This window comes from Agrobacterium sp. 10T429 (assembly GCF_056393925.1).
Window position 1 is genome coordinate 1 of record NZ_JBFTGV010000014.1, and the last position, 53,309, is coordinate 53,309.

Below are 53,309 nucleotides of genomic sequence, written 5' to 3' on the forward strand. Positions count from 1 at the left end.
GCGGAACACCTGAACGGCAACCGCCATCTGGCCGACTTCGTCCTTGCGGTCCATGCCATCGATCTCGGCTGCCGTATCGCCGCCTGCCAGCGACACCATACGCTCCCGCAGGCGGGCAATCGGCGTTGTGATGCCACGCGAGGCCACGAGAAGTGCGAGAATGATGCCGGCTGCAAAGCTGATGCCAACCACAACAAGCGAGGTCAGGATCGTGGAATTCGTCTGATCCGTCAGATCGTCGCTGCCTTTTGCAACACCCTTGGTAAGCTTGTCCAGCAACGAGCCTATTTCGTTTCCGGCCGCGCGAATTTGCCCATCAGCCTTCAGGAGTTCCGCCGCGGACTCCTGATTACGATTAGCGGAGCCAAGCTCGACGGCCTTATCCGTGCTTGTGATGATGCTCTGAGATTGTTTGAGCAGTTTGTCGATTGTGGCCGTCTCTTCCGGGAATATGGCCTTGACGTTGTTCAATCGCGAGATCAGTTCGCCTTTGTCGGTATTATACTCGCCTTTGGCGATGGCGAAATCCGGAATGGAGGTGTCGTATGCCATTACCTGATAAGCACCGTAAGCCACCGCCTGAAGATTGCGGTTGGCACGAGAAAGCTCGACAAGCGCGGCATTGTCGCCGGCAATGAACTCTGAATAGAGCGTGTCCGCGTTTTTGTAACGGGCGGACATATATACTGTTGCACCCAGACCGATGATGCAGAGCGGTAAAATGAGCGACAGAATTTTGGTGCGGATACTGGCATTCTGGAGAAATGACACGGATAACCTCAGGGCATGAATACCGCTCCTTCCCCGTGCCGGAGGTGTTCGGCAAGACTGACATTGCACGTCGCGTAACCTCGATCATCAAGGCTTCGGTAGCCGCATCATCGGCTCTGATCGCAACTGCATCATGCATGCGCCGAAAAACGCCGGCCTGCCCCTTCAAATACGGGCAGGTCACCATTCCGCGGGCGAAACGACAGCCCCGCCAACAGGCGGAAACGCCGGGCCGCATTTCGCAAAACACGGACTAGAACCGATTGTTCCACGACCGTGCTTCGCTGGTTTTCTTGCGATTAGTTATAGTTAAATACTTTACAATTTCTTCATGCCCAAACGGGCGCAGGAGATACCAATATCTAAAGATCAGCGTGCGATTAGCCATCCCACCGCGGATAAGCCCGACTTGTGAGATGGTGATGCAGGCCACATTCACATATGGGCAGCGCAAGGCTTAAAGAAACCTGCGAACAAGGGCTGCACGGCGGTTACGAGTGTACGCTTCGATGAAGCTGCAGGCCCGCTCGTTTCAAACTGTTCAGCAAATGCTGCGCCATCGCGTGTCGTCAAGGACGTCGCCGCCGAGTGCATCAACTCTTTGAAATCGTCCAGACCAACGTCGTCGGCGCGCATGACTGAACGGATCAGTGGATCTGCGAAAATCTCGGCGAGCGTCATCTCGTCTATCGTCTGTCTCATCTCAGTCTCCTTTCGATAATTCCTAAGCTGTGAAAGCGGGCGATTGCTTGACGGGCTCGCGCCAAGGTGTTACCGGTAAGTAACTTTTGTGATAGTTACCGATCGGTAACACGCATGTCAACACCGCTTGAGGGTAAAAATTAAACTCATGAAATCCGAGACATCTGATCGTGCTTCTGAGCAGAAAATCGCACCTCGTGACCGGATTGTGTCAACGGCCTGCCAACTGTTTCGTGAACATGGGATACGCGGCATCGGTGTTGATGCCATTGCCGAAGCCGCCTCGACCAACAAGATGACCTTATACCGACATTTTGGTTCCAAGGACGATCTTGTGTGTGAAGCGCTCAAGCACAGTTCTCGAACGCTCGATAAAGCCTGGGAAGATCTCGAAAAAGAGAACCCGGGCGACCCGAGGGCTCAACTCACGGCATGGGTTAAAGCGCGCGCACAATGTCTTTCCAGCGAGCCCTATGGATGCGATTTGGCCAATGCTGCGGTAGAGTTGAAAGAGCAAGGGCACCCTGCACATGCGATAATAGAAACGTTGAAGATGGAACAGCATTCCCGGCTTGCCGATCTTTGTCGTTCGACAGGTGTAAGCGATCCTGAACTTTTGGCTGATACGCTATCCATGCTGTTAGAGGGAGCACGCGTCAGCAAACTTGCCGCCGGCAAAGAAGGTCCGTCGATGCGGTTTACGCGTGCGTGTGAAGCTGCGATGGTCTCGTTTGGTCTAGGTGCACAGGCTTCTGCCTGATCCTGCTGGTGCAAGAAGGAAGTGCTACTGAAGGCAGTGAACGTTAACCGGGCGTCGAATAAAGCTATATGACCAGACTTGCCCGTGATCCTCTTTATCGTCGCCACCGATTTCCACCTGACGTGATTGCCCATACCGTTTAGCTCTATGTCCGGTTTCCGCTCAGTCTGCGAATGGCCGAGGATGTGCTGGCAGCTCGTGGGGTCATCGTCTCTCGTCAGACCGTGAGACTTAGGGCTGAGAAATTCGACAGGCACTTTGCCAATGAAATCCGGAAGCGATCGATCGGCAAGCTCGGCGACAAATGGCTGTTGGTTATCGCACGAATATGATCCATTCTTCCATTTCGAAAAGATCCACTCTCACTTCGGAAAGATGTTTTCGGTCAATACCATAGAAGCAATGTGTTGGTACAATGCCAAATGAAAAACTGGCTTAAACCCAGCTGAAAACCGACAACCGCAGCACAAAAAGTTGGTGCGGCACTTTACACGCACGCGCAAGCCTCTCATTAGCCCAGTAACGCAGGACGCCCAGCAATATTGTGGCTCTTGAACGGATTCGAACCGTCGTCCACGCGTCGTGGATTGGCTAAGCATTTGCGACGCAATTCACTCACACTCGCTGGCGCCGCCCTAACTTGGTTTTGCTGGCTAATCGAAATGATGCGCACCGAAAGAATGATCGACCGAACGGCGGTATAGCTAAGGTCGCCAAGTTGCGTAGAAATCAGCGCGGAGATGTAGAGGAAGGCGCTGCGGATACCGATGGCTTGTGATCGCACACCGCTTTCAAAAGCGAGATTGTCGTCGCTTGAGCAGTTTTCGAAATACCCGCATATCCTTCTCTATACTGAAGCTTCCCCATAACTGTGCTAGCGAGGCCTGCATCCATTCTCTCGGCGACGGCCAATGCAGCGGCGGCCCAGTTTTTGAATGGCAAGAGAGCTTCGAGAACGTATCCATCGCCGCATGCCTTGGCGATGCACGCGATATCGAACATGTCACGTGGCTGAAGAGAGGATCCTCGATAGTGAACCTTCTTCGCGATGATTTCGCCCGGGGTCTCAAGGTCAACTTGGATTCCACGTACTGCGACACGGGATGTTGGATCGTTGGTCAGACTTGGAGCACAAATGAAGTCAATTTCACCGATGCCCGCGAACACGATTTTCAACGCATGCGTCCCGTCCGAAACATATTCATCTGGGTTCACCTGCAGGGTATAGCCCTGTGTTGTCGGGTTMAGATATGGGAGGACCTGCGGATCATCGACGAAAATGTCGATATCGAAGCTTTCACGATGGTTTATCTGGAGCATAAGGGCGGTGCCACCCCCGAAAGTCCAGCTATCGAGGAGTTTAAAAGAAGAGTTCGCCTGATTGATAATTGACGCAGCCTGGTCGAAAAGGCTTTCCCATTGGCTCATCAGGACAACCCTCAGGCGGCTAGGGCGAGGGGATATCCAGCTAGCTGCGAGAATTTCTGGGCAATCTCGGATGCTGTACCGTGGTCGATTTCCATCTCATCCAGAAACTGGTGCTGGAGCTCGGCTTTCACTTCGGAATAGAATGAGAATGCCGAAGCATCGAAATTCTCAACGCTCGCAAAATCCGAAATCTTCGAAGCGAGTTGCTCAGCCGAAAGGTTCGTCCCGTAAGGGGCGTTCACCGTCGACAGTACCTTAATCGCAACGCTAGACATCGTTATCACCACCAATTTTCAATAAGTTATGTAATACATACCCGCCAAAAACGCAAGAAACACAGCAGACGCAGGCATGCAACGGCATTAATCCGGCTTATTCCAGTTCTTGTCACAAGAGCAGACGAAGCTGCGGCGTTTTTCTTCCCGGTGCATGTCTACTACACCGGGAAGAGGCATTTTGCGGCTCAGAGGCCGGCGCGCGCAAAACCGTGTTCAACGAGCCGGTCGATTACCTCAGGATAGCTGACGCCGCTTGCCGCCATCGCCTTCGCATACATGCTGATATCGGTGAACCCCGGAATGGTGTTCACCTCGTTGACCAAAAAAGCCATGTCCTCGGTCAGGAAGAAATCGACGCGCGCCATACCGTCGCAACCGAGCGCCCGGAAGGCGAGTGCTGCCGTCTCGCGGATCTTCGTCTCAACCTCTGGCGGAAGCTCTGCCGGAACCGTCAGCGCCGCGCCATCGTCGTCGATATATTTCGCATCGTAGCTATAGAAGCCATGGCTTTCGGCCGGGATGATCTCACCCGGGCGAGAGACGAACAGGCCACCCTTGGCGTCCTCGAGCACGCTGCACTCGATCTCGCGGCCGCGGATGAATTCCTCGGCAAGCAGCTTGCGGTCATGCTTGAAGCCCTCCGCGAGCGCCGGCGCAAATTCCTGGTTGCCGGAAACCTTGCGCACGCCGACCGAAGACCCCTGACGCGCCGGCTTAACGAACAGCGGCAAACCCAACGCGATCTCAAGCGTGTCGAAGGACGGCACCCGATCCGCATGCACGGTAACAGCACGCGCCACCGGTAACCCCGCCGCCCGCAGCAGCTGCTTGGCGATATCCTTGTCAAGCGCTGTCGCTGAACCCAGGATGCCGCAGCCAACCAGTGGCACGCGGGCCACCTCCGCCAGTCCCTGCACGGAACCATCCTCGCCGAAAATACCATGCAGAACCGGGAACAGAATATCGATCTTCCCGGCATCGCTCATCCTGCCGCCGTCGATGGCGATCATCCGCCCACGCCCGCCGGGCACCAATGCGATTTCGGTGCCGTTTGCCGGCCTGGCGAGCACGCCATTTTCGAAATGGCTGAGCAGCCACTCGCCTTCCCGCGTCACGAAGATCGGCACCGCCTCGTATTTCGAGGGCTCCAGTGCCCCCACGACATTCGTCGCCGACATGACGGAGACGTCGTGTTCGGCCGAGCGGCCGCCGAAGAGAACGGCGATGCGCAGCTTGCCGCGGGAAGATGTCATGAAAACCCCCAAAATAATCTCGTGTCTAAATAGTCTAAATAGATGTCAGAAGCCGATCGCGATGCCGCGATTGGCAAAGAAGCGGTCGAATATGGCAAGCGGTAGCAGCACATCCGCCTGGTTCGCAGCATCATGACCGGATGGATTGTGGAAACGGACCGTATCAGCCGAGGCTGCCGTCACCAGAATGAGATGCCCGCCTTTTGAGGGCGGCATACGTTCCGGCCAGCGTATGCCGCTATTGACCGAGGCGATGAAGAACGGGCGTTCAGCGAGCAGACCGGGGATGCTCTCTGTTGCGACACCCGTCATCGTTTCTGCCGAGAGCCCGAAGCGCTCGCCCACATAGGTCACGAAGGGCGCATAGATCAGTCCCTTGATCGAAGCATCCAGCTCGTTGACGACATAGCCGCCATAGGCGGTGCAGGCACGGGCGAGAGCAAGCGTCGGAAGCAGGTCGCCGCGCGCTGCCAGGATCATCTTCAGGCAGGCCATGCCGCAGACATTGACCGCCCAGCGCGCGTATTCCTCGATCGTCTCGGCACCCGATTGCCGCCAGAGCGGATCGCGCAGCAGCGCCGCAGATCCTTCGGCAAGCACGGGCAATGTCATCTCCGGTGTTTCCCACTGACTGAAATAAGGAACGACGCCTGTTGATAAAGGCATGGCAAAAATCTCCTGAGCGGTATACTCGTATACGAGGTTGCTTGGCATGATCAAGATGATTGCTGTCTCGGAGAAGGTTGGCCATGAACGATTTCGTCGCAATAAATGTTGAAACCATCCGGCCGGAGACCGTGGCGGATCGTATCGCAAGGGTTCTCAGGGAAGCGATTTCCGGTGGAGAGCTTCGCAGTGGCGTCGCGCTCCGACAAGACGAGCTGGCCGCACGATTTGGGTTCAGCCGCATGCCTGTGCGTGATGCCTTGAGGCTTCTGGAAAGCGAGGGCCTCGTAACCATTCACCCGACAAAGGGGGCCTTCGTGGCAAGAATAGATGCCAAGGAGATTGCGGAGATCTATTCCATTCGCTCGCTACTGGAGACGGAAGCCTTGCGCCTATCATATGTAGGGCTGACGACAGCCGATTTGGACAGGGCGGCAACATTTCTCGCCCAGATCGACGCTGAGAAGGATGTGGGACGTTGGGGGACGCTGAATAAGCAGTTCCACATGACACTTTACGGCGCCTGCCAAAATGAGCGGCTCATCGGCCTTATCGCTACCCACCATGATGCAGCCGACCGCTACGTACGTGTATTGCTATCCAGCTTGGACTATGAGCAGCAATCGCAGGAGGAGCACCGTGCTCTGCTAAAGGCTTGCAGAGATCGGAATATCGACGCTGCAAGTGCAATTTTGCAGCGTCATTTGCTTGAAGGAAGTCGCAAGCTCAGCACGGCCGCCCAGTCGAGCTAAGGCGGCTCGCCGGTTCAGCGTTCGAGACGGGCGAAAGTACGCTTGACTTAGGAGATTCGCTGCCGTTGAGACGGGTAACAGGTTCATTTTTTGCTCTTGATGAGAGGTGAACCGCTGACCCCCACACCGCGGAAGTAGGAATCTACCCTGACAGACCGTTGCGTTATCACGACCTCTTCGGAAGTTTCGACTTAAAACTATCTTTCGCTTCGGCTGAAAGTGGACAAAGAGTGATTTTAGCTTAACGTCGCGAACGCATCGGGCGGGCTCAAGGTGGATTAGGCGTGGGCTTCTTCGGGACATTTGATAGGCTGCATCACGGTTTTCAACCTCAGCCGGATTGTCACCAATAGGTTGGGGGCCATCGCCCGCGCGGATTATCTCATGCCAGCTGGAACGATGTAACAATGCATGTGCTTCTTTAGAGTGATACGGTACCAGCCGTCCTGGACCTCGTACCCCCGGTGATCGATGACAATATTTACCGTCCGACACGTCACGTCCTATCGTTATAAACGGCCGGTTGAGTTCGGAGAGCACAGACTTTTGTTCAGACCGAGAGACAGTTTCGATCAGACGCTGCTGAGCTCCCGACTCCTCATCGACCCGGAACCGGACTATCTTCGTTGGATCCATGATGTGTTCGGAAACTGCGTCGCAGTCATAGGCTTTGCTCAACCCTCACGTGAGCTCCGCTTCGAAACCGTCATTCGCCTTGACCATACACCCTATGTCGCAATTGATCTGCAAATCGATCAGGACGCTTTGACTTACCCGTTTTCATATGATCCAGACGAAGCGCTGGATCTGGAACGAACCATCCAGCGCCATTACGCTGATCCACATGATCAGGTCGGTAAATGGGCGCGCCAATTCGTGCGAATCGGGCAACCCACTGAAACCGGGCACCTGCTGATGACGTTGTGCTACGCCATCCATGAAAGTTTCATCTATGCCCGACGACAAGAGCATGGAACGCAAGCGCCGACCGAGACGCTGCAGCTTCGCAAGGGAACCTGCCGCGACTTCGCGCTACTTATGATGGAGGCCGCTCGATCACTTGGGTTCGCGGCCAGGTTCGTCACGGGCTATATCTACGTTCCAGACCGAGACGGATCAATCACCCTTGGCGGCGGTTCCACCCATGCGTGGTGCCAGATCTATTTGCCGGGCGCCGGTTGGGCTGAGTTCGACCCAACCAACGGTATCGTGGGCAACCGTGATCTTATCCGTGTTGGGGTGGCGCGGGATCCGAAGCAGGCAGTTCCTTTGTGGGGAAGTTACGACGGAACAGCCGCTGACTACGAGGGCATGTCAGTCCAGGTCAACGTCACAACGGATGATCGCATCGAAACTGTGCTCAACTGATGGGAACGCATTGCCTATCCCGGCGTTTGCCGCCCAAGCTAGTCTCACGGCAATTCGCCGGCGCAACGGAATTTTATGATGAAGATACCGCGACCGGGTGAACCGACAGTTTTTCGCGCCTGCGCCAAACATGCACGATGTTGATTAGTGAGAATGTGTGCTCCTATCCGAGCGGCGAGACACGAGCTAACAAACTTGGCAATAGCAGCTTTCCCTCACGGTAGGTGTACGGCGAGACTCAGGGACCGATTCCCCTATCTGTAGGTTGCGTTGAGTTTCACATGCTGCTGGAAAACGCGTCTGAATTCGCGGTAACTCTCAAACCCAAGAGAGGTCGCCAACCGAACCACCGTCGACTGGGTGACGGAACAACAAACAGCAAGGGAAGTTGCTGTCCCGAAGGCGACGACTTCCGGGCAAGCGACAGCAGTTCGCGCTACTCTCTCTTGATGGCTCGATAGCCTCAAGCTTTTGACCTCAAGCATGTTTCTCAAATCATATACTGTTTTGGGCTTCTGAACTGTTGATTTCGTTGCCATGACGATTGTCTTTCGCCCCGCCGATGCGTTTCTGAGTGGCTGATTTTTCCAATACATATGTGATGGCAGGAGCAATATCGGCCCCTGCCATCTATGCCTTCAACTCACAGGAACCGGCTGTTTTTTCGACACGGATTCAATCGCAGCAAGTGCAATCGCCAGAGCGTTGCGAGCATCAGCTCCTGTTGGTGCATTCTGAACAACACCGTTACGAACAGCATCGACAAAGGAAGCAAGCTGCGCCGTATAGGCCTGAACGAAGTGGTCCGTATCGCGCCGCCATGTGTCGTTGGATACGCCAGTAGCGTCGAACAGCGTCATGCTAGAACGTCGTACGTCGCCCATCGCAACCATTCCGCCGGAGCCGAATACTTCGCCGCGAATATCGTAGCCGTACATTGCAGAGAAGTTTGCTTCCGCAACCGCGATGGAGCCGTTGTCAAAACGAATATTGACGACGGCGGTATCGAGGAAGCCTGTATTGCGTGCGTCCGAGCGAACCAGCGCATCTGCCATTGCAAACACTTCGACAGGCTTTGCGCCGGGGTTCAACCAAAGCAGGGTGTCGAAGTCGTGGATCAACGTTTCATAAAAGATGGTCCACAAAGGAATCCTGTCTGGGTCGCCGCCGAACGGACCAGGATCACGCGTTAGCGACCGGATGAGTTGAACTGCGCCGACCTTTCCGGCATCGATCGCTTCGCGGCCTTCGGCAAATGCCTGGTCCCAGCGACGATTAAAACCGACCTGCAGCGGAACGCCTGCGGCCTTGGCGGCTGCAATGCCGCGGTCCGCATCTTCAAGCGTGAGCGCCATTGGCTTCTCGCAGAAAATCGCTTTGCCGGCCTCCGCAGCCTGCACGAGGATATTGGTGTGAAAGCGTGCGGGTGTCGCAATGATGACCGCATCCAGACCGGGGTTAGAAAGCATTTCTGCAACGTCGGTGTAAGAAGCGTCGGCGCCCAGGCTCTCCGCAAGCTTTGTAGCGGCGACGGGGGCGGGGTCGGCGACGGCTATCAGCTCCGCGTCCACAAGCCTTTTTGCGACGCTCTCACCATGAAACGAACCGATGCGCCCTGCCCCGATAAGTCCGACGTTGACTGTTTTGACCTTGGTCATGATTTTTAGTCCTGTTTCTGAAATCAGAGAGTGAAGGCTTCGCGGAAGGCAGCAAGCGCGGTGTCGGCATCTCCGGATGCCCATGCTTCCATCCCGATCGGGCCGGAGTAGCCCATGTGGCTCAGGGCTCTTGCGATCCCCTTCCAGTTCACTTCGCCGGTGCCCGGCTCAAATCGCCCGGGTACATCGGCCACCTGAATCTCACCGATCCACGGCAGGCTGCTTCGGCAAAGTTCGATCAGGTTCCCCTCACCGATCTGCGCGTGGTAGAGGTCCAGGTTCAAACGCAGGCGCGGGTGGTCGATGCTCGATACGAGTGCCAACGTGTCTTCGGCGCGCCCGAACGGAACGCCGGGGTGATCGACGGGAAGATTGAGGTTTTCCAGCGTGAAAACCACGTTTTCTTCTTCCGCGAGGTCGACGATTCGGCGTAGCGTATCCTGAGCCTTCAGCCACATGGCTCCCGTGACGACCTCGACAGGCTGAATCGGTAGTCCACGATCCCCGAGGCCAGTGCCGTGAAGGTTGAGGCGCTGCACGCCAAGACGTTTACCGATCTGAGCTGTTTCGCGCGCGGTTCTCAAAAGTTCGGCTGCACCTTCTTCATCCGTAAGGCGCCCGGTCAGGTAACCGTTCATAATTGTGAAGGTCGCACCTGTGGCTTCGAGCTTGGCGATGTCGTGCTCTGGCCAATTCCAGAGGCCCACGCCAAATCCCTGCTCCTTCAATCGGGAAGCGCGCCATTCGATAGGCTTGTCCCGCCACAGCATCTCCGCGCAGGCGGCTAACGGAAACGGGGTGTTATTCGTACTGCTCATTTGGGGTGGTTCCCTGGATTTTGGATATGACTGTCCCAAGGCCCGGCGAACGCGCCGGGCCAAAATTCATGTTTCCAAGTGTCTTCAGATGGTGCCGCCCAGCTCCGCGGAGATCGACTGGAGTTCTTTGCCGCCGGCCATCAGGTTCTGCAGGCCATCGAGGCTGATTTCATGTTTGGCAAATGTGCCAAGCGTCTTTCCCCTGTTCAGAGCTGTAAAACGGTTGCCGACGGCAAAAGCGTGTCTGACGTTGTGGGTAATGAAAATCACGCCCAGACCTTTGCGACGAACCTGATCGATGTACTTTAGGACCATCGAGGTTTGTGCAACACCGAGTGCAGATGTCGGTTCATCGAGAATGAGGACTTTCGCCCCGAAATACACGGCGCGTGCGATCGCCACGCATTGACGTTCGCCACCGGAGAGCGTGCCGACGGCCTGCCCGGGTTCACGAACATCGATGCCAATTCTCTTCATTTCTTCGCTGGTCACGCGATCCGCGAATTCCATGTCCATGTATTTGAACGGACCGAAACCCTTCAACGGCTCGCGACCCATGAAGAAGTTTCTAGTGACAGACATCAGCGGGATCATCGCCAGATCCTGGTAGACGGTAGCAATCCCCGCATCGAGCGCATCTCTTGGCCCGGTAAAGAGATGTTGTTTCCCCTCGACGAGGAAGTCGCCGGATGTCGGTCTGTGAACGCCGGCAAGAGTATTGATCAGAGTTGATTTTCCGGCTCCGTTATCTCCGAGGAGGCACAGAACCTCTCCTGCGTGAACACTCAGCGAAACGCCGTTGAGTGCGATAATCGAGCCGAAGTGCTTTACGAGGTTCTTGACCTCGACGAGTGGTGTCTGGCTCGTGCTCATCAGCGTTCTCCCGTCACACGCTTGCGAATGATGTTGTTGAAAATAACCGCAATCAGCAGCATCCCGCCGAGGAAGACGAGGTACCAATCCTGGTCGATTGACGTGTAGGTGAGACCGATCAAGACCATGCCGAAGACGATCGATCCGAAGAACGCACCGATTGCCGAACCATATCCTCCAGTCAGGAGACATCCGCCGATGACGGCCGCAATGATGGCTTCGAACTCCTTCTGGAATCCCCGTCGTGCGTCGGTTGAACCCGCATCAAGCACGGTGAGGATCGCGACAAGAGTGGCGCACATGGCGGTAACAATGAAAAGGGTCGTCTTTACGCGCGCGACGGGAACACCCGACTTGCGAGCTGCCTTCGGGTCGCCTCCGGATGCAAAGATCCAGTTTCCAAACCTCGTGCGCAGCAGAACCCAGGTCGCGACGAGTGCAATCAGCACAAACCACAGGATTTCTACGGGGATACCGGGGACTTTCGGCGTTCCATTGGGGAAGGTCTCGATGACGCCTGCACTGCCAAGCCACGTGAAGAGGCCCGGGAAGGCATCGCCTGAGAACAGCGGCGCAAGGGGACTGTCCGCCACAGCTTCCCTCATGCCGCGAAGCTGTGTTGAACCGCCGCTCGCCCACTTCAGTCCGACGAGCGTGAGGCCACGAAGAATGAAGAGAAACGCAAGCGTTACTATGAACGATGGAAGTCCGGTGCGCATGGTGAGCTGGGCGTTGGTGACACCGATGACCACGGCGAAAGCAAGCGCGATCAGGATCGCGACGCTGAGCGGCAGATTAAGGACCACAAGGGCCGTGCCAAAAACTAGCCCTGCGAACGCGACCATCGAGCCGATCGACAGATCGAATTCGCCGCCGATCATCAAGAGTGCCGCGCCAACCGCAAGAATCCCTAGTTGAGCAGCTGGCGCCATGAAGTTTACGACGCCTGCAAGTGTGAACATGGCAGGGTTTGCGGTCAGCATGAAGAATGTTGTGACGAGCACCAGTCCTGCGACTGCGCCGAGTTCCGGACGTCGCGCGAGCGCGGTCAAAGTCGAAACCTTTTTCAGGCGCTCGTCGGATCGAGTCGGGGACCCGTTCTGTTCGTTGGCCAGCGTCATGGTCGTACCTCAGATGTCAGTTGTTTACGTGCGCCGTCGGCTGCCGTTCACGCTTCACGCGGATCGGATGTCGGGCGATGAGGGCAGCCCCCGCTGGAGGTGCGGGAGCTGCCGGATGGGTCCCGCTCAGCGGATACCCTGGGAGGACTTCTCAATCACCGAAGCGGCGGTATCCTTCTCGACAAAGCTCGGACCCGAGGCAACGTTTCCAGCAGGAATCGTGCCATATCTTGCATTCAGCGCGAGGAATGTGACTGGCAGATATCCCTGGAGATAGGGTTGCTGATCCACGGCAAAAAGCGCCTTGCCTTCCGAAACAGCCTTCAGGAAATTGGCCGAGAGATCGAAAGAAGCGACCTTGACCTTGTCGCCATTGCCCATCTTCTCGACAACAGCAACCGCTCGCTCACCGACGAGCGGTGCCGACAGGCCAAGCACGACATCGACAGAAGAATCCGAGGTTAAAGCAGCCTGGATCTTTGATTCAATTTCCGCCGGGTCGGCGGACGTCGGCAGGACCGTTACCTTTCCACCTTCGAAGCCCTTGGCGGTACCTGCGCAGCGCTGGTCAAGGGCGGCATTTCCCACCTCCTGGTTTACGCACAGCACGTGCTTCATGCCCAGAGACTTGAGTTTTTCGCCGACCTTGGCCCCTGCGGTAAGTTCGTCCTGGCCAACATGAAGCTTGATGCCAAGCTTTTCCGTTGCGGCAATGCCGGAATTCATGGAAATGACGGGGATACCGGCCGCGATGGCCTTGGCAATCGCCGGGCCTAGCGCATCCGGATCGGGATTGGAAATTACAATGCCCGCCGGGCTTTGATTGACTGCGGCCTCAATGAGCTGAGCCATTGCGACCATATCGAAGGTCTCGGGTGCCCGGTAGTCAACCTTGGCATTGATGTCCTTGCCGGCCTGCATCATTCCGTTTTTCACGATCGACCAGAAGGGGTCAGAAGCTTGTCCATGAGTGACGGCGATGATGCTGGGCTGCTCCTCGGCTTTGACGCCAACCGACCAAGCGCCAATCAGTGACACGGCAATAGCCGCAGAAGCGAAATTCTTCCAAATGGATTTCATTTTTTCCTCCTCAATGTCACCCACTCCTCTGAGTGACGAATTCGAATGCTACCGGGTGCAAATATGTTTGCTACCGGGTGCAAGCAGGTGCATGTTATGTCAGAATGCGTTAAAAGCAAGCATTCATTTCACTGAATCAAAAAAATGGAATTTATGTTCCATTACCGGAGAGTTTATGCGGAAGAGAGCAACGGCTAAACAGGTGGCAGATGCCGCGGGAGTCTCCAAGTGGACCGTGATACGCGCTTTCACACCGGGAGCATCGATTACCGACGAAAGCAAGCGGAAGGTCCTGGAGACCGCTGCAGCTTTGAACTACACGCCGAACCTTCTTGCACGAAGCCTTGCCACCAACTCGACGGGGCAGATCGCTGTCTTCGTGGATGACTTTTCCAACCCGCAAAAGCTCCCTTTCCTTGAGGCGCTTACCGAGAAGCTCCAGGCCGCAGGCCTGGTCGTGATGCTGATCAATATCAATAGCCACTTCAACCATGTGAACGCACTTCTCCACGCGGACCAGCGTCAGGTCGATGCCATCATTCTGTTTGGTACAGCGTTTCGCGACGAAACCCTGACAGACCTGCAGCACGGACGCGGCATGCCGCCTATGTTCGTGCTTGCACGTGACAGTCAGATCGACGGCGTGCCAGCGGTTGTCTGCGACGCGGAACTTGCTCTCAGGGAGATCGTCGACCACCTTCATGCGCAGGGATACAAACGCCCGGGCTTCATGAGCGGTGCTGCCGCTTTGTCCACGGCTTTAAAAAGAAGCCATTACTTCACGGAGTTCTGGGCAGAAAAAGGCATCCAAAACATCGTCCAAATGAGCGCGGAAAAATACAGTCTGGACGCTGGTGCGGCCTCGGTGAGGAAGTACTTAAGCGAGACTTCACCGCAAGATCGCGTCGATGTGCTAATGTGCGAAAACGACATTCTGGCAATGGGCGCAATGGATGAGATCCGGGCAAACTTTCGCCTTCAAGTTCCCGAAGATATTGCGATAGTGGGTTTCGACAACTACGAGATATCCGGTTCGTTCGGATACGGCATTACCACCTATGAGCAACCGCGCGACGAAATGATTGATGCAATTCTGAGTATGATCAAGGGGAGTTCGGCTTTGAAGACGGTAACTCTTCGGGGAGAGCTTGTCGTTCGACGCTCAACTTAAACGCTGTCGACTGATCACAGTTGACTATTCTTTAGGACCATCCGATCGGAACGTCACAAAGTCGCGGCGAAGCTTGGGTGTCATCCAAACTGGATTTCATCAACGAGGCAGGCATGCAGTGTGCGTACGAACCGCCTTGGACGGAATCGAGCCGTTGACCTGCCACTACTTCAAATGCAAACTCGCAGATAACCGCGCCAGATCAAGTACCTTGGCCCACTTGGAATGTCGGGAAGGGTGTCGTGCGGGGCTGTCTGATGTTGGGGTATCAAAGGCTAGAGCGAACATCGAAGGATCTGCTGCCTTGTCGAGTTCGGCCATTGCGGCATCGGCGTCGATGGTCACTGAAATGGCCCTGCCCAAACTGAGGGCGCACTTGCAAAAAACGTCGAGCGAACCATTCATGGCCTCCGGGCTGCCATCGCCCCATCCTCGACCTCTATCGTCCAGAAACGGTTGAACTACTTCGCAGCTGCTCGTTACGATCTAGAGCCATCAGGAACTGCTCTCACGACGATCCCGTCACTCTGTCCGTAATGGAGTGAGCGACGGGACAGCAGATGAAGCCTAGCCTGACATGCTTCAGCCGAGGGGTGGATAGTCGGTATAGCCTCGCTCGTCGCCCACGTAGTAGCTGGACGGGTCGGACGGCGCCAATGGGGCATTTTGACGGAAGCGTTCGGGCAGGTCCGGGTTGCTAATGAAGAGAGTTCCAAACGTCACCGCGTCCGCCAGATTGCTTGCTATCGCCCGCTCGCCACTTTCTCGGTCATATCCAACGTTTACGACAAACAAGCCGGAGAACCGCTTTCTCGCCTCGGGCGCCAGCAGCTTGAGACCCTCGGGAAGCTGCGCCGACTCCATGAAGTGAAGAATGCCTACCTTCCTCGTTTCGAGAGCTTCGACGGCGAACATATAGGTGCCCTCTAGGTCGCTATCGCCCATGTCGTTGTAGGGTATCCGGGGCGAGAGCCTGACCGAAACACGGGAAGCCCCAAATACCCGGATTGCGGCGTCGGTTGCTTCGAGCAGGAAGCGGGCGCGGTTTTCGACAGGGCCGCCATAGGCGTCCGTTCTCTTGTTGGAACCGTCCTCGAGGAATTGGGCCGGCAGATAGCCGTTGGCGCCATGCACCTCAACCCCATCGAAACCAGCGGCCTTGGCCGCACGCGCGGCGGCCTCGTAGTCCTGAATCGTACTGTGGATCTCGTCGAGGGTGAGAGCCCGGGGCGTGACGGTCGGCTTTGGCCCCTCGGGCGTGAAAGCCTGGCTATTGAAGGGCACAGCCGAAGGCGCGACAGGCAAGGCTCCGCCATGGAAGTCTGGATGAGAAGCGCGGCCGGTATGCCAGAGTTGGGCGAAGATGAGGCCCCCGGCGTTGTGCACTGCCCGGGTGACCTTTCGCCATCCCTCGATCTGCTCGGCCGTGTGGATTCCCGGCGTATTCGTCCAGCCGATCGCCTGCTCGCTGATCTGAGTCCCCTCAGAGATGATCAGGCCAGCGGTGGCGCGTTGGACGTAGTAGGTTGCAGTGAGCTCGTTCGCCACATGGTCTGGTGACCGCGCTCTTGTCATCGGGGCCATGAAGACGCGGTTCTTGAATTCGAACATCTCGGTCTTCAGCGGGGTCAGCAATTTTAACTCAGTCATTTTGACGCTCCAGTTGATCTGGGACGCCTAGGTATACGTTGTAGACTTGCTGTCAATCAGGCACCTTAAATCGCCTTGGTAGGCATGAGGATACCTGGTCGCCGTCTTGGTTGGGCTCAATCAGCGCGTTTTCCCAGCTGAATACCGCTGAAACCGTCATCTGATCGTCGGGCGTCGAAGGCTTCTCGCGCTGCATTGACCTCCGGCAGCTTGTCCAGTGTCCACCGGTGAAGCTCGCCGAACGGCTTTTGCAGTGTTTGGCCCAGCTTGGTGATCTCATACTCCACAGCCACCGGCGATACGGACACGATGCGACGAGTGATGAGGCCGTTGCGTTCCAGTTTGCGGAGACACTGTGTCAGAGCCTTCTGGCTCACGCCCTCCAGACGCTTACGGATGAGGTTGAACCGATGAGGTCCGTCCGACAGAACCGCCAGAACCATCATGGACCACTTGTCGGCGATCTGATCGAAGAGTGTCCTGCTGGCGCAGTCCGAGGAGAAGCAAATCGGATCTAATTCCATGACGATACGCACCTTCACAATCCATCCATGTCGATATCTTTATGCGCACAGGTAGCCCATGTATACTTGTATTTCCCGAGGCGCTTCCTCAACACAAACTTCAGCCGGGTGCAGCAGACTCAAAATGGCCGGATGTGGGGTGCGAAGCGATCATTGCGTGCGGACCGCGAGTGGCCATCATAACCGCGCTGCCAGCATCGTGCTCTTGATGAGATTCGCACTTACGACCAATATGTTATAAATTCGGCGAAGTGGTTGGTTAGAAAGGATCTCCCGCCCAATCTTCATGGCTGTGCCGTATGCGGATGATGAATACGCTCCCGTCTTCAATGATGCGGTACACGACAAGGTGAGCTTTGAAAGGATGGATCCTGACAGGAGGAGAAATCTCATGGCGTTCGCGTGCCATTCTTGGGTTGGTGGCGATGAGCTCGAGCAAGGCAAAAAGCTCATCGTGATATTGTCTGGCGACTAGTGCTCCGAAGATGCGGATGCCTTCTTCTGCAATGGAAATAATATCCTCTTCCGCTTGGACAGATAGGCTGAATGGCATTAAGCGCGTCCGCGGCTGCTGTCAGCTCGAGAAGTGGCTAAAGCAAACAACTCTTCCGTTGAACGGCTCCCAACTCCGCTTCTGATCCCGTCGTCGACAAATCGCTGCATCTCGGCAATCTTATCCGTACGCGCTTGGTCTCTGCGGATCAGGTCCCGGACATAATCGCTCGCATTCGAGTATCGACCAGTCTTGGCCTGTGCTTCAACCCATTCTTTCATGGGGTCTGGCAGGGATACATTCATCGTCGCCATTCGAGTCTCCTTAATGCCTCAACATACTCGCTGATGGCAAAGTTTGTCAAACTAATGATGAGGTCGCAATTACAGCTCTTGAACAGATTCGAACCAGCGACCCTATCGGTTTTGGTGGGCTATGAGACTGCTAACGAGTTACGCAAAAACACCAATTGCTAATTCGCGCACGTGCCGAGGATCGGCGACATCAGCTTGATGTGGGCATCAATCCGTTCCAACACTCTATCGGGTAGAACAACTCGTTCAGGCAGAGACCACCAAGACTGGTTGACGCGCTCGACGGTCTCCGTAATAGCCTTCAGCACAGCAGCTTCAGGCAGTCGCGCACGATGCGCGAAGACTTTCCATCGCTGGGCGTTCATTGCCTTGAACGGCCTTTCACCGGCCAGCGACAGTGCCATGGCGTCCGACGGAATGTAAGGGACTGTCGAGAGTACATCATAGACTGGGGCGAGTGCCGGCTTGTTGCCCTTCCCATAATAAATCAGCGACCAATTCTTGAGGTGCATGTCGCCATTGCCTGTCAGGACTGCCAAAGCCAGTCGTCGGACGAACTCGAGGGCTGAAGCTGAAGAAACGGCGACCCCAATAGCCACAGCGATATCATGATATGAGGCCCCCTCATATTTTCGAGACGGATAGACGCCGAATACCTGTGCGAAATCTTCGATATGGATGCGTTCACCACCGGCAACGCGATCGAAACGTTTGACGAGGAGGACTTTGCCGTCGGACAATGTCTCAAACTCCTCCGGGATACCCTCGAACTGCGATTGTTCCACGAGCTCGCGTTCCGGCACGTCCATACCAATCGCTTCGGCCAATGCGAGATTTGCAAATTCGTTTTCCGAGACACTGGGAAATGATGTCGATGGAAACTTGGCGATATATGAACCCTGCTCGTCGCCTAAGGGGATCGTCAGACCGCCGCCCTTGCCTGTGTTTTTGATGACGGAGAGTTTCATTTGCACGCCGGCGAGCGAAAACCGGGCCTTCGGTCTCGAGAGTGTCAAACACTCATTACAAACAACGCTGCCTTCGCTCGGCACAATTCGGACAGCCCCCGGCAGATCCGATCCGAGTGTTGCAAGCAGGTCGAAATCATTTCCTGCTCGCACGCTGCCTGAATGGTGCTTCTCCATCGCCTCGCGCAGTTTATCCTCTGGAAGAAGGTTCGCAAAGAACGATGGCAAAGCCCTTGCGACAGGCTTCGGGTCCTTCCGCAAACCCCCATGTGCCGCGCGAAATGACAAACTGAGCACTGGGAAACCACCCGTCTGTCGATAGCTCTCCTCAAAGCTGAACGCGTTGAAGTCTCCCGGCGTCCTCACGATCATGCCGACCTTCAGGTCATTCAGCAGCACGTCCAGTGAGGTTATAGATCTTGGATCAAGAGGCGCATCAGACATTGCCATCACCATCAGGACTGGCGACGAAAGCAGGAAGGTCATCTTCGGCGCCACCTGGCTGCAGTAAAGCTTCAACCGCCGGGACCATCGCTTGAGGGATGAGCATCAGTTCCAGACCAAGCGCACGACCAATGTTGATCAGAGTGGTCGTACGGGCAGCGCTGGCTCCAGCCTCAATCTCGCGGAACCGCGGTCGCGATATACCCGCCATATCCGCAACCTGCTCCTGGGTGAGGCCCAAAGTCTTGCGCGACGTCTTAAGCAGCCGCCCTATGTCCTGAAGAGCCTCCGAATCCGACTTCATATGATACCTTAACGATTCATCTTTCCTATTATGATATGTTTACGTATCTCACAGCATCTGGTCATGTCAAACTAAATGCCGCTAATAGGGATCATATGAGACTAAAAGATCTTCTTACAGATCAATTTTGTTTCCTCTACTGAGACAATCTGGGCAACGAAACTGGAAGCACCCCCACAATACACCCTTCTTTAAAAGTCCGCTCCTATCCGCCTGGCAACCTGCCTGCCGAGCAGGAAGACAAGGCATGAGGATTGGCTTCACCGGGGCCGAGCACATCGGTAAGGCATTGGCCCGGCTTGCAGTCGCGAACGGACATACCGCGACGCTCAGCAATTCGCGCGGACCAGAACCCCTGCGCGAGGCAGCGGCCGAAATTGGTTGTCAGGCCGCTGTTGTAACCGACGTGCCCTCGTCCAGCGATGTGATGGTTCTCACAGTGCCGTTCGCAGCTTGCACCGCAGTTCCTAGATGGCATGATCGTCATCGATACGAACAACTACTACCCGGATAGGGACGGCAGTATCGATGCCCTCGACCGGCGCGAGACGAAAACGTCGCAACTGATCGCAAACCATTTCCAAGCGGCGACGATCATCAAGGCGTTCAACGCCATTCTGGAGAACGACCTCCTCGATCCTGTTGCACTTCCAAACAGAGCTAAGTGTGCCTTGCCGATTGGGGGTGACGATGCCGCCAACAAGGTGATTGTGACCACCCTACAAGCGGAGTTCGGGTTCGATACTGTAGACGTCGGGCCCCTCGCTGATAGCTGGCGTTTTGAGCGGGCCAAGCCCGCTTACTGCATCCCGCTCGATAAGGACGGTGTCATTGCGGCACTCGCTGCGGCGGAACGGGATAAGGAACTCCCAGAGGGGTCGTGGAGGCGATAGCCCAACAAGCGGCGGCTCAACGAAGAGGCCGCCACTTGAATTCGCGACCTTCGGAGTGAAAATGTTAGGTGCACTCTTTGTCCGCTATGGGCGAAATTGGACTTTGCTCGAACTCGTTTCGCTTTGAGTAAGCGCGAAAGCGCGCTTGACCTCAACCCGCCGATTAGAGAATCGCGGAAGGCGGGACCGACTACCCCCGGCGAAAACGCTCCATCAACTTCTGCTTATGCGGCTTCGCGCATAGCAACCCGGCCCAGTTCCGCCGATAGCCATGGATCAACCGACAGATCTCACTGCCCACAACGCCCTCGGATATCCACTATCGTCGCTGAGTTGAAGACGTTTCCATCGTCAGGAGGCGTCTTACCGAGTGCCACCGTCGTCAGGCAGGCAGCTTCATCTGCTCGCGCAGGCTCTTGTCGAACGCGCTTGCGGGTACGAAGCGTCGCAGGAAATGCAGTTGCCGCGCCGCCTTGGTGGCGGGGTAGCGCAACTTCGGAGACTTTACTGTCGCCGCCTTCACGACGGCTTCCGCGACAAGCTCCGGCGCATCGCCTGCCTTGATGGCACTGTTCCACACGGCTTCCGTTGTCTTGCGGCCCGCATCGTAGACGCTCGTCATGCGGTCGGGCTGTTTCGCGTTGTGGTCAAGCGCCGTGTTCGTAAAGGCAGGCTCCACCAGGAGGACCCTGATACCGAGCGATCTGACTTCGTGATCGAGAGACTCCGAGTAACCCTCGACGGCATGTTTCGTGGCGGTGTAAAGCGCGCTGAACGGACTGGGAATGAAGCCAACCACCGAACTGATGTTTATGATGCGCCCGCTACGCTGCCTGCGCATGATCGGTAGGACCTCGTTAGTCGTCCGGACGATCCCGAAGACGTTGAGATCGAAGATAGCCTGCGCCTGTTCAACGGATGATTCCTCGGCGCCACCGATGAGGGCCCCGCCCGCGTTGTTAACGAAGATGTCGATACGGCCCGTGCGGCTGACGACTTCGGCGACCATTGCAGCCACCGAAGCGCTGTCGGTCACGTCGCATTCAAGCATCGTGATCCCCGCGACCGTCCCCGTCCTCGCCTTCCGACTGGTTCCAAAGACCTGGTAGCCGGCCGACACCAGAGCCTTGGCCGTGGCAAGACCGATCCCGGATGCCGCGCCAGTGACGACGGCGACGCTACGATTGTTCGTGTTCATTTCAATTCCTTTCGTTCGCCCGATACAGGGCGGTGTTGATGGCGCGGGAGTTGCAAGTGGTCCCCGCGAGGTCGAAGTGTCATGAGTTGGAGCGGTATCGCGCGGCGGGTTCGGAGTTGCTAAAGCCTGCGGCCAAGACGCCACGCGCCTGCTCGAAGGCATCCCATGCGGCGACGTCGGGCACGGGCGGGATCGTCACCAGCTCCTTCCGGTCAAACCCGATAAGCGCCGCGTCGACGAGGTCTTCCACTTCCATCAGGTTCTGGACACGGTTGATGTCACCTCCCGCCCGCTCGAAGATTTCCGTACGTGTCGCGGCGGGCAGGACAGCCTGGACGTATACGCCCTTGGAAGAGACTTCTGCGGCTAGGCTCTGCGACATGGTCAGCACATAGGACTTGGTGGCGGCATAGATGCCGTGGGAATATTCGGGTAAAAGCGCCAGCACCGAGGCGATGTTGACGATCGACCCGCTGCCCCGCTCCACCATGCCCGCGATTACCGCGGAAGCCAGTAGCGTCGGAGCGACGACGTTGAGACGAAGCAGTGTTTCCATCGCCGCAGGATCGGCCGACGTGAATCCGCCGAGCAATCCTGCCCCGGCGTTGTTGACGAGAATGTCGATAGACGGCTCTGCCTTCAGGCGTTCGGCGACCGTGCCGAGTTGCGTCGGGTCTGTAAGGTCGGCCGTGATGTTCTCGACGGCGATGCCATATGCCTGGCGAAGTTCGGCGGCCAGCGTTTCGAGGCGATCGGTCGCCCGGGCGACGAGAACGAGGTCGTGTCCCCGGGCGGCTAGCCGTCGTGCGTAGACGGCGCCGATACCGCTGGACGCTCCGGTAATGAGTGCGATGGCCATAGAGGTTCCTTCCGTCGGTCGCGTGACGGCCGATAATTGGTGGCATGAGGAGACATGGGGTTTGCGGACTCAGCCGCGATGCTTGATGTGAAGCATGGGATAATGCTCGTAGTGGCCAGCGCCGTTTTGCACGATCGGGTCAAGCGATGTCAGCGCCTCGATATTTTCGTCGTCTTCAATCTGATAAAGCGAGACGCCGTAACCGCCAGCGGGGTCCACGACAGGCCCGTGCGCCACGATTTTACCTTCCCCGAGAAGCCTGTCGAGATAAGTGCCGTGCCGGCCCATCCAAGTCTTTTCGTCGGTCGTCATCGTGGCGAGGAAATCCGGGCGCGGGGGTATGTATTTGCAGAGATAGAACTTCATCGTCGTCTTCCTGATGGGGATTGGGCACCGGCTGTTTTCGACGGCCAACAGAAATTTACGCTGGAATGTCGATGGATAAATGGTTACTATCATTTTAAGAGTAAGTCACTACCAAAATGAGATCCACATGAAAAATCTTTCGGACCAGCCATGCCTCATTGCCCGGAGCCTTGCTCTCGTAGGCGATGCATGGAGCATGCTGATCATGCGCGACGCCCACGCCGGGTCCACGCGGTTCGACGAGTTTCGCAAAAACCTCGGAATTGCGCCGACACCGCTGGCGACACGTCTGGCGGCCATGACGGAAGAAGGACTTCTCGAAAAGCGCCGCTACTCGGAACGCCCACCTCGCGACGAGTATGTCCTCACCGATGCAGGGCGGGACTTTCTCCCGGTTCTTTTCGCGCTCGCGGCCTGGGGCGGAAAGCATCGCGGCGGTGGCGAGTTCACCCGCTTCTTCGATGAAGGCTTGGGCACCGAAATCGAGCCGGTTATGATCGATAGAACCACGGGCGAACCCGTCGGGACGCGTCCCATCAAGATCGTGATGCCTGGCTGACATCGATCTATGGCGATCTTTTCACTTGGTGCTTCCGCATGTCACCGCTTGCGTGAGCGCGCGGCGGCCCTCACAAGCACGTCGGTCGAGAGCAGTATCGTGGACACGAGGACTGCGAGCGACAGAAGCCCTGCCATTCTCTCCGAATAGCGCACCGTCTCGGTGTCGACCGATTTCGCTGTTGAGTAATAAAGATGGTCGTCCGGTAAACTGTCGTGCGACAGGATGTGAACCCGTGCACCCGCCGGAAGCGGAAATTATTTCCGCGTAATGGCCATTTCCGGTTCCGATGCCTTGAACGGAATCGAACCGTAAGCACTGTTCGTTGGGAACAGCATTGCGGCACGATCCCAACTGGTGCGCGGATTTGACCCGTCATCGGGGACTGATCTACTCCCCTCCGGCTCTTACGGCCGGTATGCAACACCAATCGTGCGAAGCGGCAAGAATGCACCCCGCGCTATGTCACCGCGATTCGTTGAACAAAATCCAGAAAAGCCCGCACCTTGGCCGGCGGCATGTGGCGTGACGGATGATAGGCGTAAAGTGGAAACCGCTCGCCCGACCATTCCGTCAGGATCGTCGTGAGCGCCCCGCTCTCAAGCCACTCGTCGAGGCCGATGGCAAAACTCTGGAATATGCCTTGCCCCGCGAGACAGGCCGCGACCGCAGCGGAGGGATCGTCCATGACCAACCGCCCGGCCACCTTGATCTCGATGGCGCCGTTATCCCCCTGGAATTCCCAGGTGAACGGTCGCCCGGTCTGCGGGTCGCGAAAGAGAATACAATCGTGGCGCATCAGGTCGTGGGGCGTGACTGGAACTCCGTGACGGTCGAGATAGCCTGGTGCGGCACAGGTCAGCACCGGTACGTCCAGCAGTTTGCGCGCGATCAGCGAGGATTCGTCCGGCGGACCAAAACGCACGGCGACATCAGCGCCGCTCATCATCTCTTCGCGGTAGTTGCTGGTGGTCAGATCGAGCGTCAGGGCGGGATAGAGCGCTAGAAACTCACCGATCCTCGGCGCCAGCACCATGCGCGCGAACCAGGGATCGATCGAAACCCTGATCCGCCCACCGACGAACGCCGCCGAACCGGCGGCTTCGGAGGCCGCCTCCTCCAGCCCGGCCAGCAACGGCATTATCCTGGCATGGAAGCGGACGCCCTCTTCCGTCAGCGTAACCTTACGCGGGCTGCGGTCGAACAACCTGACGCCGACGCGTTGCTCGAGTCGCGCTATCGCACGACTTACCCCCGATGGCGTGAGGCCGAGAACATCCGCGGCCCGCACGAAATTGCCCGCCTCCATCACCGCCCCGAAAACGCCGACCCCGGTCAGCAGCCGCGTGTCGAAACTCATGCACCTCTCCGCCGCAAGGTCGGTCTTCGCCGACCGTCTTGTCATGATGATTTGAAGTCATCTTATCCTTGATTTTAATGCGCGTGAATCATCTTTCTTCATCCCGTAAATAGTTACTTAGCGCCCGCGCGGCGCCAGCGGCATGCCGGAACCGTGGAAATCTCCGGCCTTGCAGAGAAGGACTTCATCCATGAATGCGATCTCACGCAGAAGCCTGTTGGCGCGCGGCGGCCTCTTGCTGGCAGCCGGTACAGTCGCTGCAAATACGCCGGCTCATGCGCTGACAGCCAAACCGCAAGCGCGGTCCGGAAATTTCAAACCGATCGACATGGCGATGGAGCAGGCCGTTCGGGACGGAACCGTGGCAGGGATCGTTGCCACAGCCGCGGGACCGGACGGCATGATCTACGAAGGGACCTTCGGAAAGGCCAATACAGTGACCGGAGCGACAATGCGCGCCGATACGGTGTTCTGGCTGTTATCGATGACGAAGGCCTTCACCGCCACGGCCTGCATGCAACTCATCGAGCAGGGTAAGATTGATCCCGAGGACGATGCGGCGAAACATTTGCCGGAACTCGCCAATCCGATGGTGTTGGAGGGTTTCGACGGCGATGGCCAGCCGCGCCTGCGCCCGGCCAAGCGGGCCATCAAGGTGCGGCACCTGCTCACCCACACCTCCGGCTATACCTATTCGATCTGGAGCGATGCGCTGACCCGCTATCAGCAGGTTACAGGAATGCCGGACATAGCGACCTGCAAAAACGGTGGGTTCCTGGCACCGCTCGAGTTCGATCCCGGCGATCGCTGGCAATACGGCATCAGCATGGACTGGATCGGAAAGCTGGTGGAGGCGGTCAGCGACCAGTCGCTGGAGGTCTATTTCCGCGAAAACATCTTCGTTCCGCTCGGCATGACCGATTCAGGCTTCCTGATCGGCAGCAAGCAGAAGGCCAGGGTCGCCACCTTCCACAAGAGGAACGCGGACGGCGGACTGACGCCCGCGCCCTTTGAGATGCCACAACGGCCGGAATTCTTCCTGGGCGGCGGCGGCGCCTTCAGCACGCCACGCGACTACATGGCCTTCCTGCGGATGCTGTTGAACGGCGGCTCCCATAAGGGCGTGCGCGTGCTGAAGCCGGAAACGGTCGCGTCGATGATGCGAAACCAAATCGGCGACCTCGACGTGCGCGCCATGACGACGGCCCAACCCGCCTATTCGCAGAGCTTCGACCAGTTTCCCGGTGAACCCCACAAATGGGGATACTCGTTCGACATCAATACGCTGCCCGGTCCGAACGGTCGGTCGGTCGGCAGCATTTCCTGGGCTGGCCTGCTCAACTGCTATTTCTGGCTCGACCCGGCCCGGCAGGTGACCGGCGCCATCTTCACCCAGCTTCTCCCATTCTACGACGAAAAGGTCGTGCAGCTCTACGGCACATTCGAGCGCAGTCTCTACGACGGCCTCGCCTGATCCATTCCCAACCTGAACACCAGGAGACATATCATGTATGCGATTACAGGAATTACCGGCAAGGTCGGCGGCGCGCTTGCGAACGCCCTGATCGAAGCCGGAGAACCGGTCCGCGCGGTGCTGCGCGATCCCGCCAAGGCGGAAATCTGGTGCAAGCGCGGTTGCGAAATCGCCTTTGCCGACATGGGCGACGCAACAAAGCTCGCCAACGCGTTCAAGGGCGCCAAGGGCGTCTTCATCCTACCGCCGTCGGAGTTCGATCCGGCGCCCGGCTATCCGGAAGCGGCAAAGCAGAATGAGGCGCTGACGACCGCTCTCCTTGCTGCCCGCCCGGAAAGGGTCGTCTGCCTCTCGACCATCGGCGCCGACGCGGAAGTCGACAATTTGTTGAGCCAGAGGACGATGCTGGAAAAAGCCCTCGGCGACCTCGATCTTCACGTCACCTTCCTGCGGCCTGGCTGGTTCATGGAAAATGCGGTCTGGGACGTGGTCGCGGCGCGCGACGAAGGCGTGCTCCACAGCTTCCTCCAGCCTGCCGACAAGACCTTCGCCATGGTGTCGACGCAGGATATCGGCGAGCTTGCTGCAGATCTTATTCGCGAGCAATGGATCGGCAAGCGGGTGGTGGAACTGGAAGGCCCGGCACGGGTCTCCCCCAACGATCTCGCCAATGCCTTCGCGATAGTGCTCGGGCATCCGGTACGGGTGGAGATCGTCCCGCGGGAACGCTGGGACGGCCTATTCCGTGCCCAGGGTACGCGTCACCCGCAGCCGCGCATGCGTATGCTCGACGGTTTCAACGAAGGCTGGATCGACTTCAAAGCCGACGGCGGAAACCGTGTCAGGGGCAAGACGTCGCTTGCGCAGGTGATCGAAGCGCTGGTCCGGCAAGCAGCGGCGAGCGAGACCGCGTGAACGCGCCGGGAGAACGGGCGGGGGACGGCTTCTGCCTCTGCCGTCGCGTCCCTCGCAACTCGAAAGGTTTGATCATGGAAACGATTGAGACTCACGGTGTCGCTATACCCCGGTTAGGACTGGGGACTTTCAGGATGCCGGGCGATGCCGCCCGACCGGTGATCGAAAGTGCGCTTGAACTCGGCTTTCGCCACGTCGATACCGCCGCCATGTATGACAATGAAGCCTCCGTCGGCGCGGCGCTCACGGCCTCCGGCATAAACCGCGCTGACCTCTTCGTCACCACCAAGGTCTGGCACGACAAGCTCTCCCCCGATGCCCTGCGACGGTCCTTCGATACGAGCCTCGGCAAGCTTCGCCTCGACCATATCGATCTCTTCCTCGTGCATTGGCCATCAGCGAAGATGAACATAAGCGCCACGCTCGACGCCATCACCAAACTGAAGGAGGAAGGGTTGGCGCGCGCCATCGGCGTTTGCAACTTCAACCTGCCCATGATCCGGCATGCGATCGAGGAAATCGGCGCCCCCATCGCCGTTCATCAAGTGGAATATCATCCGTTCCTGTCGCAGACGCCGATGCTGGACTACCTTCGCCGCAGGGGTATTCCGATGACCGCCTATGCGCCGCTTGCGCAAGGCCGGGCGGCAAAGGATCCCGTTCTCGCTAGGATCGGTGAGAAGCACAGCGCCACCGCAGCCCAGATCGCCATAGCCTGGCTTCTGGATCAGGAAAACGTCATCGCTATCCCCAAAGCCGCTCGCCCCTCCAGCCAGCGAGCCAATCTCGATGCGCTCAATATTCACCTCGACGAGGAGGACCGCGCGGCTATCGCGGCTCTGCCGAAGGAGGTGCGCTACGTTGATCCACCTTTTGCTCCACACTGGGAGGCTGCAACGCTCTGAAATGGGGGGTCCTTAATCTCGGGCTACGCAGGATACCTCTCGATCTAGCCGAGCAACGTGCGCTGGTTGGAGCCAAGACTATTGGCAGGAACAACCGAAATGGGGCGCGCATAGCTGCCTAAGCCTTCGCAGATTGTAATGCTGTCGCCTTGATGAGATTCGCACTTACGACCAATATGTTATAAATTCGGCGAAGTGGTTGGTTAGAAAGAATCTCCCGCCCAATCTTCATGGCTGTGCCGTATGCGGATGACGAATACGCTCCCGTCTTCAGTGATGCGGTACACGACAGGGTGAGCCTTGAAAGGATGGATCCTGACAGGAGGATAAATCTCATGGCGTTCGCGTGCCATTCTTGGGTTGGTGGCGATGAGTTCGAGCAAGGCAAAAAGCTCATCGTGATATTGTCTGGCGACTAGTGCTCCGAAGATGCGGATGCCTTCTTCCGCAATGGAAATAATATCCTCTTCCGCTTGGACAGATAGGCTAAATGGCATTAAGCGCGTCCGCGGCTGATGTCAGCTCGAGAAGTGGCTAAAGCAAACAACTCTTCCGTTGAACGGCTCCCAACTCCGCTTCTGATTCCGTCGTCGACAAATCGCTGCATCTCGGCAATCTTATCCGTACGCGCTTGGTCTCTGCGGATCAGGTCCCGGACATAATCGCTCGCATTCGAGTACCGACCTGTCTTTGCTTGTGCTTATATGCTCAGCGTGGAGGGGTTCGTTCGCGACAAATAGGTTCCATCATCGCTTTACGGCAACACATTTCACCTCAGCGAGGAGCCCCTGGTGCGCGAGCTCAGAGACACCTATCCGGGTCCACGCATAGGTTCCCTTCGGAAACACCTCGTTTTTGACAGTCCGGAACACGTCCATGTGCTTGGACATTTCGACGTGATAGCTTGTCATTTCCACGATGTCATCGAACGTGCATTGAGCGGCTTCGAGGACAATTCGTAAATTGTCCCACATAGCTCTGAATTGCTCTGAAGGATCGCGAATAATATTGAGATCCTTGGTCCGCCCAACTTGGCCGACGACGTAGATTGTGTCTCCGACTTTAACCGCGGGAGCATAGCCGGCTCGGCTGACGATCTCCTGCATCTCGTCGGGTATAATGATCTCTCGATCCATAGTGGTCCTCGCAATCTTTGCTGGTTGCTAGCGGCACTGATACAAGCGTCGCGAAGTTTTAAGCACCGTTGGATGAAAAAGTACAAACGCCAGCGATGTCGGACAGTCCTTGACTTCGCCCGCCGGCACGGCTCTTTCCCGGGCGCCGGTACGTGTCTCAAAAATGCTGCATCACGTCCCGGACGTGACGCAGCTAGCAAGTTGATCGAGACACGCGCCTTTTGCATAATGCATGCCGCCGCTATTTGGCAGCTTTGGCTGCTTCCTCGATAACCTTTGCGACTGCAGCCGCCTGAGAGATGTAAATAGCGTGGCTGCCCTCTACCTCTGTCACCGTTGAACCGGCACGCTTGTACATCCAGCGCTCCAGGTCGGGGTTTATCGTCATATCGTCCTTCGCTACAATTGCGTAGCTGGGCTTCTCGTGCCAAGCTGCGGCCGAAACCGGTGTATCGGTGGCGACGACGGCGACAGGCATTTGCGACCGGGCCATGAACTCGGCTTGATCCTTGGGCAGATCTGCCCCGAAATCCGCAGCGAACTTTGACCGGTCTATAAGAAGGAACCCATCCTTCGACGGCTTAATATCCTTGGTGGGTGACGGCATAGACTGGAGCAATTGTGCTGTGCTTTCACCTTTTTCAGGTTGGAGCGCTGCGACATAAACAAGTGCCTTGACATTAGGATCATCACCTGCTGCCGTGATGATCGTGCCTCCGTAGCTGTGACCGACGAGAACGACATCTCCGTCCTGCTGATCGACCACGCGCATCGTGGCTGCAATGTCCTGGTCGAGGCTTGTCAGTGGCTGCTGGACAATGCTGACATTGTAGCCGTCGCGGGTCAGGATGTCATAAACGCCGCGCCAGCCCGAACCATCCACGAGCGCGCCATGGACAAGGACGATGTTGCGCGCGTCCGCTAAGGCTGGGGCTGTTACGGCTACGGAAGACAAAAGCGCGGCAACGAGGCAAACGGCCACTTTACTGAAGTTCGACATGGTCGGTAGTTCCTTGAGTTTTGTGCGTGGATTAACTGAGGCTTTGAAATCGCCTGAAGGACATGTCTCTCCTCTATCCAGGGAGAGACGGTGGTGATAGCTTGCGCTTACTGCTTGACGACAATTGGCGCCTTGATCGGCACACGCTCATAGAGGTCGATAATGTCCTGGTTGAGCAGGCGCACACAGCCTGACGAAACGGCCTTGCCAATCGAGCGCCATTGCGGATTGCCGTGCAGACGATAGAGCGTGTCCCGGCCGCCGGCGAAGATGTAGAGCGCTCGCGCACCGAGCGGATTTTTCAGGCCCGGCTCCATGCCACCATTCTCGATCGAATACTTCGCCAGTTCCGGCTGACGCGCGACCATCTCGTTCGGCGGCTTCCAGCGGGGCCATTTCTGACGCCACTTAATGACGCCGTTGCCCTGCCAGGCAAAGCCCTCGCGGCCGATGCCAACACCATAGCGCATCGCGGTCCCACCCGGCTGGACGAGATAGAGGAAGCGGGAGGGGGTGTCGACGACGATGGTGCCGGGCGCCTCGCCAGTTGGGTCGAGGACCTGCTGGCGATAGTAGCGCGAATCAATCTGTTTGTAGGGAACCGCCGGGATCAGAAAGCCGCCATCCTCGATAGGACCGTACATGACAGCCAATTCGGCATCTGTCGGTACAGCTGCGATGTGGACAGGGCCGATCGGATCCGGGAGCGGCGTCGACTGTCGCCCCACCATCCAACCGGTGCCAGCGGTGGAGGCGCACCCCGCCAGAGCGGAGGCCGCAGCCATCGCCGAAAGCGACAGGAGGCTGCGGCGGGATAACGTGGTATCGAAGCTCACGCTCATTTCTCGTCCTGCCACCTGCGCAGATCCGTTTGGTCATGATAGGCCATGCGATCGGGCGTTGTGATAAACTCAATCATCGTGCCCCACGGCGTGCGGCAATAGCAGACCTTGTTTCCGTCCCCTTTTTCGGTTGCGTACGGAATAGCGCGTGGCGCCGTAAGGGGGGTTCCGCCGGCCTTCTCAAAGCGCTCTACCGATGCGTCGATGTCGTCGGTATAGACACCAAAATGGGTAATGCCGAAGTCGCTCGGTGTAACCGGTTGCGCTTGCTTGGGACCGTGCATTTCGAAGAGCTCGATGTCAGGCCCGGTACCGATCTTGACCATCGCCTGCGCACGCACGACCGTTCCGGGGTAAGCACCAGTGGCCCGCTCGAACTCGGGTCCCTGCCTGGCCGGATCCTGCGGCCCGAACGATTGGTAGATCACCTGGCCGCCAAAAGCTTCCACCAGGAACGATTTTGCTGCCTCGATATCGGGCACTGTGATGCCGATGTGATTGACGCCGCGAATTTGAGGTGCAGTCATGACAGTTTTCCTTTCTCGTTGAATCGATGAACGCGATCGGGCTCAATGTGCCCGGATCGCAGAGTTCACTTGGCCTTGAGGAAATCGATGAGAGCAGCGGCCACTTCACCCGGGCGCTCGTCCGCCACATAGTGACTACAGCGGGCAATCGAGCCGCCCGTAACATCTGTGGCGAACTCATTGAGCATCGGGACCATATGAGCACCGAAACGCTGCTCCCCGCCGAGACCTAAAACCGGAATCCGGAGCGGTCGCTTCTTGTATTCCAGCGCGGCCACATGGTCGGCGGTCAGTGTGCGGTACCATTCCATGCCACCGCGCGTGCGGCCAGGGAGGGCCATGGCTTTCGCATAGATGTCGATGTCTTCAGGATTAAAGGTGCTGTGATCGTAAAACCGCTCCGCCATGAAGGCCGAAACATAGTCATATTCGCGGCCATAAATCAGGCGTTCCGGCAGATTCCGATTGGCATGGAACGCGAAGTGCCAGATCTTTGCCGTCGTCGCCTCCCACTGGCTCCAGCCAGGAAGCGGAACATCGAGGACAGCAAGGTGAGTAACCGAATCTCGATAGATAGCGGCCAGCGGCAATGCGACCATTCCGCCAATGTCATGGCCACACACGGCATAGCGATTATGCCCAAGGGCGAGCATTACTTCGTGCGCGTCGCGCGCCATCGTCGCCTTGTCATAGCCGTCAAGCGGGCAGTCGGAAAAACCCGCACCGCGCAGATCAATCGCCACCACGCTAAAATGTTCGACCAGCAGCGGCATGACGTGGTGCCATTCCCACCAGGTTTCCGGCCAACCGTGAAGCAGAAGGATCGGCGGGCCGGAGCCTCCCGTTACGGCATTGATCTTGATGCCATTGACCCGCACCAGCTGCTGGGCAAACCCTTCCAATGTTGGGATCATAACTCTTTCCCGTCGATGTTGATGTTAAAGAACGATCAGCTCAGGGCTGATCGAAATCGGTCGCGATCGAGATGTCGCGCCAGGTTTCGACATCACGGCGAAACGAAGCCAACTTCCGCTCAGCGATCGAATGCGCTACCGGGCCGAGCGGCAGATGAAGCGGAGCCTCATCCGCATCGACCGCCTTCAGGATCGCTGCAACCGCCTTGTCGGGATCGCCTGCCTGGTTGCCGTTATTGGTTTCGCGATAATGCCTGCGCGAACTTGCGGCGTATTCCGGCATCTCTTTGGCCGCCATCGTGATCGAACGTCCAAGGAAGTCGGTCCGAAATGGCCCAGGCTCGACGATCAGCACTCGGATGCCGAACGGCTTCAGCTCGCCGGAGAGTGCTTCGGAAACCCCTTCAACCGCAAACTTGGCTGCATTGTAATATGCTGCGCCGCCACTGCCCGCGATCCCTGCGCCAGAAGACATGTTGACGATCACTCCGCCCGAACGTCGCAGTGCAGGCAAGGCTGCCCTGGTGGTTTCGATAAGACCGAAAACGTTCACCTCGAACATCGGTCGATATTCTTCGGGCGTGCCCTCCTCGAGCGCCCCAAACAGTCCGTAGCCGGCATTGTTCACCAGCACGTCAAAACCCCCAAATGTCTCGACGGCCTTTGCGACCGCGGTATTTGCCGCCGCCGCATCTGTCACGTCGAGCGGCAAGGTGATCATACGGCCGTCGAATGGCCGAGCCATGTCTTCGATCGAGTTGACGTTTCGGGCAGTAGCGACAACCTGATCGCCCCGCTGTGCTGCAGCGACCGCGAGCCGTTGTCCAAAGCCGCTCGAGCAGCCTGTGATGAACCAAGTTCTCATGACGTTTCTCCGCTTGTTTTCGAAATTTGACTTGAATCTAGATGTTTAGATTTGTACTTGAAGTGACAGTTTTGTATTTTCAATGTTCATTTTTGTTAGGGCTTGGCCGTGGAATGGAGTGACGTGAAAATCTTCCTTGCGGTTGCGCGATCCGGAACGCTCGGCGGCGCTGCACGTGCTCTTCACACAAGCCATCCCACCGTCGGCAGACGGCTGCGTGCCCTTGAGGAGGCGATCGGCCACACGCTCTTCCAGCGGACCGCGGACGGTCTCGTGCTGACCGAGGAGGGCCATGGGATCATCGCCCTGGCCGAGCAGATGGAAGAAGGCGCGCTTGCCATGGAGCGCCGGCTCGCCGGGCAGGAGCAAAATCTCAAAGGCAATCTGCGCATCTCATCAGCAGACTGGTTCGGGGCTTATGTCCTGCCTCCCATTTTGGCAGAATTCTCGAAAGCCTACCCCAATGTAGACGTCGAAATCCTGACCGGCACTCGCCTGTTCAACCTCGCCCAAAGGGAGGCCGACGTCGCCTTTCGCATCGTTCCGTTCGACACTGCAGATGTCATTCAACGGCGGCTCTTCAGGCTCGAATACGACGTCTACATCGCCGAGGAGTCGCCTGACCCTAAATATGGCGACGGGACAGGTTTCCGGCTGATCACCCACGATACTTCGACAGGGCAATTCCCCGACATAGCCTGGCTCGCCGAGAGTTTCCCGAACGCGAGACCCGTGCTGCGATCAAACAACCGAAACGTCCAGGCACGAATGTGCAAGCAGGGCGTTGGGATCGCCGTCCTGCCCCGCGTCGTGGGCAATCAGATCCCGGGTATCCGCAGACTGGAACTACCTAAGCCCCCGCCGGCGCGAGACATCTGGATGGGATATCACCGGGACCTGCGACGTCTTCAGCGTCTTCGGGCGTTTATCGCGACCGTCTCGGACCACCTCACAAAAACCGCTGCATGGTAAGCCGCCCAAAGAAGATCGATTTTCCACTCCGATCCACGGCTGCGGTAGCACAGGCGCGACAGACAACTTACTTCTTGGCCGCAATCTCCCTATGCCGCTCCACCACAGCACCCACGATCATTGTCATCAGCCGTTCGACAAAGTGCCCACTGAGGCCAACATCACTAGCGATGCTCATCAGTCGATCCAATTGGCGTCGCTCTCGCTCATTATCGATTGCCGGCAACGCCTGCTTAGCCTTCAAATGGCCGACTTGCTCGGTACAGCGAAAGCGTTCGGCCAGGATATAGAGGAGAGCTGAATCCAGGTTGTCGATGGTCCTCCGATGCAAGTTGCCCTGCCGCATCATCTGTCATCATTTGAATATCTTCCAAGCGGTTTCATTGGCGCGAGGTAGCGCTTACGAGATGGGTTGCGTACTGCGACGCGACAGGGCGATCGACAGCCAAATTGCCGAAACCAGAAAGTAGAATGCCCCGACGCCAGCGTAGCCCGCAACCGTTGAGATAGAAGGTTCCTGCGGCATTTGCGCTTGAAAGATGAAGAGTGCACCGACCAAAGAGGATTGGCCACCGCTCAAAATCATCGCCCACTGCCCTCCACTCGTTATCCAACGCCTCACGGCAGTTCCAAGCTGCAACAGCCCCGAAAAAATCGCCCATAGACCGAAAGCGCCGAGAACCCAGTTCATGTTCATTGTCAACGCCAGGATCACGGCTATCGTCATAACCGAGCTCGCTGCGACGTTGATCGCTTGGCTCCGGTTGGCGGCAAGACCACCGCTCCTTGCGGCATCGATAACGTTCGCGATTGCATCCCAAGCGGGATAGATGATCAGCAGTGCGGCAGCCACCGCAAAGGAATGTCGTCCGGCAGTCAACGCAGCCGCGACCCACAGCACTGAGAAGGCCGCCCTGGTAAAGTAATACTGCTTGAGCCACTGGTCGTTGCCGCGCGGGGCACGGGAGGTCTGGTTGTGCGACATTGTTTTCTTCCACTTTCTGAACTGGTTGATTGATGGTTTGCGCTAGCGTCGTCAGATGAAGACGACATGCTTGCCGAAGAGGGTGTTCTCGTCCCATTCAGTACGGTCGATCCGATCGCTTTCGCCGGAGAGTTTCCCGGCTGACATCTCGGAACTATCGAGGTCATGCGAGCCGCCTTGAGAGGAAACCTTTGCCCCGCCGCCGTGGGAACCCTTGATGCGCGCACTTTTCTCGAAGGCATCGCTGATCGCCTCTTGGTGCCTCGCCGCCCATCGGCCGTCAGGATCCGAGAGGATCGAACTGGTTTGGTTGATTTCGACCTGTCGTGAAGGTGCAATTGCTGAAATCGGCATCGCATTCTGGACTTTGCGTCGGCTCATGGATTGTTTTCCTGTGGTTTGCCATTTGGTGGCCTTAGATGCCGGCGTACCATTCGTAGCCGCGATCTTCCCAATAGCCGCCGTTCCCGCCCCACAGGCCGGCGAAGCTGTCGACCAGTTCGATGCGCATGATGTACTTGGCCTGTTTGTACCCCAGTTGCCGCTCGACCCTGAGACGCAAGGGCGCGCCGTGACCAACGCTAAGGTCCTCGCCGTTCATCTCGTAGGCGAGGATGGTTTGCGGATGAACCGCGTCGATGAGATCAATGCTCTCGTAATAGCGGCCGCTTCCGTCGAGCGTCTTTTCGAGTTCGTCGGCACAATGCAGGACGACATATCGCGCCGTCGGCTTGACGCCAGTAAGGCGCAACAGATGGGCGAGCGGAACGCCTCTCCACTTGGCGATGGCGCTCCAGCCTTCGACGCAGTCATGGCGGGTGATCTGGGTGCGGGAAGGAAGCGCCTTCAGATCTATGAGCGAAATCTCTCGAGGCCGATCAACAAGACCGTCGATCTTCAGTCGCCAGTTTGTGAAGTGACCTTCCAACAGTTCCGCATATTCATCGCTGTCGGGAGCACTCGTTCCATTGACACGGAAGGAGGGGGAAATGTCCTTTTCGTCAAACTCGCGCGCCAGTGAATCGCGCCCCTGAAGCAGTCTCTGGGCTTTCATGGTCAGATGCTCAGCTGAGCGAAGGACGTTTGCGACGTCTGCGTTCTGGTCCAAGAGGTCGCAACCCGAGAGAGTAAGGGCGCTGGCCCCGAGCGTGCCGCCGATGAGAAAGCGGCGTCGGGTGAAAAGCTTGCTCATGATTTCTGGCCTTTCTCCTGGATCGCATAGCGTCCGGTGATCATCGAGCGGATGTTGTTCCAGGTCCCGGAAAGGACCACCATTGCCACGTGCACGATGACGAAGATGACAAGCGCCGACGCTGTGATGAAATGGATCGTGCGCGCGGACTGGCGTCCGCCGAAAATATCGACAAGGGACGGCAGAGCGGCATCGACGCCCGGCGACATTGTCAAACCTGTCAGCACCATCAGCGGCAGCAGAACGACAATGACCCCCAGATAGGTGAGCTTTTGAAGCGCGTTGTAGTGTTTGGCCTCCTCCCCTTCCGGAAAGCGGAGCCGAGCGTGGTCGAGGATTTCGCGGCCGAGGTGGCGCGGCGAGATCTCATGGGGCTTTGGCGCGAGGTCTTTGCGGAAATGTCCGCTCAGCACGCTGAAGCCGAGATAGACAATGCCGTTGATCACAAACAGCCAGGCGAAGAAGAAATGCCAGCGACGTCCGGCCGCAAGATCCTGGAATGAAGGGATGGTTGCCCAGGAGGGAAAAGCGCGTGAGACTTGTTCGCCATCAGCCTGAGAAACGCCAAGCAGGCCCGTCGTGGGGATCTCCAGCCCGGCAATACGAACGAAACCGCGCGGCTGACCACCGCCATCATCTGAGCCGATTGTCAGGATGGCAGGGTCGCCGTTCGCGCCATAATGACCCCAATAAAGCTCCGGGTGGGCATTGAAGATCTGAAGCCCGCTCAAAAGAAGGAAGCCCAGGCAAAGCACGTTCAGCCAGTGCGTAAGCCGAGTCACAACTGAGTGGCGGCGGATAAAGATCGTCCGAGGGTATTGAACATTGTCATTGGAAGCGTCTGCGCTCATCTCAGCGTCTTTCATCTGTGCATTAGCGGCTGCACACCAAGCAGCGTCGATCTGTAGTCACTGGCCGAAGCAGTAAGGCGGCTGCTCCGGCCAGTGACGGCGTGGTCTTCACATGGGTGGAACCACGCCATTCTTGCCGACGACCACCTGATGGGCGATAGGGCCTGTTGCAGTCTTTTCGGCGGTGATGAAGACAACGGCGCCAGGAACGAGATCATCCTTGGTGGCCGCGGCGATGGTCACGACCGGTGTCCCATCCGGAATGGCGATCTTCTTTTCCTTGCCATGATAGGTCACGGTGACAGTCCGGCCATCGACGCCTTTAACGGCATCCGCGACTGTCGCATTGGTCATGCTGCTGTCGGGCTTCAGATCCCAACCGTAGCTCCCCTCGCCTGTGCCTTTCATTGCCGGCGGGAAAATAAGGACCTCAAGCGCACCATCGCCGCCGTCGGCCTTTGGCAATGATGCGATACCCACAAAATCGCCCGGCTTGATGTCGGTGACCTTTGCGTTGGCAACGCTGGCGACTTTCCACTCGTCGGCAAGGGCGACGTCGACGGTCTCACCTTCGCGGGTCTTCACTTTGAGCGTTGACGCCTGGTAGTCGACGATGCTGCCGCGGACATGGATCGGCGCGGCTTTCTTATCTTCGGCAGATGCGGGTGCCGAAAGGACAGTTACAGCAAGGATGCTGGTCAGCCCGAGGGCCAAGGCTGGGAAAGTATTTCTCATTTTTATCTTCCTACTAGTTGGTAGTTTCGATTGACGCGATTGACGCGATTGACCCGAGTAGCCTTGCCACGCAGGATTAGTGAGAAACCGTCGGCGTGAGACGATTGAGGGCAGGTTCGAGTATCATTGAGAACACTTCCGGCTTCCCATTGGCTCTCGCCGAAAGCATTGCCCCGTAGACGGTTGCCAGAAATGTTTCGGCTTCGACATGCGGCGCACTGGTAAGACTCAGTTCGCCCTGCTTGGAACCTCGCTCCATGACCGAAGCCAGCCACGAGGAGATGAAGCGAAAAAAGTTCGTAACCTCGGTTGCGACTTCCGTGGGGAGGGATGGCAGTTCACTGGCAAGCATAGCACAGACACAGTAGGGTCTGCTGGCATCCTCAATGCATGCAGCCCAGTGGTTTGCATAAGCCTTGAGGATGTCCAGAGCATTCGGAACCTTCTGCTCAAGGACTGCCACGCTTGCCTGGCCATCCTCCCGATAACGCTTGACCAGCTCACGCACCAGATCGACCTTGCTGGGAAAATGATGATGAATGCTTGCTTTGCGGATACCGACAATCTCCGAGATATCGGCGTAGCTGAAGCCATTGTAGCCGCCGCTTATCAGAAGGTGTCGGGTGGACGCCAGAATGTCGTCCGAGGTGGTCGAAAGATTGCTCATGCAGCTTGTCTACCTTCTAGTAGGCAGATCGTCAACAGCAAATTTTTGGGTTGCGTTAGCCGTCCGTGGAGACAGTCACGCCCTTCCAAGCTTCGATTTCCTGGGTCAGGCGTTCGATCCGCGCCGTTACATGTTTGAGCGCATCGCTGCCAAGGAGAAGTTGCGGCGGGGGATTGTCAGATTCGATGAGGGTAAGCACCGCGTCGGCGAGCTTTTGCGGATTTCCGAGCTGCTTGCCGTTCACTGCCTGACGCGCCTCGCGGATCGGATCAAACAGGGTATCATAGTCAGCAATGGAACGCTCTGTGCGGACCATGGAACGGCCTGCCCAGTCCGTCCGAAACGAGCCGGGGCAAAGGGTTGTTACGTGCACACCGAACGGCGCCATTTCCAAACGCATGACTTCTGAAATACCCTGCAACGCGAACTTGCTGCCGCAGTAATAGGCGATGCCGGGCATGGTGATCATGCCGCCCATCGACGTGACGTTGACGATAAAGCCGCTTCGGCGCTCACGGAACCTCGGGAGAAACGCCTTGGCGACTGCAACGGCGCCAAACACGTTCACGTCGAACTGGCGGCGCATCTCCTCGATCGGCGATTCCTCAAGCACACCCTCGTGACCGTATCCGGCATTGTTGATCAGCACATCGACTGGCCCGTGTTCGCCCTCCGCTTGCTGAACGACGTCAGGGATGCGGTCGAAATCGGTTACGTCGCAGAGGACCGGGCGCAGTTCCGGGAGGGCCTTTGCCAGCGCTTCACGCGAAGCTTCGGATCGGAGAGTCCCGATGACCCTGTGACCGGCTTCGATTGCGGCAGTGGCGATGGCCAGCCCAAAGCCCGAGTTCGCCCCTGTTATGAAAAACGTTTTGCTCGACATTTCTGAAACTCCTTGATTACCCGTTGATGTGACAGATAGTCTGGAGACAACGCGGGTTCGATTGCGGATCCTTTTAGAGTTTTGCCAATTCCTATGAACTGTAAAACGCCGCCCTCTACAGATAACCAGTGTGCCGCCTTGGCCGGACAACTCGCTCCTCGTCTTGGCTACAACCAGACCGGGCTCGGTTGTATCCGTATCCTACGCACGGAAGCAGTGCTGAATGACATTCCGGTTCTTTATAAGCCGGGTGCCGTGTTCGTATTGCAGGGGAGCAAACACGGCATTCTGGACGGGGAAATCTACCTCTACGACGAAGACCACTATCTTGCCGTTTCGGTGCCCGTTCCCTTCCGGATGACATCTACAGCCAGTCCACGGCGGCCACTGCTCGCGGTCTATTTAGAGTTCGACATGCAGATGGCGGCCGAGATCTCCACGCAGCTCGAAAAACTCGCCGGTCCTGCAAGCGTCAAGCCAAAAGGGCTCTTCTCGAGCAGGATGGATAGCAGTATCGAAGACGTCCTGCTCCGCTTGCTCACGGCGCTTGGCAGTCCGGTTGAGGTCGCTGTCCTTGGACACTCCATCCTGCGTGAGCTGCATTACCGGGTCATGTCAGGGCCGCAAGGCGGCGCAGTGATCGCGGCCCTGCAGCGGAAAGGGACGTCGGGAAAACTGGTCGAGAGCCTGGCATGGCTGCGCAAAAACTACGGCTCTGAAATCACCGTCGCGGACCTTGCCAGAGCGGTGGGCATGAGCGTTCCTTCCTACCATGTCCATTTCAAGGAGCTGACAGGCTCAAGTCCCATGCAATATGTGAAGGCGATGCGGCTCCATGAAGCGAGACTGATGATCGCCCGCCAGACTGGAACAATTGCAGAGGTGGCGGCGTCAGTGGGCTATGTCAGCCCGGCGCAATTCAGCCGCGACTTCAGACGGCATTTCGGGCGTACCGCATCGGAAGAAGCGAAGTGGGTCCGGCATCACCTGGGCGAACAGGTTTGACCATTGCCCCTCACCGTTCTCACGATCGATCGACCGTCAGAACACAACATGTCATTGTAAAGCAGCTTGAAGGGCGGCTTTGCAATGAATGAGGGTCGTGTCGAAGACGGGAACGCCTACGTGATCCTGGTTTAACAGCATACCCACCTCGGTACAGCCGAGGATAAGACAGTCGCAGCCTTTGTCGACCAGGTGCTGCGCAATCCGTTCATAGGTCAAGCGGCTCTCCTCGCGAACGATGTCGCGGCACAGCTCTTCATAGATAATACGATGGGTTTCAGCTCGATCATCAGCTTCAGGGATCGTTGGCGACAGCCCCTGAGCGATGAGACGGTCGGTATAGAAGGTCTGTTCCATGGTGAAGGCGGTTGCCATCAAACCCGGTCTCCGGAAACCGCGGTCGACGATAGCGGTTGCAGTTGCGTCCGCGATGTGCACGAAGGGAATCGACACCCCGCCCACGATCTTGTCCGCCACCTTGTGCATGGTGTTTGTCGCAAGGATGAGGAGGTCGGCGCCGCCGCGCTGCAGCGCGATAGCATGTTCATTGAGGATTCGGCCCGCCGCGTCCCAATCGGAGGATGCCTGCAATTTTTCGATTTCGTCGAAGTCGACAGACCGTATGAGAAGCTCGGGAGAATGAAGTCCTCCCAGGCTCTCGCGGGTAAGCCTGCAGAGTTCTCGGTAATAAATCTGGGTTGATGTCGCGGACATTCCGCCAAGTATGCCGATGGTCTTCAAATGTTTCTCCATGTTCATACGTTAGGTATGTTACCGCTCAACGGGCGCTTGAGCAGAAACCAGGCCACCCATATTTGCTACCTAGGTACGATTGCAACGCAGGAAAACCACCAACGGAGTGGAGAAATTCCTGGATGATGGCCGCCGCCCGCTTCGCCAAATTTACGCGCACAGTGCAGCGGAGGGAACTCCGCAGCCCATGCGCGCCCAAATTCCGCGTTATCACCTACAGGACAGAGCGGCGAGGCACCGCCTCGTATTAATGCTCAGGCACTGATGCCGCCATCGACGAGAATGCCTGAGCCGGTGATGTAGGCTGCACCGGGCCCCGCAAGAAAGGCGACGGCCTCAGCGACTTCTCTGGTTTTACCATATCGAGCAATCGACAGGTTTGGCAGAATAGCGGCTGCAAGCGCGCCATCGGCAGGGTTCATGTCAGTATCAATCGGACCTGGTCGAACCAGATTGACGGTAATTTCCCGAGAGCCCAGCTCACGTGCGAGACCGCGCGTGAAGCTTTCCAGCGCAGACTTGGTCGCGGCATAGACCGCGATCCCCGCGAACGGCACAGCCAGACCCGCATTGCTGCCGGTACTGATGATGCGACCTCCGTTGGGGATGTATTTCAGCGCTGCCTGGGTGATCAGAAAGACGCCGCGAACATTGACGTTCAGCTGAAGATCAATCTCCTCAAGTGGCTGCGTGGAGAAATCACTTGCGGAAAGGACACCGGCATTATTGACGAGAATATCAAGGCCGCCGAGCTCAGCGACAGTTTGTTCGACGGTAGCCATGGCGGAGGATGTGCTCGCGGCATCGGCATGGATGGCGATCGCATTTCGACCCATGGCGCGGATCTTGGCAACGAGAGCTTCCGCTTTCTCGACCGACTTCTCATAGGTGATCGCAACGTCGGCACCATCCTCGGCCAGTTTTAGCGCAATTGCCGCACCGATACCGCGTGCCGCACCGGTGACCAGCGCGCGCTTGCCGGAAAGAGGTAATGTGGAGATGTTGTTCATGGAGAGTACCTCTGAATGTCTCTGTTTTGCTCGGGAGTTTCACGCCGTTTCAGCGCGATCGGCTAGTGATGCGCTGCTATCGCGCCGCTCATCGACGCAACGGTTGGGGCGATGTCAGGCTGACGGAAAGCCATCCCGCGATGAGAAGACAAATGGCAATTGCAACGGCTGCAACGCTGTATGCTCGGCCAATGGATTGAACGTCTGTGGCCGACCCCAAGATCGAGAAGAACAATCCGCCAACGATTGCGGCTGCCAACGCACCGCCAATCTGAAACATCGAATTGACCAGACCAGAGGCCAATCCTGACTGCGTCCGGTCCACCCTTTGCACGATGCTCTTCACCAGGTTTGGAAGGGCGATCCCCTGCCCCGCTCCGATAAGAAAAAGCGCAGCAAAAAGGAATTGCGGAAGGCCATTCGAAATCAAGGCCGCCGTTCCAAACAACCCTGCAGCTTGCAGCACCATGCCGGCGCCGGCGGAAAATCTTCCGAAGACGCGGAGGATGCGCTCACTTGCAAAAGGACCAAGGACGAAGCCGACGGCCGCAGGAAGGATCGCCAGCCCGGCCTCGAAAGGCGTCAGACCAAGGCCACCCTGCTGATAGACCGAGAATATCAGCCAGAAGGCCGCAAGCGAGTAGAAGAACAATGCAGCCAGCAGCCCGCGCATTAGTCCACGGTTTTGCAGCAGGCTAGGTGCAAGAATCGGATCTCTCCCCGCCGACTCCAGGTGTTTCTCATGCCGCCAGAACAGGAGGAAAAACGGGAGGGACGTGGCAAGCATCAGGATTAGCCAGATCGGCCACCCCTGCTCCCGCCCCTCGATCAGCGGCGCAATCAGCGCAGATAGCGCAATCGCGATCAACAATGCTCCGCCAAGATCCAGTTTGCTTGGGCGCTCAGATCGGGTTTCCCGCAACATGATGAAGGCCGACGGCGCAGCGACCGCGACAACTGGCAGATTGATGAGGAAGATGGCTCTCCATCCAAGTCCAAGGATATCAAGCGCAATCAACGCACCACCGAGAAACAGACCAACCATCGATGCAACCCCGAATGTCAGGGCATAAAAGCTGAGGGCTTTTGATTTTTCGTGGTCTGGGAAAATCGCATTGATGGAAGCCAAGGCTTGCGGTGCCATGATTGCCGCTGCAAACCCCTGAAGGATACGGCCAGCGACCAACGCGGCCTGAGACCAGGCAAAACCGCATAAGGCAGATGCGGCTGCAAACCCGACCATTCCAGCCAGAAAGACATTTCGTCGACCATAGAGATCTCCAAGCCTGCCCCCAGTGATCAGCATCACAGCATAGGTGGTGGCGTAACCGGAGATAATCAGCTGCATCGTTGACGCAGAGGCCCTGAAATCCTCCCGGATCGAGGGCAGCGCCACATTGACGATGAAGAAGTCGAGCGGTGGCAAAAAGGCGCCGGTCAAAAGGATGACCAGTGCTATCCATCGACGTGGATCGAGTTTGTCATCGGGATTGCTGGTGTCTCTCATAAGTCTCTCCACATCGACCAAAAAATCGATCGACGGTTTGCAATGTTAAGTATTTGGAACTATTTGGTTCCAAATTTGGGTCAGCCAAGTGCCTTCAGTGCCAGTTCGACCATGGCCCTCGTCTCAGCGCGATCCGCTCCTGCCTTGGCCAGGACCCGCATGCCCTGAATCTGACACACGAGGAACCTGGCGAGCGTTCGTTCATCCAGCCCTGGATCGATTTCGCCCAAGCCCTGGGCCCTTATGATCGCCGCCGCATAAAGATCTTGCAACCGTCTGAACAGCCGGGAAATACGTGGTGCGACCTCTTTATCCTCTGGTAGCATTTCGACAGCTGCAAAGACGACAAGGCATCCACGCAGACCTTCCGTTCCCGATGCTTGATCCACTTGTTGAGAAAAAGCGTCTCGAATTGCGGCTTTGGGCGACGGATTGGAATGCAGCGTTTCACCGACCGAGCGAACGGCTTCCTCGATGTAAGCGTCGAGGGCACGCAGATAGACGCCTCGCTTGTCGACGAAAGCCTTATAAAAGCTGCCTCTGGAAAGCTCCATGCCCTCAAGCAGGTCGGGAAGTGATGCATCGTGATATCCACGATCCCAAAATACCTGCATTGCTTTTCGAACTGCTTCATCGAGTTCAAATTCTCGAGGGCGACCAACGGACGCGGATATTTGAGTGCGCTTGACCATGGAGTCAATATGGAACCATTCAGTCCATAATACAAGCGATATTTTCGGAATGTTGCGCCAAGCGTTCGGCACCCAAGTTAGTTATCGACGCCGTTCGACAGGATAATCCCGAGAGAATTCCCTGACCGCCATCAAAATCGGCATAAGCCCGTGGCCTGCTGAACTCAGCGAGTATTCGACTCGAGGAGGCTGCTCTTGAAAGTCGTGTCGGATTATGAGGCCGTCATTTTCCAGTTCCCTGAGATGTTGCGTTAGCATCTTCTGGGATATGCCAGGTATGTCTCTCATGAACTGCGATGCCCGCAATGATGGTTCGGCGAACAATCGGAAAAGGATCGGCAGTTTCCAACGTCCTGTGATCATCCGAAGCACCCTGCTCACATGAGAGACAGATCCGTCGGCTCCGAGGCATGTCGCCCTGTCCTCGACAGGCACTTTAAAGTGCGTAATTGCCTGTTTCATCAACGAACCTCATATCTGCAGGAGACGATAACACGGATGAAATATCATGGACTTACAACTCCAAAACAAGGTTGCACTGGTCACGGGAAGCAGTAAGGGGATTGGCGAGGGCGTGGCCAGAGGCCTCGCAAAGGAAGGGGCAACCGTTCTTGTCCACGGTCGCGACAGAATGAAAACAGAGGAGGTCGCCCATGATATCATATCCTCTGGAGGTCATGCTTTCGCGGTATTCGGCGATCTGACAGTGCCGGATCAGGTTGATCGTCTGGTTCGTGATTCAAAGGCTGCAGCAGGCTCGATCGACATCCTGGTCAACAATGCCGGCGGATCTGCCCCGGCGGAGGATTGGACCTCGACAAACTCTGAAACGTGGGCCGCTGTCTATGACAGGAATGTGCTCGCATCTGTGAGGATCATCTCGCTCGTTCTGCCCGCAATGAAAGCGTCGCGGTGGGGTCGGATCATAAACATCTCAAGCCTAGCGGCCCTGATGCCGCCTGCAAGTCGACCGGACTACTCTGCCGCCAAAGCAGCCATGATCGCGATGACGGCGTCGCTCGCAAAAGACGTTGCTGCACACGGCATCACCGCAAACACCGTTTCGCCTGGAACGGTGCATAGCATCAGTTTGGATACCGCATTCCGTAAGAAGGCCATTGAGAAGGGGATGGCCATTGACGCCCCCTGGAATGACATAGAGAGAGAAATCCTGCCAATGTTTGCTCAGGTGCCCCTTGGAAGGGTCGGAACCCTCGAGGAGATTGCGGATGCGATTGCGTTTCTCTCGAGCCCCCGTGCCGGCTATATCACAGGAGCAAACCTCCGACTTGACGGAGGAATGTGGCCAGGGATGTAGCAGGTCAACAGAGGGGCTGCGCCAAACCTGTGTGGGTTTCCCGCCTCAGTTCCAGTTTGCCATGACGAACCGGTGGATCTCCGCTTCGAGTTCCTGGTCTTCCGGTGTCCCACCCATGAAGCCACCATGGGGCATCGCTTCAAAGACGTGCAATTCTGTTTCCACGCCAGCTTTTCGCAAGGCTCGATGCATCCTCACCGTGTTCGATAGGAACAGGTCACGCGTGCCGGTCTGCAGGAATGTCGGCGGAAGGCCCGCCAAATCGCCGAAGAGCGGTGATAGATAGGGATTGGAAAGATCAGCACCACCGGCGTAGAGCAGGTTGTTTGATCTGAGCGGGCGCGGCAGAACGAGATCAATCATCTGGTTTGTTTGGAAACTGTCGCCCGATTCGGTGAGGTCAACCTGTGGCGAGAGCAAGACTAATCTGCCGGGCATTGGCATGCCTTCATCTCTCGCCCGCAGCAGCATGGCGGTCGCCAGATTGCCGCCTGCCGATCGACCCAAGATGACCACCTTGTCGGAGGAATGACCAGTCAAGACATGGCGATACGTGGCCAAGCAGTCATCAAGAGCGGCCGGATATGGATGCTCAGGCGGCATCCGGTAGTCGACGCCGTAGCATCGAACGACATGCTGGTGCGCCTGTCGACGCGCACTGACGCGGCAGGCCTCACCGCCTCCGAACACCAATGCGCCGCCATGCAGATCGATCAGTGCGCCACGAGCATCAAATTGTCCGTGCGGCGTCGCGACATGGATCGTTGCTTGTTCGACTACAATTGTCTCGACTGTGGACTGCAAACTCCCGGCAAGATCTTTTGCCGCGGCGGCGTAATGCGCATCTACTACGGCTTTTTTATTCATCCAGCCGGAAAAGTCCTCCGGAGAGGGCATTTCATACTGCGCATTGATGGGACTGCCGTCCTTGTCGACCAGGCGCGACAGTGACGCTTGCGCTTCGACGCTGATGGACTGTGGGGGGTGAATTGTCCGTGAAGGGATGGCTGCGCTGCCTGTAAAATCGCTCATTTCTTGCTCTGTCATTGGTGGAATATCGACATGTCTGTGTTTCGGCATGGAATATTGACGGTTCTGGCGGGGCGGGATGTGGACGAGACTTGGACCACCAGGAGGTAGTTCATGTATTCTTATTCCGACAGACCTCGATCCTAAACCGAAAAATGGCGTCCTAGCCCCTCAACCCCTACAACAATGTGGAGTAGCAATCGCCACCCGATCACGGCTAGAATATCCGTTCAGAAGAATCGATGGTGAGGCTATGAAAACGGATATCGGACATCTTCCGCAGACAAAGCAGCGCGAACTGGGAAGGGTGGTCCGGATCATCCACGAAGAGTTCGCCGGCATTGTCGAGCGCTCGAAGTCCGAGGCCAAGAAAGACGGGCAGATTTTCAAAATCATTCTGTTCGGCTCCTACGCCCGTGGCACTTGGGTGGATGAGCCGCACACGTCAAAGGGCTATCGATCGGATTTCGATATTCTCGTCATCGTTAGCAACAAGGAACTGGCCGATCCGAAATACTGGGACAAGGCAACCGACCGGCTGATGTGGGACAAGGAGATCGAGACACCCGTTGGTCTCATCGTGCATGGAGCACGCGAGATCAGCAATTTTCTGCATGATGGCCAAGCCTTCTTCGTCGATCTCGCCCGTGAAGGTGTCGTGCTCTATGAATTCGACGACCGGCCGTTGGCTGAAGCGAAACCGCTCAGCCCTGCCGATGCACTCAGGGTGGCGGAGGAGCATTTCCGCAGGCATTTTCCTGATGCTCAAACCTTCATCAGGTTGGCTGGGTTTGCCCTTAAGGATAACAATGCCAACATCGCGGCCTTCCAACTTCATCAGGCGGTCGAGACGGCCTACAACTGCTTTCTCCTGACAGTGACAAACTATTCACCTGCGTCACACAACCTCAAATTCCTCCGAGGCCTTTCAGAGGATCGTGATCAGCGGCTGGTCGACATCTGGCCACGCGACCATCAGCGTTTTACCGCATGGTACAACGTTCTCAACGAGGCCTACGTCAAAGCGCGCTATTCGAAGCGTTTCGAAATTTCCGAAGAGGCACTCGCCTGGCTTCAGGACCGAACGGCACAACTTCACGCCCTGATCGAGGCGCTCTGCCGCGAGCACATAAACAAACTGCAGCAGGTAGCGAAGTCCTGACGGCGGTGATGCAACGGCTGCCGGGATAGCACAACCGCCTGGTTTTGGCCGGTTTCGCTCTTGAAGGGATCAGAACTGACGACCCATGTTTCGGCCACGCAACAACGACGATTCGTCGGTCTTGGGCTCACATAATCTCGCCTCCGCCCAAACGTCATTCTTTCAGACGATCCACCGAACGCTTCATCAGATCCATTCGTTCGTGAAAAATCGCTACGATAAGGGCGGGCGCATCCTCACGAAGCAGACAAAAGACGTAGTGGTGCTGGCATCGCGCCATACTTAACGCCGGATAAAGCGCACTCATATCCTTGAACGAACCTCTGCCTTCGGCAAGGGTTGCGATACCTCGCTCCAAACCCGAGACTAGCGGCGTACCTGCGCAGCACTCCATTGCGTATATGTGTAGCGGATTACCGAAGGTAGATCTGATTCCGCTTCCGCGGTAAGAATATAGGCAGTTAAACGCGACCCTCGGAAACCTCCTCGTCAAGGATCTCCCCTACAGTTTTGGTCGACAGTCTCCCGGCAAGCCCCTCATTGACGCGCATGTTCATCAACGTCCTCAACTCCCCCCAGATTCGCTCTGCGTCTGCGTCACCGGGGAAGAGGAGCTCAAGCGCATACTGCTTGATTGTCTTGCCTTGCAATGCTGCCAGCGCCTTCAGGCTTTGATGTTGTTGATCCGTTATGTCGATCGTCAATCGGCTCATCTAACGCAGTCCAAATCTAAGAAAACCCACATTAACGCATATGTAGTTTTGTAGCCACCGCTGATGCTTGTCCGATGTCGCTTGGAGGGCTTTGCTATTTCGGAGACTCTGATCCCCCTACCTTCCTCCGCTCAAGCACAATCCCTACCGATCAATGGACGTGTGCGTATTAAGGTCTTGAGCGGAATCGAACCTGCGACCTGCCAATCAGACATAATAGCTAACTGAATTATTGATTGATTTAACGTACGTGGATTGGTAGTGCGGCGTAATCGCCTGTCATGGAAATACTCAATGCGCGGCGGCGGTGGGACCATGAACAGCGCGGATCTGGAAGAGCGACCAGATCAACAGGTACGGGCGAGTAGCCCCACCCGCGTGCCCGCGACGTAAGCCGCGAGGGTCGCCTGCGTTGAAGCGGTCGCCACCAATATCGCGAGCGATCTCGGTAAAAGCGGGCATAACAAGATCAGTCCCGACGATGCCTAAGACAATCGCCCCCAGGTCTAGATCTGCTTCTCTCTGACCGCCGCAAGCGTTGCGACCTCACCCTTAAGTGCGAGGCAAGCTCTCGGCCAAGCGCCCTTGTCCGCGCCGAGCGCGGTCTGAAGCCAGGCGAGCGTAAGACGTCGGGTCGCTTCCAGCACGTCTGGTGCTTCAGTGTCTGTTTCCTTTGCGTCGAGAGCTGCAATGCCGCCAAGACCATGCCCGACCCCGTGCATCATCAGCATTTCTTTAGCGCCCGGTGCATCGTGGAATGCATCTGCATGCCACTCAGGACCGCGGGTTGTAAAATGCGGATTGTCCATATCACCGCAAACGACGAGGCTGCGTGTCGATAGCGTCGAGAAATCGACGTCGAAAAACGGAAACCGGGCAGCACTCTCAGGCGTCATGTCCTTGCCGCCGCGGCCCGGTGTCGTCAGGAGAACGCCGGCCGAGATTCTTGGATCGGAAAAATCCTCACCATCCACCTGCGCGCCGAGCAGGAGCCCAACGGTGTGGCCGCCAAAGGAATGACCGACCGCGCCGATGCGTGAATGATCCATCCGGCCAGCAACGGCTGGCGCCTCCCGTTCAATTTCGGTCAACTGGTCAAGGATCGCCTTCATCTCATTGACACGCTCGCGCCAGAAGAATGGCGTGCCGGATGAATTTGACGGCAGGCCACCGACGCGAGAACTCGCATGCGTCGGCTGGATCACCACGAACCCTCTCTCGGCCCAAAACTGGACAAGAGGAGCGTAACCGTCCTTTGACGGAATGTAGTTGGATGGGCCGTAGCCATGCGACAGCAGCACGATCGGAAGCTTGGCCCCCGTAGCGGGGGCGGTCAGACGCAGTTCCAATGGCTGGCGGCCGTGCATCGAAAGACGGATCGGCGTGTAGGCTACGGTGAGAGCGGCCTCAGGTGTCGGAATATGCATCGCGAGATTGATCAGATTATTCATGGGTCTGGACCTTCAAAGGTTGATTTGGGTGATGATGTTAGGCGAGCGAATGACCGGCTTCGCGATATGAGGTTTCCGCGTCCGCTCCGGCCGGGATCTTCATTGGCGCATCGCTCTCTGTCACAGACCTCCAGACAGCCTCTGCGACCTCATCCGGCGTCGTGACTTCAGTCCCGGATCTCAACTTCGTCAGGTAGTCTTGGACGAATGCTTGGTAAGGCTCGGGGATTTCCATGCCCATGCGCGAGACAGCATTCTTGCCGAAGCCGGTCGTCGGTGCAGAGCCAGGTAGGACGAGTTTAGCGCGGATGCCGAACAGCGCCGCCTCGAGCGCGAGGCTCTCCGTGAAGGCATTGAGCGCTGCCTTGCTGGCGCGGTAAACCGAAAGCGCGGGCAACGGCCTTATCGTGACGGCCGAGCTGACGTTAACGATGACGCCTGAGCGACGGGATCGCATCTGCGGAAGGACAGCTTTTGACATCGCCATCGCACCGAAGACGTTTGTCTCGAACAGTTCGCGGATATTCGACATCTCCGTGCCTTCAAGCACATTGAGCATGCCGACCCCGGCATTGTTGACCAGAGCATTGATCGTGCCGGCGGTTTCGACCGCCTCAGCAATGCTGTCCGCGCTGGTGACATCCAGCTGCAGGATTTCGAGCCTGTCGTTCGAAGGAAGAAGGTCGCTTCGAGGCGTGCGCATGGTTGCGACGACGTCCCACCCGGTGTTCAAGAATTTGCGTGCGATGGCGAGGCCGAAACCGGACGAGCAACCGGTGATGAGGATCTTTGGCATGTTCCGTCTCCTGACATTTAACAAAGCTGAAGATGGACCTGATCAACCGGACCTTCTATATGCTCATGTCCGAGATTGTTTAGCAGAAGTCCGAATTGATGACCGATCCGGTTGCCGAAGTTGTTTCCTTGTTGAAGCCGAGCCCGTCGATATCAAAGCTGGTGACGGGCGGCGGTCGGTGGCTCGTTGAGCGTACGGAGGTCGGAAGCCCCTTCTACTGCGCCGTGGTCGAGGGCCGTTGCCTGATGACGATTGCCGGTCGTGAGCCAATGGTGCTCACTGAGGGTGACTTCGTCCTGGTCCCAAAGATCTTCTCATTCACGATGAGCAGCATGGAGCCGCCACCACGCGGCGCACTTCCCCAACGTCTGGAAACCAGCCCCGGTATCTTTCGCCTGGGCGACCCGGAAACGTCGGCGGAGATCAAGGCACTGGTCGGGCATTGCACTTTCGGCTCGGATGACAAAGCCCTTCTCGTATCTCTGCTGCCGGAAGTCATCCATGTTCATGGTGAAGAGCGACTGATCGCTCTCGTCCGAATGATCAACGAGGAGACGAGGGCTGATCGTGCCGCGCGCGAAATGGTCCTCCACCGATTGCTCGATGTGTTGTTAATCGACGCGTTACGATCGGCAGCAAGCGCCAAAGCGCCGCCGGGTCTCCTGCGTGGCATGGCCGATCCGCTGCTGGCGCCGACCTTGCGCCGGATACACGCAGATCCGGGTCGTAGCGTGACGGTGGAGACGCTTGCTCAGGAGGCTACCATGTCTCGCTCGACCTTCTTCGATCGTTTCCGCAAGGAAGTTGGTGTAGCACCGATGGAATACGCGACGGGATGGCGTATGGCACTGGCAAAGGAGTTCCTCCGCGAGGATATACCCATAGCGGACATTGCCGAGCGCGTCGGCTATGGATCGACCAGCGCTTTCAGCGTCGCCTTCAATCGGCATGTGGGAATGCCGCCCGGCGTCTATTCGCGGGCAGTTGGTGCGGCTTAACGCTTCCAAACCTTACCCGCCGATATAGGCGGCCAGCGGCCCTGTGGCGATTGGGCCGTCAAAGGTTAACAAAGCTTGAAGGCAGGCCCCGCTTTGGGGTCATGCTGACTTCACTGAAAGTTTGCAACAGGCACGACACACCCCTAGCACTCGTGGCGACAACGGGCTGGGTGCGTCTTGCCGAGCACCCATAGATTTTTCTAATTTCCGGTCCGCTCGACCCGGACCAGTAGCGAGTTGGTTCCGGCCGACCGACCTGTAGGAAACGACCTTTGTCGCTGCGGAAGACGGGGCTATCTCGAGCCCAGTCTTCCCATCGCTCAATCGGGGGGAATCCTAGGAGTAGTTGACCGGGAGCCAGTCATAATTGGTGCTATCTGTACGCACGTGGCCGATTCCGGGGAACGCAATATGTGCGCCTGCCACAAGGTATTTGCCTTCCACAGCCTGCCTGAAGGCGACGTCGCGGGCAGCAACGGCGGCCTTCTGTTCGATATCGAATTCTATGGCGATGCCGGGCTCATCGAATTGCAGGATATCGCCATGGGTGATGTCGCCCCAGAAAACGATCTTCTGGCCTTCGCTTTCCAGCGTGATGGCGCTGTGACCCGGCGTATGTCCCGCATAAAGAATCGAGCCCAGACCCGGGACGGGTGCTTGGTTATCTCCGAAGGTTTCAAATTTTCCAGCTCGCACGTAAGGCGTCACGCACTGGTCTGCCTCGCCAAAATGCTGCTTGACGATGCCGGTCGCCGCTTTGGCGTTTTCCGGGCTCAGCCAGAATTTCGCCTCCCGCTCATTGACCCGTAATGTGGCGTTAGGGAAAGTGCGTTTGCCTTCGCTCATCAACCCACCGGAATGATCGGTATGAATATGGGTGAGGATGACATCGTCAATGTCACCTACCTTGTATCCGGAAGCCTCGATGTTGGACACGAGCTTGCCGAGCGATGGGCCCAAATAGGTACCGGTGCCTGCGTCGATCAGCACCAGTCTTTCGCCGGTGTTGACCAGGAATGCGTTGACGGAAGTTGGTACGATTTCCGGCAGAAAAGCATCATTCAGAGCGTCCTGCGCGTGTTCTTCGCTAGTGTTGGTGTAGAGCTTGGCGAGCGGCAGGGCAACTGTGCCGTCCAACAGGGCTGTGACCTCTACGGAGCCGATCTTCAGCCGGTAGAAACCCGGTGCCTGAACAGCGGCAAAAGGCGCCTTGGCGAAGACGATTGATGGCGCGACAAAGGGCGCTGCGACTAAGCCAGTCAGAGCGCTTTTGAGAATGGAACGACGAGATGGCATGGGTTTGCTCCTTACGTTGTGGTGCGGAACGGCTTGCAAGTTCCTGCCCATCAGCTAAGGATGCGCTAGTCAGCAATCAAATCGA

At 57.2% G+C, this 53,309-nt stretch carries 62 protein-coding genes and 2 pseudogenes; 16 read left to right on the forward strand and 48 right to left on the reverse strand.

The annotated features are described in order from the left end of the window. Together AC1DCP_RS24150 and AC1DCP_RS24155 are read right to left on the reverse strand one after the other, a co-directional pair. Window positions 1-771: HAMP domain-containing protein (locus AC1DCP_RS24150; protein ID WP_476774723.1), on the reverse strand; the 771-nt coding region annotated here is incomplete at its 3' end. A gap of 435 nt (window positions 772-1,206) precedes the next feature. Beyond that, window positions 1,207-1,473 carry a hypothetical protein gene (locus AC1DCP_RS24155; RefSeq protein ID WP_080802594.1) on the reverse strand — a complete coding sequence of 89 codons (267 nt, stop codon included), beginning with the start codon at window positions 1,471-1,473 and terminating at the stop codon, window positions 1,207-1,209. Between the two features lie 148 nt (window positions 1,474-1,621). On the opposite strand from AC1DCP_RS24155, the gene AC1DCP_RS24160 reads away from it, so the two are divergent. Together AC1DCP_RS24160 and AC1DCP_RS24165 are read left to right on the forward strand one after the other, a co-directional pair. Continuing rightward, window positions 1,622-2,233 (forward strand): TetR/AcrR family transcriptional regulator, encoded by a 612-nt coding sequence (locus AC1DCP_RS24160; protein ID WP_065658907.1) that lies wholly within the window; start codon window positions 1,622-1,624, stop codon window positions 2,231-2,233. 68 nt (window positions 2,234-2,301) lie between these two features. Further along, window positions 2,302-2,547, forward strand: a pseudogene (locus AC1DCP_RS24165) (IS6 family transposase); the annotation flags it as partial. A gap of 415 nt (window positions 2,548-2,962) precedes the next feature. On the opposite strand, the gene AC1DCP_RS24170 reads toward AC1DCP_RS24165, so the two are convergent. From AC1DCP_RS24170 to AC1DCP_RS24185, 4 genes are all read right to left on the reverse strand, one after another. Beyond that, a complete protein-coding gene (locus AC1DCP_RS24170) occupies window positions 2,963-3,661 on the reverse strand; it encodes a nucleotidyl transferase AbiEii/AbiGii toxin family protein (RefSeq protein ID WP_065706113.1) in 699 nt (232 codons plus the stop codon). A gap of 11 nt (window positions 3,662-3,672) precedes the next feature. Continuing rightward, a complete protein-coding gene (locus AC1DCP_RS24175; protein ID WP_013637284.1) occupies window positions 3,673-3,936 on the reverse strand; it encodes a hypothetical protein in 264 nt (87 codons plus the stop codon). Between the two features lie 188 nt (window positions 3,937-4,124). After that, window positions 4,125-5,192, reverse strand: a complete 1,068-nt coding sequence (locus AC1DCP_RS24180; RefSeq protein WP_019565647.1) for a D-alanine--D-alanine ligase family protein — start codon at window positions 5,190-5,192, stop codon at window positions 4,125-4,127. 45 nt (window positions 5,193-5,237) lie between these two features. Next, on the reverse strand, window positions 5,238-5,858 hold the full coding sequence (locus AC1DCP_RS24185; RefSeq protein WP_476774724.1) for a C39 family peptidase: 621 nt from the start codon (window positions 5,856-5,858) through the stop codon (window positions 5,238-5,240). A gap of 83 nt (window positions 5,859-5,941) precedes the next feature. Here AC1DCP_RS24185 and AC1DCP_RS24190 point away from each other — a divergent pair, with 83 nt between their 5' ends. Together AC1DCP_RS24190 and AC1DCP_RS24195 are read left to right on the forward strand one after the other, a co-directional pair. Then, a complete protein-coding gene (locus tag AC1DCP_RS24190; protein WP_025591213.1) occupies window positions 5,942-6,610 on the forward strand; it encodes a GntR family transcriptional regulator in 669 nt (222 codons plus the stop codon). Window positions 6,611-7,081: 471 nt separating this feature from the next. Next, window positions 7,082-7,978 (forward strand): transglutaminase family protein, encoded by an 897-nt coding sequence (locus AC1DCP_RS24195; protein ID WP_111800976.1) that lies wholly within the window; start codon window positions 7,082-7,084, stop codon window positions 7,976-7,978. Between the two features lie 495 nt (window positions 7,979-8,473). On the opposite strand, the gene AC1DCP_RS24200 is transcribed toward AC1DCP_RS24195, so the two are convergent. From AC1DCP_RS24200 to AC1DCP_RS24225, 6 genes are all read right to left on the reverse strand, one after another. Continuing rightward, complete coding sequence (locus AC1DCP_RS24200) at window positions 8,474-8,608, reverse strand: hypothetical protein (RefSeq protein WP_476764830.1); 135 nt, start codon at window positions 8,606-8,608, stop codon at window positions 8,474-8,476. Between the two features lie 8 nt (window positions 8,609-8,616). Next, a complete protein-coding gene (locus AC1DCP_RS24205; protein ID WP_112361297.1) occupies window positions 8,617-9,636 on the reverse strand; it encodes a Gfo/Idh/MocA family oxidoreductase in 1,020 nt (339 codons plus the stop codon). A 23-nt stretch (window positions 9,637-9,659) separates the two neighbouring features. After that, on the reverse strand, window positions 9,660-10,454 hold the full coding sequence (locus tag AC1DCP_RS24210) for a TIM barrel protein (protein ID WP_111800973.1): 795 nt from the start codon (window positions 10,452-10,454) through the stop codon (window positions 9,660-9,662). A gap of 84 nt (window positions 10,455-10,538) precedes the next feature. Next, entirely contained in the window at window positions 10,539-11,327 is a 789-nt protein-coding gene (locus AC1DCP_RS24215) for an ATP-binding cassette domain-containing protein (protein ID WP_174066503.1), read from the reverse strand. Beyond that, on the reverse strand, window positions 11,327-12,448 hold the full coding sequence (locus AC1DCP_RS24220; RefSeq protein ID WP_080802569.1) for an ABC transporter permease: 1,122 nt from the start codon (window positions 12,446-12,448) through the stop codon (window positions 11,327-11,329). The genes AC1DCP_RS24215 and AC1DCP_RS24220 overlap by 1 nt, the downstream gene beginning before the upstream one ends. A gap of 126 nt (window positions 12,449-12,574) precedes the next feature. Beyond that, a complete protein-coding gene (locus tag AC1DCP_RS24225; protein WP_174026875.1) occupies window positions 12,575-13,528 on the reverse strand; it encodes a substrate-binding domain-containing protein in 954 nt (317 codons plus the stop codon). A gap of 175 nt (window positions 13,529-13,703) precedes the next feature. On the opposite strand from AC1DCP_RS24225, the gene AC1DCP_RS24230 reads away from it, so the two are divergent. After that, window positions 13,704-14,699 (forward strand): LacI family DNA-binding transcriptional regulator, encoded by a 996-nt coding sequence (locus tag AC1DCP_RS24230; RefSeq protein WP_019565639.1) that lies wholly within the window; start codon window positions 13,704-13,706, stop codon window positions 14,697-14,699. A 582-nt stretch (window positions 14,700-15,281) separates the two neighbouring features. Here the strand turns inward: AC1DCP_RS24230 and AC1DCP_RS24235 are convergent. From AC1DCP_RS24235 to AC1DCP_RS24260, 6 genes are all read right to left on the reverse strand, one after another. Next, window positions 15,282-16,349, reverse strand: a complete 1,068-nt coding sequence (locus AC1DCP_RS24235) for an alkene reductase (protein ID WP_476774725.1) — start codon at window positions 16,347-16,349, stop codon at window positions 15,282-15,284. Between the two features lie 116 nt (window positions 16,350-16,465). Continuing rightward, window positions 16,466-16,873 carry a winged helix-turn-helix transcriptional regulator gene (locus tag AC1DCP_RS24240; RefSeq protein ID WP_080802563.1) on the reverse strand — a complete coding sequence of 136 codons (408 nt, stop codon included), beginning with the start codon at window positions 16,871-16,873 and terminating at the stop codon, window positions 16,466-16,468. 259 nt (window positions 16,874-17,132) lie between these two features. After that, window positions 17,133-17,426 carry a type II toxin-antitoxin system RelE/ParE family toxin gene (locus AC1DCP_RS24245; RefSeq protein WP_173998507.1) on the reverse strand — a complete coding sequence of 98 codons (294 nt, stop codon included), beginning with the start codon at window positions 17,424-17,426 and terminating at the stop codon, window positions 17,133-17,135. Then, on the reverse strand, window positions 17,426-17,680 hold the full coding sequence (locus AC1DCP_RS24250; RefSeq protein ID WP_421459931.1) for a type II toxin-antitoxin system ParD family antitoxin: 255 nt from the start codon (window positions 17,678-17,680) through the stop codon (window positions 17,426-17,428). The genes AC1DCP_RS24245 and AC1DCP_RS24250 overlap by 1 nt, the downstream gene beginning before the upstream one ends. A gap of 158 nt (window positions 17,681-17,838) precedes the next feature. Further along, window positions 17,839-19,092 (reverse strand): type II toxin-antitoxin system HipA family toxin, encoded by a 1,254-nt coding sequence (locus AC1DCP_RS24255; protein WP_476774742.1) that lies wholly within the window; start codon window positions 19,090-19,092, stop codon window positions 17,839-17,841. Beyond that, a complete protein-coding gene (locus AC1DCP_RS24260) occupies window positions 19,085-19,396 on the reverse strand; it encodes a helix-turn-helix domain-containing protein (RefSeq protein WP_421459929.1) in 312 nt (103 codons plus the stop codon). The genes AC1DCP_RS24255 and AC1DCP_RS24260 overlap by 8 nt, the downstream gene beginning before the upstream one ends. Before the next feature lie 247 nt (window positions 19,397-19,643). On the opposite strand from AC1DCP_RS24260, the gene AC1DCP_RS24265 reads away from it, so the two are divergent. Beyond that, window positions 19,644-19,910, forward strand: a complete 267-nt coding sequence (locus AC1DCP_RS24265; RefSeq protein WP_202961869.1) for an NAD(P)-binding domain-containing protein — start codon at window positions 19,644-19,646, stop codon at window positions 19,908-19,910. After that, on the forward strand, window positions 19,873-20,289 hold the full coding sequence (locus AC1DCP_RS24270) for an NADPH-dependent F420 reductase (protein WP_421459928.1): 417 nt from the start codon (window positions 19,873-19,875) through the stop codon (window positions 20,287-20,289). Before AC1DCP_RS24265 ends, AC1DCP_RS24270 begins: the two co-directional genes overlap by 38 nt. 382 nt (window positions 20,290-20,671) lie before the next feature. Here the strand turns inward: AC1DCP_RS24270 and AC1DCP_RS24275 are convergent, their stop codons facing one another. From AC1DCP_RS24275 to AC1DCP_RS24285, 3 genes are all read right to left on the reverse strand, one after another. After that, complete coding sequence (locus AC1DCP_RS24275) at window positions 20,672-21,487, reverse strand: oxidoreductase (protein ID WP_476774726.1); 816 nt, start codon at window positions 21,485-21,487, stop codon at window positions 20,672-20,674. A gap of 79 nt (window positions 21,488-21,566) precedes the next feature. After that, entirely contained in the window at window positions 21,567-22,346 is a 780-nt protein-coding gene (locus AC1DCP_RS24280) for an SDR family NAD(P)-dependent oxidoreductase (RefSeq protein WP_476774727.1), read from the reverse strand. 69 nt (window positions 22,347-22,415) lie between these two features. Continuing rightward, entirely contained in the window at window positions 22,416-22,712 is a 297-nt protein-coding gene (locus tag AC1DCP_RS24285) for a YciI family protein (RefSeq protein ID WP_025591176.1), read from the reverse strand. A gap of 127 nt (window positions 22,713-22,839) precedes the next feature. Here AC1DCP_RS24285 and AC1DCP_RS24290 point away from each other — a divergent pair, with 127 nt between their 5' ends. Further along, window positions 22,840-23,271, forward strand: coding sequence for a winged helix-turn-helix transcriptional regulator (locus AC1DCP_RS24290; protein ID WP_421459922.1), 432 nt, complete (start codon window positions 22,840-22,842; stop codon window positions 23,269-23,271). Between the two features lie 460 nt (window positions 23,272-23,731). Here the strand turns inward: AC1DCP_RS24290 and AC1DCP_RS24295 are convergent, their stop codons facing one another. Next, window positions 23,732-24,631 (reverse strand): LysR family transcriptional regulator, encoded by a 900-nt coding sequence (locus tag AC1DCP_RS24295; protein WP_421459920.1) that lies wholly within the window; start codon window positions 24,629-24,631, stop codon window positions 23,732-23,734. A 190-nt stretch (window positions 24,632-24,821) separates the two neighbouring features. Here AC1DCP_RS24295 and AC1DCP_RS24300 point away from each other — a divergent pair, with 190 nt between their 5' ends. The 3 genes from AC1DCP_RS24300 (at window position 24,822) to AC1DCP_RS24310 (ending at window position 27,925) form a co-directional block, all read left to right on the forward strand. After that, window positions 24,822-26,105, forward strand: coding sequence for a serine hydrolase domain-containing protein (locus AC1DCP_RS24300; protein ID WP_173998384.1), 1,284 nt, complete (start codon window positions 24,822-24,824; stop codon window positions 26,103-26,105). A gap of 33 nt (window positions 26,106-26,138) precedes the next feature. After that, window positions 26,139-27,020, forward strand: a complete 882-nt coding sequence (locus tag AC1DCP_RS24305) for an NmrA family NAD(P)-binding protein (protein ID WP_173998382.1) — start codon at window positions 26,139-26,141, stop codon at window positions 27,018-27,020. Between the two features lie 74 nt (window positions 27,021-27,094). Further along, window positions 27,095-27,925, forward strand: a complete 831-nt coding sequence (locus AC1DCP_RS24310) for an aldo/keto reductase (RefSeq protein WP_476774728.1) — start codon at window positions 27,095-27,097, stop codon at window positions 27,923-27,925. Between the two features lie 203 nt (window positions 27,926-28,128). Here the strand turns inward: AC1DCP_RS24310 and AC1DCP_RS24315 are convergent, their stop codons facing one another. The 8 genes and pseudogenes from AC1DCP_RS24315 to AC1DCP_RS24350 form a co-directional block, all read right to left on the reverse strand. Further along, window positions 28,129-28,422 (reverse strand): type II toxin-antitoxin system RelE/ParE family toxin, encoded by a 294-nt coding sequence (locus AC1DCP_RS24315; RefSeq protein ID WP_081308669.1) that lies wholly within the window; start codon window positions 28,420-28,422, stop codon window positions 28,129-28,131. After that, window positions 28,422-28,625, reverse strand: a pseudogene (locus tag AC1DCP_RS24320) (ribbon-helix-helix domain-containing protein); the annotation flags it as partial. The pseudogene AC1DCP_RS24320 and the gene AC1DCP_RS24315, both read right to left, overlap by 1 nt. A 46-nt stretch (window positions 28,626-28,671) precedes the next feature. Next, window positions 28,672-29,061 carry a RidA family protein gene (locus tag AC1DCP_RS24325; RefSeq protein WP_013637179.1) on the reverse strand — a complete coding sequence of 130 codons (390 nt, stop codon included), beginning with the start codon at window positions 29,059-29,061 and terminating at the stop codon, window positions 28,672-28,674. A gap of 241 nt (window positions 29,062-29,302) precedes the next feature. Beyond that, on the reverse strand, window positions 29,303-30,061 hold the full coding sequence (locus AC1DCP_RS24330) for an alpha/beta fold hydrolase (RefSeq protein WP_173998378.1): 759 nt from the start codon (window positions 30,059-30,061) through the stop codon (window positions 29,303-29,305). Window positions 30,062-30,168: 107 nt separating this feature from the next. Beyond that, a complete protein-coding gene (locus AC1DCP_RS24335) occupies window positions 30,169-30,903 on the reverse strand; it encodes a L,D-transpeptidase (RefSeq protein ID WP_153793619.1) in 735 nt (244 codons plus the stop codon). After that, window positions 30,900-31,430 carry a VOC family protein gene (locus AC1DCP_RS24340; RefSeq protein ID WP_080850527.1) on the reverse strand — a complete coding sequence of 177 codons (531 nt, stop codon included), beginning with the start codon at window positions 31,428-31,430 and terminating at the stop codon, window positions 30,900-30,902. The genes AC1DCP_RS24335 and AC1DCP_RS24340 overlap by 4 nt, the downstream gene beginning before the upstream one ends. Window positions 31,431-31,495: 65 nt before the next feature. Beyond that, window positions 31,496-32,344 carry an alpha/beta fold hydrolase gene (locus tag AC1DCP_RS24345; RefSeq protein WP_080850529.1) on the reverse strand — a complete coding sequence of 283 codons (849 nt, stop codon included), beginning with the start codon at window positions 32,342-32,344 and terminating at the stop codon, window positions 31,496-31,498. 40 nt (window positions 32,345-32,384) lie between these two features. Then, entirely contained in the window at window positions 32,385-33,209 is an 825-nt protein-coding gene (locus tag AC1DCP_RS24350) for an oxidoreductase (protein ID WP_080850531.1), read from the reverse strand. A 108-nt stretch (window positions 33,210-33,317) separates the two neighbouring features. Between AC1DCP_RS24350 and AC1DCP_RS24355 the strand changes: the two genes are divergently transcribed. Beyond that, on the forward strand, window positions 33,318-34,181 hold the full coding sequence (locus AC1DCP_RS24355) for a LysR substrate-binding domain-containing protein (protein WP_173998374.1): 864 nt from the start codon (window positions 33,318-33,320) through the stop codon (window positions 34,179-34,181). Window positions 34,182-34,248: 67 nt separating this feature from the next. On the opposite strand, the gene AC1DCP_RS24360 is transcribed toward AC1DCP_RS24355, so the two are convergent. The 8 genes from AC1DCP_RS24360 to AC1DCP_RS24395 all read right to left on the reverse strand — a co-directional run bounded on the left by AC1DCP_RS24360 (window position 34,249) and on the right by AC1DCP_RS24395 (window position 39,494). Next, on the reverse strand, window positions 34,249-34,530 hold the full coding sequence (locus tag AC1DCP_RS24360) for a chorismate mutase (RefSeq protein WP_476774729.1): 282 nt from the start codon (window positions 34,528-34,530) through the stop codon (window positions 34,249-34,251). 51 nt (window positions 34,531-34,581) lie between these two features. Then, on the reverse strand, window positions 34,582-35,166 hold the full coding sequence (locus AC1DCP_RS24365; RefSeq protein WP_173998372.1) for a DUF308 domain-containing protein: 585 nt from the start codon (window positions 35,164-35,166) through the stop codon (window positions 34,582-34,584). Window positions 35,167-35,217: 51 nt separating this feature from the next. Then, entirely contained in the window at window positions 35,218-35,547 is a 330-nt protein-coding gene (locus AC1DCP_RS24370; RefSeq protein WP_080850536.1) for a hypothetical protein, read from the reverse strand. 34 nt (window positions 35,548-35,581) lie between these two features. After that, entirely contained in the window at window positions 35,582-36,358 is a 777-nt protein-coding gene (locus AC1DCP_RS24375; protein ID WP_013637168.1) for a molybdopterin-binding protein, read from the reverse strand. Continuing rightward, on the reverse strand, window positions 36,355-37,209 hold the full coding sequence (locus AC1DCP_RS24380; protein ID WP_080850538.1) for a cytochrome b/b6 domain-containing protein: 855 nt from the start codon (window positions 37,207-37,209) through the stop codon (window positions 36,355-36,357). Before AC1DCP_RS24380 ends, AC1DCP_RS24375 begins: the two co-directional genes overlap by 4 nt. A gap of 108 nt (window positions 37,210-37,317) precedes the next feature. Continuing rightward, window positions 37,318-37,944 (reverse strand): hypothetical protein, encoded by a 627-nt coding sequence (locus AC1DCP_RS24385; RefSeq protein ID WP_065689106.1) that lies wholly within the window; start codon window positions 37,942-37,944, stop codon window positions 37,318-37,320. Between the two features lie 76 nt (window positions 37,945-38,020). Next, complete coding sequence (locus AC1DCP_RS24390; protein ID WP_003519161.1) at window positions 38,021-38,611, reverse strand: TetR/AcrR family transcriptional regulator; 591 nt, start codon at window positions 38,609-38,611, stop codon at window positions 38,021-38,023. Between the two features lie 55 nt (window positions 38,612-38,666). Beyond that, window positions 38,667-39,494, reverse strand: a complete 828-nt coding sequence (locus AC1DCP_RS24395; RefSeq protein ID WP_065689105.1) for an oxidoreductase — start codon at window positions 39,492-39,494, stop codon at window positions 38,667-38,669. 93 nt (window positions 39,495-39,587) lie between these two features. Here AC1DCP_RS24395 and AC1DCP_RS24400 point away from each other — a divergent pair, with 93 nt between their 5' ends. Beyond that, window positions 39,588-40,499: an AraC family transcriptional regulator gene (locus AC1DCP_RS24400; RefSeq protein WP_065689104.1), complete on the forward strand. Its 912-nt coding sequence runs from the start codon at window positions 39,588-39,590 to the stop codon at window positions 40,497-40,499. A 51-nt stretch (window positions 40,500-40,550) separates the two neighbouring features. Here the strand turns inward: AC1DCP_RS24400 and AC1DCP_RS24405 are convergent, their stop codons facing one another. The 5 genes from AC1DCP_RS24405 to AC1DCP_RS24425 all read right to left on the reverse strand — a co-directional run bounded on the left by AC1DCP_RS24405 (window position 40,551) and on the right by AC1DCP_RS24425 (window position 44,923). After that, window positions 40,551-41,240: an aspartate/glutamate racemase family protein gene (locus tag AC1DCP_RS24405; RefSeq protein ID WP_065689103.1), complete on the reverse strand. Its 690-nt coding sequence runs from the start codon at window positions 41,238-41,240 to the stop codon at window positions 40,551-40,553. A 266-nt stretch (window positions 41,241-41,506) separates the two neighbouring features. Continuing rightward, window positions 41,507-42,262 carry an SDR family oxidoreductase gene (locus AC1DCP_RS24410; RefSeq protein WP_476774730.1) on the reverse strand — a complete coding sequence of 252 codons (756 nt, stop codon included), beginning with the start codon at window positions 42,260-42,262 and terminating at the stop codon, window positions 41,507-41,509. 88 nt (window positions 42,263-42,350) lie between these two features. Next, window positions 42,351-43,769, reverse strand: coding sequence for an MFS transporter (locus tag AC1DCP_RS24415; RefSeq protein WP_080850540.1), 1,419 nt, complete (start codon window positions 43,767-43,769; stop codon window positions 42,351-42,353). Window positions 43,770-43,849: 80 nt separating this feature from the next. Beyond that, a complete protein-coding gene (locus tag AC1DCP_RS24420; RefSeq protein WP_244561990.1) occupies window positions 43,850-44,533 on the reverse strand; it encodes a TetR/AcrR family transcriptional regulator in 684 nt (227 codons plus the stop codon). Between the two features lie 9 nt (window positions 44,534-44,542). Beyond that, window positions 44,543-44,923 (reverse strand): winged helix-turn-helix transcriptional regulator, encoded by a 381-nt coding sequence (locus AC1DCP_RS24425; RefSeq protein WP_065689099.1) that lies wholly within the window; start codon window positions 44,921-44,923, stop codon window positions 44,543-44,545. Window positions 44,924-44,969: 46 nt separating this feature from the next. Here AC1DCP_RS24425 and AC1DCP_RS24430 point away from each other — a divergent pair, with 46 nt between their 5' ends. Beyond that, window positions 44,970-45,779, forward strand: coding sequence for an SDR family NAD(P)-dependent oxidoreductase (locus AC1DCP_RS24430; protein WP_065689098.1), 810 nt, complete (start codon window positions 44,970-44,972; stop codon window positions 45,777-45,779). Window positions 45,780-45,824: 45 nt separating this feature from the next. Here AC1DCP_RS24430 and AC1DCP_RS24435 read toward each other — a convergent pair whose 3' ends face one another. Further along, window positions 45,825-46,811, reverse strand: a complete 987-nt coding sequence (locus AC1DCP_RS24435; protein ID WP_065689097.1) for an alpha/beta hydrolase — start codon at window positions 46,809-46,811, stop codon at window positions 45,825-45,827. Between the two features lie 250 nt (window positions 46,812-47,061). Here AC1DCP_RS24435 and AC1DCP_RS24440 point away from each other — a divergent pair, with 250 nt between their 5' ends. After that, a complete protein-coding gene (locus AC1DCP_RS24440; protein ID WP_065689096.1) occupies window positions 47,062-47,970 on the forward strand; it encodes a nucleotidyltransferase and HEPN domain-containing protein in 909 nt (302 codons plus the stop codon). Window positions 47,971-48,431: 461 nt separating this feature from the next. Here AC1DCP_RS24440 and AC1DCP_RS24445 read toward each other — a convergent pair whose 3' ends face one another. The 3 genes from AC1DCP_RS24445 to AC1DCP_RS24455 form a co-directional block, all read right to left on the reverse strand. Further along, the gene (locus AC1DCP_RS24445; RefSeq protein ID WP_065689094.1) at window positions 48,432-48,683 is read right to left on the reverse strand and encodes an antitoxin; all 252 of its coding nucleotides are present in this window, start codon (window positions 48,681-48,683) and stop codon (window positions 48,432-48,434) included. Window positions 48,684-49,189: 506 nt separating this feature from the next. Then, a complete protein-coding gene (locus AC1DCP_RS24450; protein WP_065689093.1) occupies window positions 49,190-50,134 on the reverse strand; it encodes an alpha/beta hydrolase family protein in 945 nt (314 codons plus the stop codon). Window positions 50,135-50,171: 37 nt separating this feature from the next. Further along, window positions 50,172-50,930, reverse strand: coding sequence for an SDR family oxidoreductase (locus tag AC1DCP_RS24455; protein ID WP_080850543.1), 759 nt, complete (start codon window positions 50,928-50,930; stop codon window positions 50,172-50,174). Between the two features lie 98 nt (window positions 50,931-51,028). Between AC1DCP_RS24455 and AC1DCP_RS24460 the strand changes: the two genes are divergently transcribed. Next, the gene (locus AC1DCP_RS24460) at window positions 51,029-51,928 is read left to right on the forward strand and encodes an AraC family transcriptional regulator (protein WP_173998360.1); all 900 of its coding nucleotides are present in this window, start codon (window positions 51,029-51,031) and stop codon (window positions 51,926-51,928) included. 336 nt (window positions 51,929-52,264) lie between these two features. Here AC1DCP_RS24460 and AC1DCP_RS24465 read toward each other — a convergent pair whose 3' ends face one another. Then, window positions 52,265-53,224: an MBL fold metallo-hydrolase gene (locus AC1DCP_RS24465; protein ID WP_080850547.1), complete on the reverse strand. Its 960-nt coding sequence runs from the start codon at window positions 53,222-53,224 to the stop codon at window positions 52,265-52,267. Window positions 53,225-53,309 lie beyond the last annotated feature (85 nt).

Excerpts from the sequence above, each read along its gene's own strand:
- AC1DCP_RS24260 (WP_421459929.1), bottom strand. The coding sequence starts at position 19,396 with ATGAAGTCGGATTCGGAGGCTCTTCAGGACATAGGGCGGCTGCTTAAG.
- AC1DCP_RS24275 (WP_476774726.1), bottom strand. The coding sequence starts at position 21,487 with ATGAACACGAACAATCGTAGCGTCGCCGTCGTCACTGGCGCGGCATCC.
- AC1DCP_RS24245 (WP_173998507.1), bottom strand. The coding sequence starts at position 17,426 with ATGCCATTCAGCCTATCTGTCCAAGCGGAAGAGGATATTATTTCCATT.
- AC1DCP_RS24195 (WP_111800976.1), top strand. The coding sequence starts at position 7,082 with ATGACAATATTTACCGTCCGACACGTCACGTCCTATCGTTATAAACGG.
- AC1DCP_RS24375 (WP_013637168.1), bottom strand. The coding sequence starts at position 36,358 with ATGAGCAAGCTTTTCACCCGACGCCGCTTTCTCATCGGCGGCACGCTC.
- AC1DCP_RS24205 (WP_112361297.1), bottom strand. The coding sequence starts at position 9,636 with ATGACCAAGGTCAAAACAGTCAACGTCGGACTTATCGGGGCAGGGCGC.
- AC1DCP_RS24330 (WP_173998378.1), bottom strand. The coding sequence starts at position 30,061 with ATGTCGAACTTCAGTAAAGTGGCCGTTTGCCTCGTTGCCGCGCTTTTG.
- AC1DCP_RS24300 (WP_173998384.1), top strand. The coding sequence starts at position 24,822 with ATGAATGCGATCTCACGCAGAAGCCTGTTGGCGCGCGGCGGCCTCTTG.
- AC1DCP_RS24215 (WP_174066503.1), bottom strand. The coding sequence starts at position 11,327 with ATGAGCACGAGCCAGACACCACTCGTCGAGGTCAAGAACCTCGTAAAG.
- AC1DCP_RS24415 (WP_080850540.1), bottom strand. The coding sequence starts at position 43,769 with ATGAGAGACACCAGCAATCCCGATGACAAACTCGATCCACGTCGATGG.
- AC1DCP_RS24225 (WP_174026875.1), bottom strand. The coding sequence starts at position 13,528 with ATGAAATCCATTTGGAAGAATTTCGCTTCTGCGGCTATTGCCGTGTCA.
- AC1DCP_RS24425 (WP_065689099.1), bottom strand. The coding sequence starts at position 44,923 with ATGAAACAGGCAATTACGCACTTTAAAGTGCCTGTCGAGGACAGGGCG.
- AC1DCP_RS24270 (WP_421459928.1), top strand. The coding sequence starts at position 19,873 with ATGATCGTCATCGATACGAACAACTACTACCCGGATAGGGACGGCAGT.
- AC1DCP_RS24305 (WP_173998382.1), top strand. The coding sequence starts at position 26,139 with ATGTATGCGATTACAGGAATTACCGGCAAGGTCGGCGGCGCGCTTGCG.
- AC1DCP_RS24200 (WP_476764830.1), bottom strand. The coding sequence starts at position 8,608 with ATGGCAGGGGCCGATATTGCTCCTGCCATCACATATGTATTGGAAAAA.
- AC1DCP_RS24325 (WP_013637179.1), bottom strand. The coding sequence starts at position 29,061 with ATGGATCGAGAGATCATTATACCCGACGAGATGCAGGAGATCGTCAGC.
- AC1DCP_RS24190 (WP_025591213.1), top strand. The coding sequence starts at position 5,942 with ATGAACGATTTCGTCGCAATAAATGTTGAAACCATCCGGCCGGAGACC.
- AC1DCP_RS24410 (WP_476774730.1), bottom strand. The coding sequence starts at position 42,262 with ATGAACAACATCTCCACATTACCTCTTTCCGGCAAGCGCGCGCTGGTC.
- AC1DCP_RS24350 (WP_080850531.1), bottom strand. The coding sequence starts at position 33,209 with ATGAGAACTTGGTTCATCACAGGCTGCTCGAGCGGCTTTGGACAACGG.
- AC1DCP_RS24210 (WP_111800973.1), bottom strand. The coding sequence starts at position 10,454 with ATGAGCAGTACGAATAACACCCCGTTTCCGTTAGCCGCCTGCGCGGAG.
- AC1DCP_RS24230 (WP_019565639.1), top strand. The coding sequence starts at position 13,704 with ATGCGGAAGAGAGCAACGGCTAAACAGGTGGCAGATGCCGCGGGAGTC.
- AC1DCP_RS24295 (WP_421459920.1), bottom strand. The coding sequence starts at position 24,631 with ATGAGTTTCGACACGCGGCTGCTGACCGGGGTCGGCGTTTTCGGGGCG.
- AC1DCP_RS24250 (WP_421459931.1), bottom strand. The coding sequence starts at position 17,680 with ATGGCGACGATGAATGTATCCCTGCCAGACCCCATGAAAGAATGGGTT.
- AC1DCP_RS24360 (WP_476774729.1), bottom strand. The coding sequence starts at position 34,530 with ATGATGCGGCAGGGCAACTTGCATCGGAGGACCATCGACAACCTGGAT.
- AC1DCP_RS24160 (WP_065658907.1), top strand. The coding sequence starts at position 1,622 with ATGAAATCCGAGACATCTGATCGTGCTTCTGAGCAGAAAATCGCACCT.
- AC1DCP_RS24380 (WP_080850538.1), bottom strand. The coding sequence starts at position 37,209 with ATGAGCGCAGACGCTTCCAATGACAATGTTCAATACCCTCGGACGATC.
- AC1DCP_RS24390 (WP_003519161.1), bottom strand. The coding sequence starts at position 38,611 with ATGAGCAATCTTTCGACCACCTCGGACGACATTCTGGCGTCCACCCGA.
- AC1DCP_RS24440 (WP_065689096.1), top strand. The coding sequence starts at position 47,062 with ATGAAAACGGATATCGGACATCTTCCGCAGACAAAGCAGCGCGAACTG.
- AC1DCP_RS24345 (WP_080850529.1), bottom strand. The coding sequence starts at position 32,344 with ATGATCCCAACATTGGAAGGGTTTGCCCAGCAGCTGGTGCGGGTCAAT.
- AC1DCP_RS24460 (WP_173998360.1), top strand. The coding sequence starts at position 51,029 with ATGACCGATCCGGTTGCCGAAGTTGTTTCCTTGTTGAAGCCGAGCCCG.
- AC1DCP_RS24435 (WP_065689097.1), bottom strand. The coding sequence starts at position 46,811 with ATGAGCGATTTTACAGGCAGCGCAGCCATCCCTTCACGGACAATTCAC.
- AC1DCP_RS24400 (WP_065689104.1), top strand. The coding sequence starts at position 39,588 with ATGAACTGTAAAACGCCGCCCTCTACAGATAACCAGTGTGCCGCCTTG.
- AC1DCP_RS24265 (WP_202961869.1), top strand. The coding sequence starts at position 19,644 with ATGAGGATTGGCTTCACCGGGGCCGAGCACATCGGTAAGGCATTGGCC.
- AC1DCP_RS24235 (WP_476774725.1), bottom strand. The coding sequence starts at position 16,349 with ATGACTGAGTTAAAATTGCTGACCCCGCTGAAGACCGAGATGTTCGAA.
- AC1DCP_RS24455 (WP_080850543.1), bottom strand. The coding sequence starts at position 50,930 with ATGCCAAAGATCCTCATCACCGGTTGCTCGTCCGGTTTCGGCCTCGCC.
- AC1DCP_RS24340 (WP_080850527.1), bottom strand. The coding sequence starts at position 31,430 with ATGACTGCACCTCAAATTCGCGGCGTCAATCACATCGGCATCACAGTG.
- AC1DCP_RS24315 (WP_081308669.1), bottom strand. The coding sequence starts at position 28,422 with ATGCCATTTAGCCTATCTGTCCAAGCGGAAGAGGATATTATTTCCATT.
- AC1DCP_RS24180 (WP_019565647.1), bottom strand. The coding sequence starts at position 5,192 with ATGACATCTTCCCGCGGCAAGCTGCGCATCGCCGTTCTCTTCGGCGGC.
- AC1DCP_RS24445 (WP_065689094.1), bottom strand. The coding sequence starts at position 48,683 with ATGAGCCGATTGACGATCGACATAACGGATCAACAACATCAAAGCCTG.
- AC1DCP_RS24465 (WP_080850547.1), bottom strand. The coding sequence starts at position 53,224 with ATGCCATCTCGTCGTTCCATTCTCAAAAGCGCTCTGACTGGCTTAGTC.
- AC1DCP_RS24430 (WP_065689098.1), top strand. The coding sequence starts at position 44,970 with ATGGACTTACAACTCCAAAACAAGGTTGCACTGGTCACGGGAAGCAGT.
- AC1DCP_RS24285 (WP_025591176.1), bottom strand. The coding sequence starts at position 22,712 with ATGAAGTTCTATCTCTGCAAATACATACCCCCGCGCCCGGATTTCCTC.
- AC1DCP_RS24290 (WP_421459922.1), top strand. The coding sequence starts at position 22,840 with ATGAAAAATCTTTCGGACCAGCCATGCCTCATTGCCCGGAGCCTTGCT.
- AC1DCP_RS24240 (WP_080802563.1), bottom strand. The coding sequence starts at position 16,873 with ATGGAATTAGATCCGATTTGCTTCTCCTCGGACTGCGCCAGCAGGACA.
- AC1DCP_RS24450 (WP_065689093.1), bottom strand. The coding sequence starts at position 50,134 with ATGAATAATCTGATCAATCTCGCGATGCATATTCCGACACCTGAGGCC.
- AC1DCP_RS24255 (WP_476774742.1), bottom strand. The coding sequence starts at position 19,092 with ATGTCTGATGCGCCTCTTGATCCAAGATCTATAACCTCACTGGACGTG.
- AC1DCP_RS24280 (WP_476774727.1), bottom strand. The coding sequence starts at position 22,346 with ATGGCCATCGCACTCATTACCGGAGCGTCCAGCGGTATCGGCGCCGTC.
- AC1DCP_RS24395 (WP_065689105.1), bottom strand. The coding sequence starts at position 39,494 with ATGTCGAGCAAAACGTTTTTCATAACAGGGGCGAACTCGGGCTTTGGG.
- AC1DCP_RS24155 (WP_080802594.1), bottom strand. The coding sequence starts at position 1,473 with ATGAGACAGACGATAGACGAGATGACGCTCGCCGAGATTTTCGCAGAT.
- AC1DCP_RS24220 (WP_080802569.1), bottom strand. The coding sequence starts at position 12,448 with ATGACGCTGGCCAACGAACAGAACGGGTCCCCGACTCGATCCGACGAG.
- AC1DCP_RS24385 (WP_065689106.1), bottom strand. The coding sequence starts at position 37,944 with ATGAGAAATACTTTCCCAGCCTTGGCCCTCGGGCTGACCAGCATCCTT.
- AC1DCP_RS24365 (WP_173998372.1), bottom strand. The coding sequence starts at position 35,166 with ATGTCGCACAACCAGACCTCCCGTGCCCCGCGCGGCAACGACCAGTGG.
- AC1DCP_RS24310 (WP_476774728.1), top strand. The coding sequence starts at position 27,095 with ATGGAAACGATTGAGACTCACGGTGTCGCTATACCCCGGTTAGGACTG.
- AC1DCP_RS24335 (WP_153793619.1), bottom strand. The coding sequence starts at position 30,903 with ATGAGCGTGAGCTTCGATACCACGTTATCCCGCCGCAGCCTCCTGTCG.
- AC1DCP_RS24175 (WP_013637284.1), bottom strand. The coding sequence starts at position 3,936 with ATGTCTAGCGTTGCGATTAAGGTACTGTCGACGGTGAACGCCCCTTAC.
- AC1DCP_RS24185 (WP_476774724.1), bottom strand. The coding sequence starts at position 5,858 with ATGCCTTTATCAACAGGCGTCGTTCCTTATTTCAGTCAGTGGGAAACA.
- AC1DCP_RS24370 (WP_080850536.1), bottom strand. The coding sequence starts at position 35,547 with ATGAGCCGACGCAAAGTCCAGAATGCGATGCCGATTTCAGCAATTGCA.